The 54,779-nt window shown below is 72.7% G+C and carries 57 protein-coding genes and 1 tRNA gene (2 of these 58 running past the window's edge); 23 read left to right on the top strand and 35 right to left on the bottom strand.

Features of this window, described 5'->3' with window-relative positions:
* Positions 1–1,064, top strand: the end of a protein-coding gene (locus tag ACYVNR_RS20250; protein ID WP_461050575.1) for a beta-galactosidase. It extends 1,267 nt beyond the left edge of the window; 1,064 of the gene's 2,331 nt are visible here — the last part of the coding sequence; its start codon lies beyond the left edge, outside the window; the stop codon is at positions 1,062–1,064.
* Positions 1,065–1,181: 117 nt separating this feature from the next.
* Here the strand turns inward: ACYVNR_RS20250 and ACYVNR_RS20245 are convergent, their stop codons facing one another.
* The 3 genes from ACYVNR_RS20245 to ACYVNR_RS20235 form a co-directional block, all read right to left on the bottom strand.
* A complete protein-coding gene (locus ACYVNR_RS20245) occupies positions 1,182–1,556 on the bottom strand; it encodes a YciI family protein (protein ID WP_461050573.1) in 375 nt (124 codons plus the stop codon).
* A 322-nt stretch (positions 1,557–1,878) separates the two neighbouring features.
* A complete protein-coding gene (locus ACYVNR_RS20240; RefSeq protein ID WP_045188857.1) occupies positions 1,879–2,091 on the bottom strand; it encodes a hypothetical protein in 213 nt (70 codons plus the stop codon).
* A gap of 211 nt (positions 2,092–2,302) precedes the next feature.
* Positions 2,303–2,698, bottom strand: coding sequence for a hypothetical protein (locus tag ACYVNR_RS20235; protein WP_045188860.1), 396 nt, complete (start codon positions 2,696–2,698; stop codon positions 2,303–2,305).
* Positions 2,699–2,870: 172 nt separating this feature from the next.
* Between ACYVNR_RS20235 and arr the strand changes: the two genes are divergently transcribed.
* Together arr and ACYVNR_RS20225 are read left to right on the top strand one after the other, a co-directional pair.
* A complete protein-coding gene (gene arr / locus ACYVNR_RS20230; RefSeq protein WP_045189366.1) occupies positions 2,871–3,824 on the top strand; it encodes an NAD(+)--rifampin ADP-ribosyltransferase in 954 nt (317 codons plus the stop codon).
* 38 nt (positions 3,825–3,862) lie between these two features.
* Positions 3,863–4,888, top strand: coding sequence for a molybdopterin-dependent oxidoreductase (locus ACYVNR_RS20225; RefSeq protein WP_461050570.1), 1,026 nt, complete (start codon positions 3,863–3,865; stop codon positions 4,886–4,888).
* Between the two features lie 28 nt (positions 4,889–4,916).
* Here ACYVNR_RS20225 and ACYVNR_RS20220 read toward each other — a convergent pair whose 3' ends face one another.
* Both ACYVNR_RS20220 and ACYVNR_RS20215 read right to left on the bottom strand, forming a co-directional pair.
* Complete coding sequence (locus tag ACYVNR_RS20220) at positions 4,917–6,071, bottom strand: hypothetical protein (RefSeq protein WP_461050568.1); 1,155 nt, start codon at positions 6,069–6,071, stop codon at positions 4,917–4,919.
* Between the two features lie 112 nt (positions 6,072–6,183).
* On the bottom strand, positions 6,184–6,969 hold the full coding sequence (locus ACYVNR_RS20215; protein WP_461050566.1) for a lysostaphin resistance A-like protein: 786 nt from the start codon (positions 6,967–6,969) through the stop codon (positions 6,184–6,186).
* Positions 6,970–7,101: 132 nt separating this feature from the next.
* Between ACYVNR_RS20215 and ACYVNR_RS20210 the strand changes: the two genes are divergently transcribed.
* Both ACYVNR_RS20210 and ACYVNR_RS20205 read left to right on the top strand, forming a co-directional pair.
* On the top strand, positions 7,102–7,611 hold the full coding sequence (locus ACYVNR_RS20210; protein ID WP_461050564.1) for a hypothetical protein: 510 nt from the start codon (positions 7,102–7,104) through the stop codon (positions 7,609–7,611).
* Between the two features lie 104 nt (positions 7,612–7,715).
* Positions 7,716–8,522 (top strand): P-loop NTPase family protein, encoded by an 807-nt coding sequence (locus ACYVNR_RS20205; protein WP_461050562.1) that lies wholly within the window; start codon positions 7,716–7,718, stop codon positions 8,520–8,522.
* 18 nt (positions 8,523–8,540) lie between these two features.
* Here the strand turns inward: ACYVNR_RS20205 and ACYVNR_RS20200 are convergent, their stop codons facing one another.
* Both ACYVNR_RS20200 and ACYVNR_RS20195 read right to left on the bottom strand, forming a co-directional pair.
* A complete protein-coding gene (locus tag ACYVNR_RS20200; RefSeq protein ID WP_461050560.1) occupies positions 8,541–8,975 on the bottom strand; it encodes a VOC family protein in 435 nt (144 codons plus the stop codon).
* A gap of 47 nt (positions 8,976–9,022) precedes the next feature.
* On the bottom strand, positions 9,023–9,688 hold the full coding sequence (locus tag ACYVNR_RS20195; RefSeq protein ID WP_461050558.1) for a Type 1 glutamine amidotransferase-like domain-containing protein: 666 nt from the start codon (positions 9,686–9,688) through the stop codon (positions 9,023–9,025).
* A gap of 158 nt (positions 9,689–9,846) precedes the next feature.
* Between ACYVNR_RS20195 and ACYVNR_RS20190 the strand changes: the two genes are divergently transcribed.
* Together ACYVNR_RS20190 and ACYVNR_RS20185 are read left to right on the top strand one after the other, a co-directional pair.
* Positions 9,847–11,337, top strand: coding sequence for a hypothetical protein (locus ACYVNR_RS20190; RefSeq protein WP_461050556.1), 1,491 nt, complete (start codon positions 9,847–9,849; stop codon positions 11,335–11,337).
* A gap of 115 nt (positions 11,338–11,452) precedes the next feature.
* On the top strand, positions 11,453–11,914 hold the full coding sequence (locus ACYVNR_RS20185) for a hypothetical protein (protein WP_045188878.1): 462 nt from the start codon (positions 11,453–11,455) through the stop codon (positions 11,912–11,914).
* A 132-nt stretch (positions 11,915–12,046) separates the two neighbouring features.
* On the opposite strand, the gene ACYVNR_RS20180 is transcribed toward ACYVNR_RS20185, so the two are convergent.
* Genes ACYVNR_RS20180 through ACYVNR_RS20160 form a run of 5 tightly spaced genes read right to left on the bottom strand, consistent with a single transcriptional unit; the run spans position 12,047 to position 15,221 of the window.
* Entirely contained in the window at positions 12,047–12,313 is a 267-nt protein-coding gene (locus ACYVNR_RS20180) for a ferredoxin (RefSeq protein ID WP_461050554.1), read from the bottom strand.
* On the bottom strand, positions 12,297–13,430 hold the full coding sequence (locus ACYVNR_RS20175) for an NADH-ubiquinone oxidoreductase-F iron-sulfur binding region domain-containing protein (RefSeq protein ID WP_461050552.1): 1,134 nt from the start codon (positions 13,428–13,430) through the stop codon (positions 12,297–12,299). Before ACYVNR_RS20175 ends, ACYVNR_RS20180 begins: the two co-directional genes overlap by 17 nt.
* On the bottom strand, positions 13,427–13,990 hold the full coding sequence (locus ACYVNR_RS20170) for a ferric reductase-like transmembrane domain-containing protein (RefSeq protein ID WP_461050550.1): 564 nt from the start codon (positions 13,988–13,990) through the stop codon (positions 13,427–13,429). The genes ACYVNR_RS20175 and ACYVNR_RS20170 overlap by 4 nt, the downstream gene beginning before the upstream one ends.
* On the bottom strand, positions 13,990–14,916 hold the full coding sequence (locus tag ACYVNR_RS20165) for an FAD:protein FMN transferase (protein ID WP_461050548.1): 927 nt from the start codon (positions 14,914–14,916) through the stop codon (positions 13,990–13,992). Before ACYVNR_RS20165 ends, ACYVNR_RS20170 begins: the two co-directional genes overlap by 1 nt.
* A complete protein-coding gene (locus ACYVNR_RS20160) occupies positions 14,916–15,221 on the bottom strand; it encodes a hypothetical protein (protein ID WP_461050546.1) in 306 nt (101 codons plus the stop codon). The genes ACYVNR_RS20165 and ACYVNR_RS20160 overlap by 1 nt, the downstream gene beginning before the upstream one ends.
* Before the next feature lie 164 nt (positions 15,222–15,385).
* Here ACYVNR_RS20160 and ACYVNR_RS20155 point away from each other — a divergent pair, with 164 nt between their 5' ends.
* Positions 15,386–15,790, top strand: a complete 405-nt coding sequence (locus ACYVNR_RS20155) for a VOC family protein (RefSeq protein ID WP_045188891.1) — start codon at positions 15,386–15,388, stop codon at positions 15,788–15,790.
* A gap of 31 nt (positions 15,791–15,821) precedes the next feature.
* Here ACYVNR_RS20155 and ACYVNR_RS20150 read toward each other — a convergent pair whose 3' ends face one another.
* Complete coding sequence (locus ACYVNR_RS20150; RefSeq protein WP_045188893.1) at positions 15,822–16,163, bottom strand: MmcQ/YjbR family DNA-binding protein; 342 nt, start codon at positions 16,161–16,163, stop codon at positions 15,822–15,824.
* 192 nt (positions 16,164–16,355) lie between these two features.
* Here ACYVNR_RS20150 and ACYVNR_RS20145 point away from each other — a divergent pair, with 192 nt between their 5' ends.
* Positions 16,356–17,177 (top strand): hypothetical protein, encoded by an 822-nt coding sequence (locus tag ACYVNR_RS20145; RefSeq protein ID WP_461050543.1) that lies wholly within the window; start codon positions 16,356–16,358, stop codon positions 17,175–17,177.
* Here the strand turns inward: ACYVNR_RS20145 and ACYVNR_RS20140 are convergent.
* The 6 genes from ACYVNR_RS20140 to ACYVNR_RS20115 all read right to left on the bottom strand — a co-directional run bounded on the left by ACYVNR_RS20140 (position 17,150) and on the right by ACYVNR_RS20115 (position 20,710).
* Positions 17,150–17,659, bottom strand: coding sequence for a GNAT family N-acetyltransferase (locus ACYVNR_RS20140; protein WP_461050541.1), 510 nt, complete (start codon positions 17,657–17,659; stop codon positions 17,150–17,152). The two genes, ACYVNR_RS20145 and ACYVNR_RS20140, sit on opposite strands and share 28 nt — an antisense overlap.
* 52 nt (positions 17,660–17,711) lie before the next feature.
* Positions 17,712–18,452 (bottom strand): lipase family protein, encoded by a 741-nt coding sequence (locus ACYVNR_RS20135; RefSeq protein WP_461050538.1) that lies wholly within the window; start codon positions 18,450–18,452, stop codon positions 17,712–17,714.
* Between the two features lie 38 nt (positions 18,453–18,490).
* Positions 18,491–18,874: a YciI family protein gene (locus ACYVNR_RS20130; RefSeq protein ID WP_045188902.1), complete on the bottom strand. Its 384-nt coding sequence runs from the start codon at positions 18,872–18,874 to the stop codon at positions 18,491–18,493.
* 15 nt (positions 18,875–18,889) lie between these two features.
* Positions 18,890–19,762 (bottom strand): lysostaphin resistance A-like protein, encoded by an 873-nt coding sequence (locus ACYVNR_RS20125; protein WP_461050536.1) that lies wholly within the window; start codon positions 19,760–19,762, stop codon positions 18,890–18,892.
* A gap of 181 nt (positions 19,763–19,943) precedes the next feature.
* On the bottom strand, positions 19,944–20,468 hold the full coding sequence (locus ACYVNR_RS20120) for a mycothiol transferase (RefSeq protein WP_461050534.1): 525 nt from the start codon (positions 20,466–20,468) through the stop codon (positions 19,944–19,946).
* A 98-nt stretch (positions 20,469–20,566) separates the two neighbouring features.
* Positions 20,567–20,710, bottom strand: a complete 144-nt coding sequence (locus ACYVNR_RS20115) for a hypothetical protein (protein WP_461050532.1) — start codon at positions 20,708–20,710, stop codon at positions 20,567–20,569.
* Positions 20,711–20,999: 289 nt separating this feature from the next.
* Between ACYVNR_RS20115 and ACYVNR_RS20110 the strand changes: the two genes are divergently transcribed.
* The 3 genes from ACYVNR_RS20110 to ACYVNR_RS20100 all read left to right on the top strand — a co-directional run bounded on the left by ACYVNR_RS20110 (position 21,000) and on the right by ACYVNR_RS20100 (position 25,429).
* On the top strand, positions 21,000–22,415 hold the full coding sequence (locus tag ACYVNR_RS20110) for an FAD-binding oxidoreductase (RefSeq protein ID WP_461050530.1): 1,416 nt from the start codon (positions 21,000–21,002) through the stop codon (positions 22,413–22,415).
* Positions 22,416–22,571: 156 nt separating this feature from the next.
* Complete coding sequence (locus ACYVNR_RS20105) at positions 22,572–23,126, top strand: DUF4352 domain-containing protein (protein ID WP_461050528.1); 555 nt, start codon at positions 22,572–22,574, stop codon at positions 23,124–23,126.
* On the top strand, positions 23,126–25,429 hold the full coding sequence (locus ACYVNR_RS20100; protein ID WP_461050526.1) for a multicopper oxidase domain-containing protein: 2,304 nt from the start codon (positions 23,126–23,128) through the stop codon (positions 25,427–25,429). The genes ACYVNR_RS20105 and ACYVNR_RS20100 overlap by 1 nt, the downstream gene beginning before the upstream one ends.
* A gap of 15 nt (positions 25,430–25,444) precedes the next feature.
* On the opposite strand, the gene ACYVNR_RS20095 is transcribed toward ACYVNR_RS20100, so the two are convergent.
* Together ACYVNR_RS20095 and ACYVNR_RS20090 are read right to left on the bottom strand one after the other, a co-directional pair.
* A complete protein-coding gene (locus ACYVNR_RS20095; RefSeq protein WP_461050524.1) occupies positions 25,445–26,884 on the bottom strand; it encodes an adenylate/guanylate cyclase domain-containing protein in 1,440 nt (479 codons plus the stop codon).
* The gene (locus tag ACYVNR_RS20090; RefSeq protein WP_461050522.1) at positions 26,877–28,625 is read right to left on the bottom strand and encodes an NAD(P)/FAD-dependent oxidoreductase; all 1,749 of its coding nucleotides are present in this window, start codon (positions 28,623–28,625) and stop codon (positions 26,877–26,879) included. Before ACYVNR_RS20090 ends, ACYVNR_RS20095 begins: the two co-directional genes overlap by 8 nt.
* A 138-nt stretch (positions 28,626–28,763) precedes the next feature.
* On the opposite strand from ACYVNR_RS20090, the gene ACYVNR_RS20085 reads away from it, so the two are divergent.
* Both ACYVNR_RS20085 and ACYVNR_RS20080 read left to right on the top strand, forming a co-directional pair.
* The gene (locus ACYVNR_RS20085) at positions 28,764–30,014 is read left to right on the top strand and encodes a cysteine desulfurase-like protein (RefSeq protein WP_461050520.1); all 1,251 of its coding nucleotides are present in this window, start codon (positions 28,764–28,766) and stop codon (positions 30,012–30,014) included.
* Positions 30,011–30,508: a DUF427 domain-containing protein gene (locus ACYVNR_RS20080; protein WP_461050518.1), complete on the top strand. Its 498-nt coding sequence runs from the start codon at positions 30,011–30,013 to the stop codon at positions 30,506–30,508. Before ACYVNR_RS20085 ends, ACYVNR_RS20080 begins: the two co-directional genes overlap by 4 nt.
* 295 nt (positions 30,509–30,803) lie before the next feature.
* On the opposite strand, the gene ACYVNR_RS20075 is transcribed toward ACYVNR_RS20080, so the two are convergent.
* From ACYVNR_RS20075 to ACYVNR_RS20065, 3 genes are read right to left on the bottom strand one after another with little or no spacing between them, the layout of a single operon-like run.
* Positions 30,804–31,283, bottom strand: a complete 480-nt coding sequence (locus ACYVNR_RS20075; protein WP_461050516.1) for a metallophosphoesterase family protein — start codon at positions 31,281–31,283, stop codon at positions 30,804–30,806.
* Between the two features lie 11 nt (positions 31,284–31,294).
* Entirely contained in the window at positions 31,295–32,233 is a 939-nt protein-coding gene (locus tag ACYVNR_RS20070; RefSeq protein WP_461050514.1) for an FAD binding domain-containing protein, read from the bottom strand.
* Positions 32,230–34,878, bottom strand: a complete 2,649-nt coding sequence (locus ACYVNR_RS20065) for a molybdopterin-dependent oxidoreductase (protein WP_461050512.1) — start codon at positions 34,876–34,878, stop codon at positions 32,230–32,232. Before ACYVNR_RS20065 ends, ACYVNR_RS20070 begins: the two co-directional genes overlap by 4 nt.
* A 134-nt stretch (positions 34,879–35,012) precedes the next feature.
* On the opposite strand from ACYVNR_RS20065, the gene ACYVNR_RS20060 reads away from it, so the two are divergent.
* Complete coding sequence (locus ACYVNR_RS20060) at positions 35,013–35,957, top strand: 2-dehydropantoate 2-reductase (RefSeq protein WP_461050510.1); 945 nt, start codon at positions 35,013–35,015, stop codon at positions 35,955–35,957.
* Between the two features lie 14 nt (positions 35,958–35,971).
* Here ACYVNR_RS20060 and ACYVNR_RS20055 read toward each other — a convergent pair whose 3' ends face one another.
* A complete protein-coding gene (locus tag ACYVNR_RS20055) occupies positions 35,972–36,718 on the bottom strand; it encodes a matrixin family metalloprotease (protein ID WP_458799006.1) in 747 nt (248 codons plus the stop codon).
* Positions 36,719–37,002: 284 nt separating this feature from the next.
* Here ACYVNR_RS20055 and ACYVNR_RS20050 point away from each other — a divergent pair, with 284 nt between their 5' ends.
* A complete protein-coding gene (locus tag ACYVNR_RS20050; RefSeq protein WP_461050508.1) occupies positions 37,003–37,710 on the top strand; it encodes a M50 family metallopeptidase in 708 nt (235 codons plus the stop codon).
* 68 nt (positions 37,711–37,778) lie between these two features.
* On the opposite strand, the gene ACYVNR_RS20045 is transcribed toward ACYVNR_RS20050, so the two are convergent.
* The 6 genes from ACYVNR_RS20045 to ACYVNR_RS20020 all read right to left on the bottom strand — a co-directional run bounded on the left by ACYVNR_RS20045 (position 37,779) and on the right by ACYVNR_RS20020 (position 43,507).
* Positions 37,779–38,441 carry an LON peptidase substrate-binding domain-containing protein gene (locus ACYVNR_RS20045; RefSeq protein ID WP_045188931.1) on the bottom strand — a complete coding sequence of 221 codons (663 nt, stop codon included), beginning with the start codon at positions 38,439–38,441 and terminating at the stop codon, positions 37,779–37,781.
* Positions 38,442–38,467: 26 nt separating this feature from the next.
* Entirely contained in the window at positions 38,468–39,553 is a 1,086-nt protein-coding gene (locus ACYVNR_RS20040) for a serine/threonine-protein kinase (protein WP_461050506.1), read from the bottom strand.
* A gap of 424 nt (positions 39,554–39,977) precedes the next feature.
* Positions 39,978–40,400 carry a hypothetical protein gene (locus ACYVNR_RS20035; protein ID WP_461050504.1) on the bottom strand — a complete coding sequence of 141 codons (423 nt, stop codon included), beginning with the start codon at positions 40,398–40,400 and terminating at the stop codon, positions 39,978–39,980.
* A gap of 447 nt (positions 40,401–40,847) precedes the next feature.
* Positions 40,848–40,930: transfer RNA gene (locus tag ACYVNR_RS20030), tRNA-Leu, on the bottom strand.
* Positions 40,931–41,016: 86 nt separating this feature from the next.
* Positions 41,017–41,835 carry an NAD-dependent epimerase/dehydratase family protein gene (locus ACYVNR_RS20025; RefSeq protein ID WP_461050502.1) on the bottom strand — a complete coding sequence of 273 codons (819 nt, stop codon included), beginning with the start codon at positions 41,833–41,835 and terminating at the stop codon, positions 41,017–41,019.
* A gap of 43 nt (positions 41,836–41,878) precedes the next feature.
* The gene (locus ACYVNR_RS20020) at positions 41,879–43,507 is read right to left on the bottom strand and encodes a MinD/ParA family ATP-binding protein (RefSeq protein ID WP_461050500.1); all 1,629 of its coding nucleotides are present in this window, start codon (positions 43,505–43,507) and stop codon (positions 41,879–41,881) included.
* A 253-nt stretch (positions 43,508–43,760) separates the two neighbouring features.
* On the opposite strand from ACYVNR_RS20020, the gene ACYVNR_RS20015 reads away from it, so the two are divergent.
* The 6 genes from ACYVNR_RS20015 to pknB all read left to right on the top strand — a co-directional run bounded on the left by ACYVNR_RS20015 (position 43,761) and on the right by pknB (position 51,360).
* Positions 43,761–44,540, top strand: a complete 780-nt coding sequence (locus tag ACYVNR_RS20015) for an FhaA domain-containing protein (RefSeq protein ID WP_461050498.1) — start codon at positions 43,761–43,763, stop codon at positions 44,538–44,540.
* Between the two features lie 3 nt (positions 44,541–44,543).
* Positions 44,544–45,125: an FHA domain-containing protein FhaB/FipA gene (locus ACYVNR_RS20010; protein ID WP_461050496.1), complete on the top strand. Its 582-nt coding sequence runs from the start codon at positions 44,544–44,546 to the stop codon at positions 45,123–45,125.
* 4 nt (positions 45,126–45,129) lie between these two features.
* Entirely contained in the window at positions 45,130–46,545 is a 1,416-nt protein-coding gene (locus tag ACYVNR_RS20005) for a PP2C family protein-serine/threonine phosphatase (RefSeq protein WP_461050494.1), read from the top strand.
* Positions 46,542–47,939 (top strand): FtsW/RodA/SpoVE family cell cycle protein, encoded by a 1,398-nt coding sequence (locus tag ACYVNR_RS20000; RefSeq protein WP_045188943.1) that lies wholly within the window; start codon positions 46,542–46,544, stop codon positions 47,937–47,939. The genes ACYVNR_RS20005 and ACYVNR_RS20000 overlap by 4 nt, the downstream gene beginning before the upstream one ends.
* Positions 47,936–49,396: a peptidoglycan D,D-transpeptidase FtsI family protein gene (locus ACYVNR_RS19995; protein ID WP_461050492.1), complete on the top strand. Its 1,461-nt coding sequence runs from the start codon at positions 47,936–47,938 to the stop codon at positions 49,394–49,396. Before ACYVNR_RS20000 ends, ACYVNR_RS19995 begins: the two co-directional genes overlap by 4 nt.
* A 107-nt stretch (positions 49,397–49,503) precedes the next feature.
* Positions 49,504–51,360, top strand: a complete 1,857-nt coding sequence (gene pknB, locus ACYVNR_RS19990) for a Stk1 family PASTA domain-containing Ser/Thr kinase (RefSeq protein ID WP_461050490.1) — start codon at positions 49,504–49,506, stop codon at positions 51,358–51,360.
* Between the two features lie 80 nt (positions 51,361–51,440).
* On the opposite strand, the gene ACYVNR_RS19985 is transcribed toward pknB, so the two are convergent.
* Together ACYVNR_RS19985 and ACYVNR_RS19980 are read right to left on the bottom strand one after the other, a co-directional pair.
* Complete coding sequence (locus ACYVNR_RS19985) at positions 51,441–52,079, bottom strand: aminodeoxychorismate/anthranilate synthase component II (RefSeq protein WP_461050488.1); 639 nt, start codon at positions 52,077–52,079, stop codon at positions 51,441–51,443.
* 32 nt (positions 52,080–52,111) lie between these two features.
* Complete coding sequence (locus tag ACYVNR_RS19980; RefSeq protein WP_461050486.1) at positions 52,112–52,984, bottom strand: DUF881 domain-containing protein; 873 nt, start codon at positions 52,982–52,984, stop codon at positions 52,112–52,114.
* A gap of 143 nt (positions 52,985–53,127) precedes the next feature.
* Between ACYVNR_RS19980 and ACYVNR_RS19975 the strand changes: the two genes are divergently transcribed.
* Entirely contained in the window at positions 53,128–53,379 is a 252-nt protein-coding gene (locus ACYVNR_RS19975) for a cell division protein CrgA (protein ID WP_045188953.1), read from the top strand.
* A gap of 289 nt (positions 53,380–53,668) precedes the next feature.
* Here ACYVNR_RS19975 and ACYVNR_RS19970 read toward each other — a convergent pair whose 3' ends face one another.
* Both ACYVNR_RS19970 and ACYVNR_RS19965 read right to left on the bottom strand, forming a co-directional pair.
* Complete coding sequence (locus tag ACYVNR_RS19970; protein WP_045189382.1) at positions 53,669–54,574, bottom strand: rhomboid family intramembrane serine protease; 906 nt, start codon at positions 54,572–54,574, stop codon at positions 53,669–53,671.
* Between the two features lie 137 nt (positions 54,575–54,711).
* Positions 54,712–54,779, bottom strand: partial view of a peptidylprolyl isomerase gene (locus ACYVNR_RS19965; protein WP_045188955.1) — the end only. Its footprint extends 451 nt past the window's final position; the window shows 68 of its 519 coding nt (coding positions 452–519); the start codon falls outside the window, past its right edge; its stop codon occupies positions 54,712–54,714.

The following is a 54,779-nucleotide window of genomic DNA, read 5'->3' as shown; positions in this document are numbered from 1 at the left end:
CGACGGCGCGCACCGTGCGGGCCGTCAAGGCGAACGAGCCGTGGCTGGCGCGGATGGACGAGGACCACGACGACGTGTCGCTGGGACTCGTGCTCGACGCGTACATGACCGAGTACCACCACCCGGGCTCGGAGACGATGACCGAGGTCGTCGACGACCTCACGTCCCACCGGGGCGCGGGTGAACGCAAGGCTCTCGCCCGCTCGCTCCTGCTCGGTGGGTTCCGTTACGGCGCAGTGCATCTCGAGCGGAGGGACCCCGCACCCGGATCGACGGTGCTCGTCGGGACCGGCCGCCACCTCTCGCGGGTCGTGCAGGAGCGCCTGGTCGGGCACGTGTCGTCCGGCGGCAACGTCGTGCTGCTCGGGAAGGTGCCCGACCGCGAGCTCGACGGCACGCCGTGCACGCTTCTCGCCGAGGCGCTCGGCATCACACCCGGCGAGGTCGTTCGCGACACCGGCCACTACTACCCGTCGCTCGTCGCGCACGGCTGGGCCGAGCCGTGGCCCGAGATGTGCGCCGGGTGGGTGCAGCACCTCACGCACGAGCGTGGCGACGTCGTGCTGACCGACGTCTACGGCGCGGTCTGCGGGGTCGACGTGCCGCTCGGCGAGGGCCGGGCCATCGTGCTCGCCGCGCAGGTGCCGTCGGACGACGTGCTCTTCGACCGGGCCCTCTCGAGCCTCGGGGTCAGCCCGGGCCTGCGGCTCGAGACGCAGTGGCCCGGTGTGTTCGCGACGACGACCAGCACCGACGACGGGCAGCGTGCCCTGCACGTCATCAACACCTCGGGCGCCCCGGCTACGGTGACGGTCGCCCTGGACAGCACCCCGATCTCCGCCGGGTCGACGCTGCTCGTGCCGGCCCGCTCGGGTCACATCCTGCCGCTCGGGCTCGAGGTGGCCGGCCGCCGGCTCGACTGGGCCTCGGCCGAGATCGCCGGCGTCGACCCCGACGGGACGATCCACTTCCGTCCGGGCCTCGACGAAGACGGCGGCACCACAGTTGTCGTGAGCGGCGCTCACATGAGGTTGCCGGGAGGCGAGCACCTACTCCACCCGTAGAGACACGACGAGAACCGTCGGGCCTCGTGCTCCAGGCAGAGGTCGCTGGTCGGAGTCGGCGCGGTGTGAGGTCTGCGCCGGCTCGGCCGCTTCCCGGTGCCGGCGCAGACCGAGACCTCACTCGCCGGGTGCGTCCGGCCCGTCGGAGATCTGGCGCAGCGTCGCGATGACCTTGACCTCCGGCCAGTGCTTCGCGTGCAGCTCGGCGAACTCACGTTGGTCGGCGACGGCCTCCTCGAGCGAGCCGTACTGCATGATCGCCCAGCCGCCGACGATCTCCTTGCTCTCCGCGTACGGCCCGTCGACTCGAGTCACCGTGCCGTTGTCGACGACGAAGTTCACGGCATTCTCCGTGCCGTAGAGGCCCCCGCCGTCGAGGAACACGCCCTTGGCGGCACGCTCGCCGATGTGGACGTCCATCGCGTCGAAGAGCGACTGCGGGGGCGCTCCGATGCCCTCTTGCATCCTCACGAAGCCCATGAAACGCGGCATCTGCATCTCCTTCTGGTTGCTGCTGGTTCCTGCCTGTCACCACTGCGTCGAACCGCTCGGCACCTCTTCGACATTGTCGTCCGAGAATCTTCGCGAGCCGCGCCGGATAGGTCGACGACGAGCCATACACGACCTCCTGGCCGCTGGCCCGCGTCGAGGCACGCCCCAGCGGCGAACGCGCACGTCGGGCACGACGACCCCGGCGCGACCGCGCTCCGTGCCCGCTCAGAGGGTCCGGCAACCGGCCCCCAGACAGCAGCGGGCGGCGGCCCGGACCAGGAGGTCCCGGCCGCCGCCGACGTCGTGACGCTGGAGGGTCGGGCTAGCAGAACGTCCGGGCGAGGGCGTTCTTGGCCTGGCCGCCACCGGCGGACTTGACGAGCTGGCCGACGTTGTCGACGCCGAGGACACCGCTGTTGACGGTCTTGTGCACCTGTCCGAAGCACGCGGCGTCAGCGGATGCTGCCTGGGCGCTTGCGGCGAGGCCGAGCGAGGCGAGAGCGGCGATGGAACCTGCAGCGAGGAGGCGCTTCATGTGTCATCCCTTCGGTGGGTGGGTGCCCGGTGCACCCACTGCCCCCTTTCTTCCGCCTTCGTGCCGGTTCTGGATGCAGCCGGGACCGACTTTCTCAGCCGCGGCGAGCCGAGAGGCGCGTCGGGAACTGGGCACTCGACGAAGACGGGCCCCGTCGGGTGCCCGGTCACCGACGTACCCCACCCGCCGTGGGCTCAGTTCACGTCGGCCTTCAGCCCTTGACGTAGAAGGCGTTCGTCTGCGAGCGCGACGGGTCGGTCGCCGTCGGGTCGAGCGCGGCGAAGGTGAAGTAGACCTCGTCGGTCTTGCCCGTGGCCGCGTTGCGGCAGAGGTAGTCACGCGGACGGTTCACGGCGAGCTTGCGGGTGCAGCCCTTGGCGGCATACAGGCTGTCGAGCTTGCCCTGGACGGTGGCGACGGGGTCGGTCGAACGCACGGTGGCCGTCGTCGAGCTCTGCGAGACGATCCGGCCCGGGCTGGTCGGCAGCGGCATGGACGTGGGCCACGTCCCGGACGAGGTGCCGCCGCCCCCACTGGCCGAGGCGAGGCCGGCGCCGAGCACGACTGCTGCGATGGTGGACATTCCGATGGCCGCGAACTTCTTCATGACTCTCCTCGAGAAACGAACCGGGTGCCCTCCCGCCCCAAGGACATACCCAGCGTTCCGGCGGGCCCATACCAGACGCAATGGGACGTTGGTGCTAGAACCACGAAAACTGCAGGCTCCTGCGAGACGCAGTTCCGAGGAGCGGCGGGACGAACTGTGCCAGATTGGGATGATGCAGACGAGCACCGCCGACCTCGAGCTGTCGATGGACGAGCTGCGGGCCGTCGCCGCGTATGCCGTCGCGTGCGCCGAGCCGGTGCTCGTGCTCTTCCAGCGCGACGAGCCCGACGACCCGCGGCCCGAGGCCGCGCTGCGGGCGGCGCGAGCGTTCGCCGACGGGGCTGCGCGTTCTAACCTCCAGCGCACCGCCGCCACCGACGCGCACCGCGCCGCGAAGGGGGCTGCCTCGGAGCCCGCCCGGCACGCGGCGAGCGCCGCCGGCGACGCGGCCGCCGCGGCATACCTGCACCCCCTGGCCAAGGCGACCCAGGTCCGCCACATCCTCGGCGCGGCCGCGCACGCCGCACGGGCGGCCGAGCTCGCCCGCGGCGACGACCCCGTCGTCGCCGAGTACGTCGTCACGGCGGCTGCCACGCGCGCCGACCCGGTCGTGCTCGACGTCCTCTCGCGCTACCCACGCGCGCCCGAGGGACGCACCCGCGTGGCGGTCCTCATGGCACGGCTCGACAGCCTGCTCCGCGACCCGCCGCCGGCCAAGCGCGTCGTCGACGACCCCGGGCCGTTCTTCCACGGCACGAGGGCCGACGTTCGCCCGGGCGACCTGCTCACACCGGGGTGGCGGTCCAACTACGGCTCAAGGCGCCAGTCGAAGCACATCTACGTGACGGCGACCCGCGAAGGAGCGCCGCTGGCCGCCGAGCTCGCGCGCGGTGACGGGCCGCCACGGGTCTACCGGGTCGAGCCGCTCGGCACCCTCGAGGACGACCCGAACGTCACCGACAAACGCTTTCCCGGCAATCCCACCCGGTCCTACCGCACCACCGAGGCGTTGCGGGTCGTCGAGGAGATCACGGGCTGGGAGCCGCCGTCACCCGCGGTCGTCGCGCACATCCGCAGCCGCATGGGCGAGCTGGCCGAGCTCGGCATCGAGGCCATGGACGACTGACCGGCCCCCGCCGTCGCCGTTGTGGCCACACTGGGTGGATGGTCGCAACGTCCCGGCCCGGCCGACGGACCAATCTCGCACTCCTGGTGCTGCTGACGGGTGCGTTCGTGACCGGGTGGCTGGCGTTCGCGGTCGGCGCCGCGTCCGGCGCGAGAGCGGTCGCGGTGCTCCACGGTGTCCTGGCCCTCGGCATCCTCGTGCTGGCGCCGTGGAAGAGCGCGATCGTGCGGCGCGGGCTCCGTCGTCGCCGGTCGCACACCGACGCGGTCGCCCTCGCGGTCGTGGTGGTGACCAGCCTCCTCACCGGCATCGTGCACTCGACAGTCGGCCCGCTGCAGGTCGGCGGCGTGAGCGCCCTCGCCGTGCACGTCGCCTCCGCGGTGGCCGCGATCCTGCTCGCCGTGGCGCACGTCCTGCGTCGACCCCAACGCGTCCGCAGAGGTGACCTCTCGCGGCGAACAGCGCTGAGAACGTTGGCTCTCGGCGGAACGGCAGCACTGGCGTACGCCGCCCTGTGGTCGCTGACGTCGGTGGCCGGCCTGCCGGGCGCGCGCCGCCGCGAGACGGGCTCGTACGAGAGGGGTTCGGGCGACCCGTCCGCGATGCCGGTCACGCAGTGGTTCACCGACGACGTGCCCGTGCTCGACCCCACGGCCTACGTGCTTCGGATCGGGCGACCCGGCGAGCCCGAGAGACGCGTGGCCTACGCCGACCTGGTGGCGAAGGCCGGCACGACCCGGGCGGCCGTCCTCGACTGCACCGGCGGCTGGTGGTCCGAGCAGACGTGGCGCGGAGTGCCGCTCGACGTGCTGCTCGGCCCCCTCGCCGGGGGATCGGTCGTCGTGCACTCGGTGACCGGCTACACCCGGCGCCTGCCCACCCAGGATGCGGCAGGCCTGATCCTCGCCACCCACGCCGGCGGCGTGCCGCTCTCGCCCGGGCACGGCGGGCCGGTGCGTCTCGTCGCGCCCGGGCGCCGCGGCTTCTGGTGGGTCAAGTGGGTCGACCGCGTCAGCGTCGACGACCGTCCCTCGTGGGCGCAGTCGCCCTTCCCCCTCCAGTGACCGACTTGGGCGGGGCGGCGTGCCCTGCTCAGCGTCCGCGTTGCCGCGACACCCACTCGAGGACGAAGCCCAAACCCAGCACCACGAACGAAGAGAGCCAGAAGCGGCTGTCACCGGTGGCGAGGTAGGCGACGGAGGAGATCAGGGCCGTGGCACCGGCCAGCCCGAAGAGGGCTGCCTTGTGGCGGGTTCGAGCCACCGCGGCGCGCACCTGCTCCGGGTCGCGCACGACGTCACGGTGCCTCTCGACGAAGGCGTGGGCGTCCTCGATGCCCTGCGCCCCATTGGCCAGCAAGGCCTCCCGGGCTGCGCGAGGGTCGACCACCCGCAGCTCGACGCCGTCGACCACGAAGCCCTCGGCCCTCCGGGTCGCGAACGGAGAGAGGTCGAGGTCGCGCGCGGCCGTCCACCTGATCGGCGGGATCGGCTGCGGCACCGTGAAGAGCAGGACGAGGTTGGGGTCGGCCCAGGGTGAGGTCGTGCTGAGGTAGGGCGTGCGGAACTCGTCGCGTGTCACCCACTCCTCCCCGTCCTCCCATCCGCCGTCTGCGAGGGCCGGCTCGAGCAGGACGCCGATGGTCCCCATCGGGACGAACCAGGTGCGGCGGCCGCCGAAGACCCGAGGCACCACGAGCGTCACGCCGGTCGGGTCGACGTCGACGTGGCAGTCGCGCGACAGCAGGCGCCAGCGGCGGAGGGCGATGCGGACTCCCGGCCGATGCGGGGCGCCGCCTGCCAGGTGTCCGGTGAAGGGCGTCACCCCTTCACGTTCCGGCGCCTTGACGGCGCAGGCCACGGCGACGACCACGGACTCGGCGAAGAGGAACATCGAGAAGCCGTGCGCCGAGTCGCCGACCGGCCAGACACCGGTCTCGACGGGGACGACGACGGACAGGACGACGAGCAGGACGAGAGCGAGGGCGCATCCGGCGAAGGCGCGCGGACGCAACCTGCGCCACGACCACTCGCCGTCTCCGCCGCGCGCCGCGGCGACGACGAAGGCACGGGCGACGAGGGCCGACGCGGCGAACATCGTCAGGAAGTCGGGCCACGTGTCCCCGCTGTAGAGGTGCCCCGACCCGACGGCATACAGGCCGAAGACGAGGACGAGCACCCCCGCGACGAACAGGCCGAAGGCACCCACCTGGCTCGGCGTGACAGGGAGAACGGGGCCGTCGTCCACGCTGCTGCTCTCTTCGGACCGTGCCCGGCTGCCGGGCCCGGGCCGCGCGGCCCGACGGCGAGCAAGATACCGCGGGGACAGCGCTGGGCCCGTGGCACCCGGCTCGGTTGTCTCAGCGCAGCACGAGCGCCAGGGTCGCCCCGACGATGAGCACCGACTGGACGCTGTGCACGATGATCCCGAGCCACGCGCTGCGGTAGCGACGGGACGGGAGCGCCAACGCGACCGAGTCGAGCAGCGCCGTCGGGATCACCCACGGCAGGTGCAGGTGGTAGAGCGCGAAGAGCAGCCCGTTCGCGAGCCAGTCGCCGCGGCCGAAGACGCCGCGCATGCGCGGCAGCAGCAGGCCGCGGAACAGCAGCTCCTCGCCGAGCACGGTGTTGAAGAGCGCCATGACGACCACCACCACGAACCACGGCCAGTTGCCCGAGAGGAACTCGTGCCCCGTGGTCGACCGGAGGAGCTCGCCGAGGTCGCGCGCGGCCGGGGCATGGATCTTGGGCAGCACCTGCTCGAGCCCGACCACGAGCACCGCGGGCACGAGCACCCACCAGACGCGCCCGCCGACCCGGCCCGTACGCGGGCTGTGAGGTCGTCGCAGCCACAGGGCGTCCGCGACCGCTCGCCGGCGAAGCGTGCCCGTCTCGCGTCGGACGAGGACGAGCACGAGCACCCCCTGCCAGACGAGCCCCGCCGTGAGGCAGGCGATGAGCGCCTGCGGCCACGCGGCCGGTCCGTCCAGCCTCCCGGCCAGGGCGGGAGCCACCAGCCAGGCCAGCGCCGCCATGGGCAGCGCCGCCGCCGCCCACACCCCCAGGATCTGCCGCAACGCGTACTGGGGTGGTGTCCGTTCGGCATCAAGGGGTAGGACTGCGGACTCTGTCTGGGAGAGAGACATCGAGACCTCCTGGCTCGCCCAGCAGCGTGCTCCCACGCGGTCGGGGCCGCATCGGGGATGGCCCTGAACTCGGTCCTGAGCCGCGCCGCAACGGTTCAGGGTCTGTCGGTGTCCTCACAACAGGAGGTTCTGGTGAAGCGAACAGACGTCGCCGTCGTGGCCGTCGCCGCCGTCCTCGTCGCGGGCGGGTGCACGAGCCCCAGCGGATCCGGGGCGGTCTCCGCGACGTCCGTCGACCGGCAGCCCGTGTCGGCCTGCAGGTCCACACCCACCACAGCAGACACGGCGGCCATCGTCGACTGGGTCGACTTCGTGCAGCTGAAGGGCATCCAGTACTACGCCGGGCTTGATGGCCCGTTGCCGACGGTGCCGACGGAGCAGCTCGGCCCGACGGTCGGCCTCGTCGAGTGCCGGCTCAGCGAGCTGCACTTCGACGGGCCCCCCGGGCCATCGATCGACGGCGACGCGGCGTTCATCCCGGTCGGCACGCCGGTGCGCTCGATCAGGGGCTTCGACCCTGCGTGCCGCGTCGCAGCCGAGGTGGAGGGGGTCAACCGTGTCTACCTCGCGCACACGGACGTCAAGGGCGTCACGAGGGCGGTCCCCTGCGCCAAGGCTCCTCGCGCCTCCTCCGTCCGGTAGCCCCGACTCTGGCTGACTCGATCGACGGCGGCGCACCACGACCGACGGACGGAACGTAGGCTCTAGGGGCCATCCGGCACCTGATCGCTCGTCGAGGAGGCTCCGTGTCTCACAGTCCGTCCCGCATCCGGGAGATCCTGCCGACCTCCAGTCGCACCGCTCTGGGGGCGACGCTCGCCGGCGGCGTGCTCACGGCTCTCGCGTCGGCGCCCGAGCGGGTGAGCCACCTCTTCCGGCACCGCTTCCCGATGGTGGCGGTCACGGGGATGACCGGGGTCGGCAAGAGCCAGCTCGTCGACCGGCTCACCCGGCGCACCTCCGCCGACGGCGTGGCGCAGGTCGGGTCGGCCGTCATGGAGCGCCGGACCCGCCGCTCGCCGCGGCTGCACGGCTTCCGCTTCCTCGTCGTGCCCGGCGACAACGCGGCGACCCGGCTCGGGGCTCTCGACGAGGTCTTCCACGACGAGCCGGTCGACGGCGTGATCCACGTCGTCGCCAACGGCTACGCGACACCGCGACGGGCGGCAGGCACGACGGGCGAGGGCATGGCGAGCCGCGAGGAGCAGCTCGCCGCCGAGCTCGAGGACTGGGCGATCACCTCGCACCGGATCGCCTCGATGGCCGTGCGCCGGCACAAGCCGATCTGGCTCGTCATCGCCGTGACGAAGACCGACCTCTACCCCGACGACGTCGACGAGGTCGTGCACTACTACTCACCCGGAAGCGGTTCGCCGTTCGGCGACAAGGTCGACGCACTGCGGGCCCTCGCCGGTGGCGCGAAGCTGTCGATCGACGTGCTGCCCGTGTCGAGCCAGGGCGGCGACCGCAAGTCCGCCCTCCCGGCCAAGCAGGCCGGTGCCATGGTCGACGCGCTGGCCGACCGGCTCGGCCAGCTCAGCGGTCACGCCTGAGCCCCCGCTCAGGCGTGGTCAGTCGAGGCAGAACTCGTTGCCCTCGACGTCCTGCATCACCAGGCACGACTCGTTGATCCCGTCGGCGAGCAGCAACCGCTGCCGGGAGGCGCCGAGCGCCTCCAGCCGCGCGCACTCCGCCTCGAGCACCGCGACACGCTCGTCGCCGCGCAGACCGGTGCCGACGCGTACGTCGAGGTGCACACGGTTCTTGACGACCTTGCCCTCGGGCACGCGCTGGAAGAACAGCCGCGGGCCGACACCCTCCGGGTCGACGCACGCGTACGCGCCGCCCTGGCTCTCCTCCGGGAGAGAACTGTCGAACTCCTTCCAGGACCCGAAGCCCGGCGGAGGCGGCGGGACGACGTAGCCCAGCACCTCGCACCAGAAGCGTGCGACCCGCTCCGGGTCGGCACAGTCGAACGTGACCTGGAACTGCCTGACGGTCGCCATGCGCCCACCCTAGGACGCGAGTCGCTGCTCGTCGCAGCGGCTTTCGGCTACTCGTGCAGCAGGGTCCACTGCCCTTCCGACACGACGTCCACCCGGCCGTCGACGACGACGAACGCGGTCTCGTCGTCCACGGCATACGCGGGCCCCTCGATGCCCGCGGCCCACTCCTGCGCCTCGGCCACGGTGTTGCCGGGCTGGTCGTCGCCGTTGACGTGCGGGCAGATCGCGAAGTCGACGAGCCCTAGCGTCTCGTCCCCACCCGTCGCGGGGCGCCACTGCACGAAGTCCTCGCCGACCCGTGGCGTGAGCACCATGCTGCCGGCGCTGAGCCCGACCCAGACGGTGTCGAGCGTCGGCAGCAGGTCGGCCAGGCCGGACTCGCGCATCCAGTGGGCCAGGTAGAGCACGTCGCCGCCGGCTGCGAGGAGGGCGTCGGCCTCACGCACCTTGGGCACCCACAGGTCCTTGTCGATGCTCGGCAGCGCGGTCAGCTCGAGCACACCCATGGACTTCCACCCGAGCCCGACCATCCCGTCCGACCGGCCGGTGATGAACTGCCACGGCTTCTCGCCCGGGCCGACCCACGGGTGGGCGTACTGGGCCGTGGGGATGCAGAGCGCCGTCGACTCGGCGATCGGCTTGCCGAGGAGACCCACGAGGGCGGCCTCGATGCTCGGGTTCCTGACGCCTGCGGACGTGAGAAGGAGCTTCACCGTGCCTCCGTGCGGAGCGAGGATGTGGACGCTGTCAACCTACCGGCCGACGGTGCCGTTTCGACGTCTGACGGGTACCTAGGGTCCAATGGACCCTGCGGGCCGGCGGCCCGCCGCAGCTCCATCGCTCCTGACCCTCACGACACGCAGGCCCGCCCATGACGACGCAGACGCTCGCACCACCCGCGCACCGGCGGGCCCGCCTGCTGCCCTCGGTCAGCTCCGTTCCGCGGCGCAGGCTGCTCGTCCCGGTCGTCATCGCGTTCGCCTTCCTCGTCACCCAGGGTGTCGTCCAGGCGGTCACGCCGTTCATCCGGCAGGACGACTGGACCTTCCTGCTGCCCGACAACCAGCCGAACGTGGCCCCGCCCCGGTACTACAACATCAGCGAGGGGCGCTGGCTCAACACCGGCTGGTGGTGGCTCGTCGGCCAGCACGGCACCCCGACGACCGCCGCCCTCACGTACGCCCTCGGCTACGCGCTGCTCGTGGCCGGCATGTGGCGGGTGCTCCGCCGGGCCGGAGTGCGTCCCGCGCCCGTCGTCGACGTCCTCCTCGGCATCGCGCTCTACGCGTCGTGCGTGTGGGTGCAGCTGCTCTACTGGCCGGGCGCCCTGACGCCGTCGGTCCTCGTCGGTGCCACGGCGATGTGGCTGCTGCCGTGGGCGTCCCGCACCCGCGTGCGGTTGGCGCTCTGGCTGCTGCTCAGCGGCGTCGCGGCCGTGCTGTCCTACCCGCCGATCGGCGTCGTGCTGCTCGTCTTCGCCGTGGTCCACCTGCGCGACGCCCCGTGGCGTCGGGTGCTGGCCGTGGTCGCCGGCTGGGTCGTCGCCTTCGGCAGCGGCATCCTCGTCGCCTACACGCTCAACTGGATCTTCAACCAGCACTTCGGCATCGAGCTGGCCTCCTGGCGTCAGGCCAACCCGCTCAACTCCCTCGACTCCCTCTACGACAACGTGGACCGGTGGCTCGACTCGGCCCGCGACCTGTGGCGCGCCCAGTGGTGGGCCGCCCTCGTCGGCCTCGTCGCCTTCGCCGTGGGCATCCGCGACCACCGCGTGCGCCCACGACTGCTGCGGCTGCTCGCAGCGTTCGTCGTCGCGTGCGGCGTCGACGCCGGGCAGACGGTCGTGACGGGCGCCGTCACCGAGGCGCGTGGGCAGCTGTGGACGTGGCTCGTCGCGGTCCTGCCGGTCGCCTTGCTCCTCCTCCGCCGCGGCCGCACGGAGCCCCGGGCCGTACGCGTGTCGCCCGCCGAGCGCGTACCTGCCCTGCTGCTGGCCGTCCTCGCCGTCGTCGGGGTGCTGGCGTGGCGGGCCGACATCGGCGCCCACCAGGAGACACGCGTGCAGTACGCCGCCATCGCGGAGCAGGCCACCGCGCCCGAGGCGGGAGAACCGGCCGCGCGCATCGTCGTCTACCAGGACTGGTACATCAAGGGCAGCCGTGACGGCGCGCTGATGGCGAGCACGATGTTCATGGCCGTGCGCCAGGCGACCGGCGGGGTGCAGCCGCGCTGGTGCCGGGGCGACGAGTGCGTCGAGCTCGCCCGGCAGGCGGAGAGCCGTTCGGTCGTGCGCATCGACAGCCCGGCCGGGCTGAGCCACGTCATCGGCATCGTCGTCCCGCCGCCGCCCGACTGGCTCTGACGCCCAGCACCGACCCCTCCCGGCGCTGGTTCGGCCCGCGCCTTCGGCCTACGCCGGGAGTCGGCGTCCGGCGCGGCTAGCCTTGCCTGAGGTGCCCTGCGAGCAGGAGGTGGTCATGGCGTACGACGTCGACTTCACGGAGGTCTCGACGGTCGGCTTGGAGTCCTCGCCGGTGGCCGAGGCGCTGGCAGGCCTGCGCGCCAACGAGGCCCGCTACTTCAAGAACAAGTACTCCCACACGTTCAGCGTGGAGCCCGCCGACCGGGCGAAGGACGTCGTCGCATACGTGGCCAGGGTCCTCGAGGAGGAGCGCGGCATCGTCATCGCCTCACCGGCGCTCGAGGCGACCGAGTTCGAGGTCGACGGCGTGCGCTGGTCCTACGTCTTCTACGAGTCGGGCCTGTCGGTCAACGTGCTCTACACCCTCGCCGACGGCGGCAAGCGGGCCGTCGGGTTCAAGCTCTCCGATGGGATGGATGTGCCCGACGAGCTCGGCGACTTCAAGTTCGCGCGGCAGAAGTCGAAGCTGGCCGGCACGATCCGCGGCTCGTACTTCGTCATCAAGGGCGAGTACTAGATCCCGTCGGCATCGACCGCTCGCCGGGAACCTGTGTCGGAAAGTGGGCACTCGACGGTGTGCCCGGCTCCCTTCCCACCCTCGAGAACGCCGTTCCCGGCGCACCTCCCGTCGGGGTGGGCTCTCGACGGCTCAGCGCAGGTAGAGGGCGCGGGCCGGGCAGAGTCGGATCGCCGTCTCTGCCACGGCGTGGCCCTGCGGCCCCTCGACCGTCTCGGGCGCGATCACGGGGTAGCCCCACTCGTCGAGCGTCACCCCGTCGAGCAGCTGCGCGCACACGCCGTGCCCGGTGCACGCGACGCGGTCGACGGCGAGGCGGCTCGCCCGGACGAGGCCGAGGCGCCGGCTCGTGTGCCCCGTCGCCTCGGCAGGGTTGTCGTGGTCAGCCTGCGCGGACATGGGTCCTCCCGTCGGTGCGGTGGTCGTTCTGCCTGAGTGCGGCGTCGCACCGGCCGTGCCGATGCGTGTCGAGGTGGGGTCCGAAGACCCGCAGGGCCGACCAGGCGAAGCCGGCCACCCCGTCCGGGAAGCGGCACGCGCCGCGCCCCGGGAGGAGCGAGATCCTCGAGACGACGCGGCCGTGTGCCGTGTGGACACCTGCCGCGAGCGCCCGCCAGTCCGCGGCGAGCGCGGGCAGGCCGAACATGCACGGTCCGCACTGGCCGGCGGACTCGCCGGCCGCCCAGGTCAGGCAGCGGTCGACGAACTCGACGGGGCACGCGGCTGGGTCGAGCACCTCGACGACGCCCGGTCCGGTGCGGGCCCCGACGCGGGCGAGGACCGCGTCCGACCACGCCAGACCACGGAGGTCGGCGGGCGCGACGAACGTGCCACCGAGTCCGCCGAGCAGCACGCCCGGCGACCGGTCCACGACTCCGGAGGCGACGGCCACCGGGTCGGCCGCCGCGAGGAGGTCGAGCACCGGGGCGCCCGCCGCGGTCTCGACGACGACCCCTCGGGCCGTGGGCGTGCTCACGGCGACGAGGCGAGGGCCCGGCTCGGCTGCAGTGCCGAACGACCGGTGCCAGTCGGCCCCGAGTCGCACGACCTGCCCTGCGCGCCAGACGGTCTCGGCGTTGAGCACGACGGTGGGCCTGATGCGCCGGCCGTCGCTGTCGCGACCACCGCGCACGAACGGTTGGCGCTTGGCCATCGGGCGGGCCAGACCGCCCTGTGCGAGCGAGATGAGCGAGGACTCCTCCGACGAGACGTAGCGGGCCGGCACCTCGAGGACGGGCAACCCGGCCGCCCGCAGCCGGTGCGCGGTGTCGGAACCGCGGTGAGCTGCATACGTGGTCGGGGAGCCGGCCGCGATGGCCGCGGCGCCGTCGACGAGCTCGGCGAGGCGGTGGGCGACGACCCAGCCGTCCTTGGCGGCGCCGAGCTCGCCGTCGCAGGCGTTGACGATGAGGTGTGCGCCGTGGGCGTGGGCGGCCTCGACCTTGCGGGCCGTGCTGAAGGCAGTGCCGCCGCGGCCGGTGAGGCCGGCTTCGGCGAGGAGCGCGGTGAGGCTCATGACCACTCCTGGGTGAGGACGGCCGCGCGACGGGCGCGGTCGGTGTGCGTCGTGGACCAGCGCCACCCGAGGGCTCCGAGGCCGACGAGGGCGCAGGCGACGGTGGTGGCGACGAGGAGGGGCTGGTCGCTCGTGCCGAGGGCGAGGCCGTGCACGACAGCCATCGGCCACAGCGCGTGAGAGAGCAGGTGCACGCGGCGCCAGGTGCGCTCGGCCAGCCGGTGCCGCAGCACCGACGTGACGACGACCGCCACGAGGATGTCGAAGGCGAGGGTGCCGAGGCCGACCCACAGCGCCTCGTAGCCGGACGTGAAGGGCAGGACCGCCGAGACGAGGTCGATCGACACGTAGGTCTCGGCGATCGCGGTGGCGATGTGAGCGCCGAGGAAGACCGTCATGCCGAGGGAGAGCCAGCGGTGCATGGCCATGACGACCGTCGCCGACTCGCCGTGCGGGCTACGGCGGCCGGCCGTCACGGCGCCGAGCACGACGACAGCGGTGAGCAGCACGATGCTGACGACGCCGGTGGCGCGGGAGACGAACCAGAGCAGCTCGTTCATCAGGCGGCCCTGCCCAACGGGTCGGGCCAGCCGGTCGTCCTGACGACGTGGCCGTCGGCGGCGTCGAGGCGGGCCGGTATGCCGTTGGCCTCCAGCCACGCGGGCGCGTCGTCACCGAGCACGATCGCAGCGGTCGACGCGGCGTTCGCCTCGAGGCAGGTCACGGCGGCGCAGGAGACCTGCGCCCAGACCGCGGGTGCGGTGCGCCCCGTTCGGGGGTCGACGATGTGGTGGCGGACGGCTCCGTCGACCGACCAGACCCGACGTTGCGTGGAGGACGTCGCGATGGCCTGGCCGGTGCTCGTCACGACCTGCCGGGTGACGCCGTCGGCGTCGTCGATGCCGATCGACCACCCCTGCGGCGGAAGCGAACCCGAGACCGAGACGTCGCCGCCGAGGTTGACCACGAAGCCTCCGGGGAGCTGCTCGGCGAGCAGCTGGGCGATCGTGTCGGCGGCGTGGGCCTTGGCGGTCGCGCCCAGGTCGATGAGGGTGCCGGCGGTGACGCTGACGCGGCGGGCCGACGGGTTGAGGTGGACGGTGTGCCAGTGCGGCACGCCGGCGATCCGCGTCTGGTGGAAGTCGCGTCGGGCTCGCACCACGTCGAGGTCGTCGTCGTAGCCGCCGGCGACGAGGGCCGAGCCGACCGTCGGGTCGACGAGGCCGCCGGTGAGGCGCGCGACGCGCAGGGCCGCCTCGAGGTATGCCGCGAACGTGGCCGACACGAAGGCCTCCGTCGGTGCCCGCCGCGCGCGGGCCGCGAGGAGGCTCACCTCCGAGTCGGGGCGAAAGCGGCTCACGGCCCGGTCGAGCTCAGCCAGGTGACGGCGCGCGATCGCGACCGCGGGCTCGAGCGTCTCGGGCTCGGTCACGAGGATGGTGTTCGTCGTGCCGATGGCGCCGAACGTCCCGGCCGTCGGGCTCATCACGAGCCGCCCGAGCTGGTCTGGGCCTGCCCGTTGCCGTTGGCCACGGGCGCGACCGCGGAGAACCCGCTCGTGTCCGAGCTGCTCGAGTCGTCGGAGCTGGTGGAGCCGCTCGAGCTGCTCGAGTCGTCGGAGCTGGTGGAGCCGCTCGAGCTGCTCGAGCTCGTCGTGCCGGTGGTGGAGGCCGCCACCGTCTGCGTGTCGGCGAGGTGGATGCCGATCGCACCGACGAGGAGCGTCGAGGCGGTGAGGACGCCGGCCGTCATCAGTCGGGCTCGGTGCAGGGCTCGGGGGAGGGGGCTCATGGGGGGGTCTCCTTCGGTGGGATTGGATCCACCGTCGCGGCCGCCGCTGTGCACCTGCTGTGCCGCCGCCCAGCCTCCGCGATGACTTGGCCTTGCGCCGTCCGGACTCACACGGCATACGCAATCCGCTTGCGGCAGCGGACCGGTCGGGCGAGGCTCGGCACATGCCACTCGCGATCCACAACATCACCTTCGACTGCACCGACGCTCGTGCGCTGGGCACGTTCTGGGCGAACCTGCTCGGCTGGAACGTCTACTACGACGACGACCCCGAGGTCGTGGTCGCGCCGTCGTTCCCCCACCAGGGCACGGGCATGCTCTTCATCCCGGTGCCCGAGGGCAAGACCGCCAAGAACCGCATGCACCTCGATGTCGCACCCGACGAGGGGACCCGTGACGAGGCCGTCGAGCGGGCACTCGAGGCCGGCGCGACCATCACCGGTGACCACCGCAAGGACGACGGCACCGGCTGGGTGACCCTCGCGGACCCCGAGGGCAACGAGTTCTGCATCGAGCGGGGCGCGGCGGAGCGGGGGCCCCGCACCTCGGTCGCCTACCGGATCGGCTGACAGCCGCGTGGCGGCTGCGCCCGGTGCCCCCTCAGTCGACCTGCGCGAGGGCCACGGTCTTCGGCACGACCATGCGCCACGCGTCGACGACGATCTCGCGCATGCGGGCCTCGTCGAGCGCTGCGAGCCGCACCTCGACCCAGTTGAACCGCAGGTCGGAGCGGCGCGGCATGAGGAACACGTCGGGCTCGCTCGCCACGAGCACCTCCCGCTCCTCCTTGGGGAACGCGAAGCCCATCTCGGTCTCGTCGGCGGAGAACGCGAGCCACACGATCTTGCCGACCCGGAACTTCACGCGGTCACGGACCAGCACCTCGTAGGAGCGCGGCAGCTGCTCGGCGACTCGGCGCACGTCCTCGATGGTCACGGGCACCCGTCCAGCCTGCCACGCCAACCGGCGCGACACGCCGTCCCGATGCCTCTGGATGCGAGCCAGCGACCCCTTCCGCCGAGCCCACCACCCGGCATACGCTGCGGCAGTCGCGACCCCGACGAGCTCTCGGGCGGGCTGAAACGTCGACTCCACCTCATGACAGACACCTCATGACCGACAAGGAGACGACGTATGCCGTCGAGCACCGCCCCGCCCACCGTCCCGCAGCGCCTGCTGGCCTTCCTCGACCGCCTGGGCGCCGTGCTCGAGCAACGCGGAGATGCCGTGGCCCTGCTCGGTCTCGGCTCGGTCGGCCGTGACCTGCACCGCCTCGACGAGCACTCCGACGCGGACTTCTTCGTCGTCGTCGACGACGCGGCCGCGCGTGACCGCTATCTCGCCGACATCGACTGGCTCGAGGCCGCCCAGCCGGTCGTGTGGTCGTTCGAGAACAGCCGTGCCGGCCGCAAGGCTCTCCTCGAGGGTGACCTCTTCGCCGAGTACGCGGTCTTCTCCCTCGCCGAGATGGACACCGCCGGCTACCCGCCGGGGCGCCTCCACTGGAGCCGGGCGGACGCGCCTGCCGGGCTCGAGATCCCGAAGGTTCCCGTTCCGCAGCCGGACTCGATGGGGCACCAGGTCGGTGAGGCGATCACGAACCTCTACGTCGGGCTGCACCGCGACCTGCGGGGCGAGCGCCTGACGGCGACGCGTTTCGTCCAGGGGTATGCCGTCGACCGCTGGGTCACGGTGCTCGGCCACCTGGGGCTCGGGACGGGTATCGCGCAGGACGTCTTCGTCGTCGACCGGGGTGTCGAGCGCCGGTTCGGCCCGGAGCTGCTGCCGCTCGCCGACCTCGTGCCCGGCTACGAGCGCAACTGGTTCGCGGCGCAGACGCTCCTCGACCTCCTCGAGGCGCACGTCGAGCTCGACCCGACGATCGTCGCGGCGGTGCGCGACCTCATCGTCCGCTCGCGGTCGGCGGCTCAGGCGCGGGCGAGGTCCAGCGCGTAGACGAGGAGCGCGGTGCCCGGGATCGGCGACCAGTCGCGCTCGGGCACCCGCACGAAGCCGAACCGCTCGTAGAGCCGGTGCGCGGCGCGCATCATCGGCTGTGTCGAGAGCACGACCCGCTCGCGCCCGAGCGCGCGGGCCCGGTCGACACACTCGCGCACGAGGGCGGCCCCGACGCCGCGGCCACGACCGCTGGGGGCGACCGCCAGGGTGCGGAACTCCGCCTCGTCCGCGGCCGCGATGTTCGCGAAGGGACCGGGGCCGTCGACGAAGGCGACACCACCGAGCACCGTGCCGTCGGCGTCGACCGCGACGAGCACGTCGGCGTGCTCGGCACGGTGCCGCACGTCGCGCAGGACGTCGAGGTAGGGGTCCTGCGCGCCGAAGTCGAGAAGGCCGTCGTCGAGGTAGGCCGCTGCGGTGAGGTCGCCGAGTCGCTCGTAGTCCTCGGGCCGCGCGGCGCGGATCGTCAGGCCGTCCATGCGGCCAGTGTCGCAGGGGCGCGCCGGGGTCCTGCCGTGCCCGTCGCCGGGGCTACGCCGGCGCTGGGACCCCGAGCGCGCCCAGCAGCCTCGACAGCTCCGCGGCCACCTCGGCCGGCGCGACGAGCCCGTGCAGGTGCTGGCCCGGCAGGGTCGCGACCGGCCAGCCGCACTGCTCGGCCAGGCGGCGCTCGTCGGCGTAGGTGTCACCGAAGGCGAGGTACGCGTTGGACCGGTCCGTCCAGCCGGCCGGCACGGTCACGGTGTCGCGGAAGTACGTGAGCGGCAGGCGCTGCTGCTCCTGCTCGACCCGGCGCCGGGTGGCCCGGTCGGGGAAGAGCACGTCGACGTCGGCCTCCGGCCACCACCTCGTCCACGCCGGCAGCACGCCGTCGGGGTCGGCGAGCCCCTGAAGGAAGTCGAGGAACGCGGCCGGCGCGAGCGGCGCCTCGGCCCTCGTGTGCGAGATCGCGCCGTCGCTGCGCTCCGGCGACCCGGGAGGCGCGATCTCGGGGGCGGTCACCCGCTGCGGGAGGGCTGCGTCGACGAACACCGTCGCGACGACGTCGCGCTGCCGCGCGACCTCAGGCGCGAAGAGGCCGGCGTTGCTGTGGGGCACGAGCACCACCGGACGCCCGGCAGGCACGGCGTCGAGGAAGCCGGCCAGCGCGTCGGCGGCCGTGGTCACGGGCGCGGGCTGACGGCATACGGCCACGGACCAGCCTGCCGCGCCGAGCCGCTCGGCGACGGGCTCCCACACCGAGGGTCCGAGGAGTGGGCTCGGCAGGAGCACGAGCAGAGGGTCTGCGGGTGGCGCGGCCACGGGCCGGGTCAGTCCTCGGTCATCCGGCGGCGCTCACCGACCGGCGTGCCGGCGCGCGGGAAGGCGACCGAACCGGCAGCCACCCACCACTCCATGACGTCGTAGGCCAGACGGCCCGCGACGACGGACGGGTCGGCGTCGGTGAGGCGAGCGGCCTCCTCGGGGCCGCAGCTGAAGACGGACATCCCCCGGTAGGCGGGGTCGCTCTGGGCGTCGTAAGGGCCGTTGGCCACGGTCAGCCCTTCACGCGCGAGGTGGGCGCGGTAGGCGAGGTGCCTCTGCTGGAGGTCGTCGAGCTCGGCGTCGCTCAGCTCAGGCGCCTCGGCGGGACGGCGCAGCACGACGATCGTGTAGACGTCGAACTCGTCGGGGACGTCGGCGCCGGGGGCCATCGGTCAGCGGTTCGCTCAGGACGCGAGTCGCCAGGCGAGCACGCCGAAGAGGACGCCGAGGGAGTTGGTGGCCCAGTGCATGCCGACGCTGGCGAAGATGCTGCCGCTGCGGCGGCGCAGCTCACCGGCGAGCACACCACCGAGGGCGGTGAACACGACCGTGCCGCCGACCACCGCGACCTTGGCGAAGGGGCCGAGGGCCGCGACGGCGCTGCCGATGGCCTCGTTGCCGGTGGCCGACGCCATCGCGGGGAAGACGTGCCAGAAGCCGAAGAGCACGGAGGAGGCCACGAGCACCTGCCACATGCGGGCGTGCCGCGAGAGGAACCCCCACAGCACGGAGCGGAAGGCGACCTCCTCGAGCAGGATCGTGCCGACGGGGATCATGACGAACGCCGTGAACAGAGCTCCCGCGGGCGGCAGGTGGTAGCGCGCGTCGAGGAACGCCGTGCGCGTCGACGGCAGGAGGATGCCGGCGAGATAGACCATCGCGACGACCCCGATGACGCCGAGGCCCCAGCGGATGCCGCGGGCATGCGTGTGGCGGGCGAGGCCGAGCTGGTGCCACGTCAGGCCCTGCCACCGCGCGAAGGCGAGCAGCGCGACCGCGCCGACCGGCCCGAGCCACATCGTGTCCCAGCCGAGCACGTGGTTCGCGACGTTGACGCCCGCGAGCGCGAAGACGACGACCACGGTCGCGGCCAGACGGGCACGGCGGCCCTTCGCGATGAGCGCTAGCCGGCGACGGCGGGTGGCCTCGTGGGCCAGTGCGTCGGCCCGGCGGTGCGTCAGCCGGTGCGTGCGGTGCGCTGCGCGACCCGGACGCGCAGCGACGCCGTCGGCGTGCGGCGCGACGGCGGCTGGGACATTCAGGACGGAGGTGGTCATCCCCTCCATGGTCACACGTCAACCTGTGCTCCGGCCGTGCTTGCGAGGAGTTGCACGCCACGCGGTCACCGCGGGCCTCGGCAAGCCCGGACGCCCCCGGTGTGCGCAGGTGTCACACGCCGCTGTGGCTCCGGTGGCGGGTGGTGCTGCCGTGCCCTGTGTCCCTCTCGCCCAGCGAGCCTCAGCGGCGGCGCTCGACGAGCCCCCGCACGTACTCGGCCTGCCCGAGGTGCTTGGCGGCGTCGTCGAGCACCGACACGATCCGCACGCCGACGGTGACGGGCGGGTTCCAGTGCCGGTCGATCACCCTGCCGTATGCCGCCGCGTCGAGTCCCTCCACGTAGCTGACCGTGCGCTCGTGCACCGCCTCCTGGTAGGCGGCGAAGAGGTCCGGGTCGGCGACGGTGAAGCGGCCGACGTCGTCCGAGCTCATGCTCCAGCCGTGCGCGTCGCGCGGGTAGGGCAGCCCGAACCGTTCGACCCAGCCGTCGCCGAGCCACACCGAGGTGTCGGCGCCGGCGAGGTGGGTGACCTGGTCGTCCTGCTGGCGGGCGAGGTGCCAGACGAGCCAGGCGATGTGGTTGGCAGCGGCGTCCGGCCGCCACAGCAGCTCGTCCTCGGACAGGCCGTCGACGGCGTCCGGCACCCCGTCCCGGATGCGGCCGAAGCCGTCGAGCAGCAGGTCGCGGGCAGGGTCCGTCGTCACGTCGTCCACCTCCCCAGCATGCACCCGGGCCCCTTCGGGTCGCAGGACGCCGGCCGCGGGTTCGCCCGACCCTGCTCGCCAGGGACAGGCCTCACCCGTCAGTCCGGTTCGCGCAACGACACGACGAGGTGGTCGCCGTCCCTGAGGTCGAGCGCCGTGGGGAGCCAAAGGTTCAGCGTGCCGGGCACGATCGGACACCCGGCGAGCTGCTGCAGCCGCTCCAACAGCTCTGCGTCTGTCATGCGTCCTGTGCCCAGTCCGCGACCGGGTTCGACGGCACCGCTCAGATCTCGATGCATGGGCGTGATCCTCGGCTCGACGGGTGGGTGCGCTCGACCCGGGCACCCTACGGCCTGATCGGGCAGTCGTCGGCGGAGCGACACCCCCCAGCGGCGCTGTGGGCGCCGATCCGCTTGTGGCCCAGTCCTGCCGGGACGAAACGGATCTTTCGCTCCCGATGTATCTGGCCACCCCTTCAAGCCTCTGAACACTCGTGCCCACCACCGGGGCGACCCCGAACAGGAGAAGCAGATGACGACCATCCTCACCCCCACCGCCCGACGGGCCACCAGCCTCGCCGGGCTCTGCGACGGTGAAGTCCACCTCCCCGGCGACGCCGGCTACGACGCGGCCCGCATGCCGTGGAACGTCGCCGTCGACCAGCGACCGGCCGCGGTCGCCCGGCCGCGCACCGTCTCCGACGTGCAGGCCGTGGTCCGCGCGGCCGCCGCCGCCGGGCTGCGCGTCGCGCCGCAGAGCACCGGTCACAACGCCGGCCCACTCGCGGCCCAGGGCCTCGACGAAGTCGTCGTCGTGCGCACCGACCAGATGCGCGGCGTGAGCATCGACGCGACGCGGCGCATCGCCCGCGTCGAGGGTGGCGCCATCTGGATGGACGCGACCGAGCCGGCCGCCGACCACGGCCTCGCCGCCCTCCACGGCAGCTCGCCCGACGTCGGCATCGCCGGCTACAGCCTGGGCGGCGGCATCGGCTGGTACGCCCGCAAGCTCGGCCTCGCCGCGAACAGCCTGACCGCCGTCGAGCTGGTCCTCGCCGACGGCGAGCACGTTCGCGCGGACGCCACCGAGAACCGCGAGCTCTTCTGGGCGCTGCGTGGCGGTGGCGGCAACTTCGGCGTCGTCACGGCCCTCGAGTTCCGCCTCTACCCGATCGAGACGGCGTATGCCGGCATGCTCGTCTGGGACCGAGAGCACGCCGAGCGCGTGCTGCGTCGCTGGGCCGACTGGGCGCCCGAGGCACCGGACGCCGTGACCACCGCGTTCCGGTTCCTCAACGTGCCACCGCTGCCCGACATCCCGGCTCCGCTGCGCGGCCGGTCGCTCGTCGTCATCGACGGCGCCGTGCTCGGCTGTGACGCCGAGGCACGCTCGACCCTCGCCCTGCTGCGCGGACTGGCGCCCGAGATCGACACGTTCGACCGTGTTCCGGCCCGCACGCTGACCCGTCTGCACATGGACCCCGAGGGCCCAACGCCCGCGGTGTCCGACGGCACGCTGGTCGGCGGCCTGCCCGACAACGCGATCGACACCGTCCTCGAGCAGGTCGGCCCGGGCTCGACGTCGTCGCTGCTCATGGCCGAGCTCCGCCAGCTCGGCGGCGCCCTCGGTCGCGCTCCGGAGGAGCACGGTGCCCTCGCGACCGTCGACGCGGCATACGCGGTGTTCGCCTGTGCCATCGCGGCGACACCCGAGATGGCGGCGCAGGGACAGCTCGACGCGCACGCGCTTACCGGCTCGCTCGAGCCGTGGTCGACGGGCCGCAGCTACCTCAACTTCGCCGAGAACCCGACCGATGCTCGGACGGGCTACGGCGACTCGGCGTGGCTGCAGCTCAAGGGGATCCGTTCGGCCTACGACCCCGAGGACCGGATGGTCGCGAACCACCGCATCCCGCGGCTCTTCGAGAAGGGTCGCGTCACCCGCTGACCGCTCGACCCGATTCGGGTGAATCGGCCGGAACGACAGTGATTTCGGTGCCTGCGCCACTGGATGTCGCCTTCGTTCCGGCCGGTTCACCCACTCAAGATTTGTTGGAGGCCCCCGACGGACCATGGCCTTGACCCTCACGCGGAGGAGGACGCCATGGATCTGACCCGTCGACACGTGCTGGTGGGAGCAGGGGCGACGGGGGTGGCCGCGCTGGGAGCCACGGTGCTGCTCACCCGGGACGGGCCGGCAGCGCCAGCACCGGCGGCGGGACAGAGGACGTCGTTCGGCAGCGTGGCGCTGCTCGGCTGGTCGCGCCGCTCGCTGACGGCCGCCGCAGGGCACGACGAGGGCAGCGAGGGCCACGTCCACGAGGGCGCGTCCGTCGCCGCCGGCCAGGCCCCGGTGCCGAGCGCCGTGCACGGGGCGTGGACCGATGCCCTGACGGTCGACGTCAGCGTGCACAACGTCGGCCGGACGCCGATCGAGCTGTCACCCGGACAGTTCCGAGTGCGCGTCGCCGGGGGCGACATGACCGTCAGCCTCTATGCGACCGACCGGCAGGCCGGAGCGGTGGCCGCCGGCGAGACGGCCGTCCTGGGCATCGACTACCTCGTGCCGCCCGTCGGCCTGGTCCTCGCCCTCGAGTTCGCCGACGCCCTCTCGGCCCGCACCCTGCGGCTCGGACGGCTCGCGAGCGGGTCGATCTGATGAGCACCCTCGACCTCTACGTCAACGAGGGCCTCGTCCGGATGGTCGACGACAGCCTCGTCTACATGCGTGGCTTCGGGGCCACCCCGACCGACATCTCCGCGACCCGGCCGAGCCTGCGCATCGGGCCGCAGGTCTTCCTCGCCGACGGCCGGCTGGTCGCCAGCCGCAGCTACCCTCTCGGCGCGGCCCTGCCCAAGGAGGGCCGGCCGGACCCGCTCGCCCCGCACCCGCGCAACGTCGGCGAGTACCTCATCCGGCGGTCGTACTGGGCCAGCTTCTTCCCCGACCGCACCATCGTCGCGGAGGTCGGGTCCACCGTGCGGCTGCGGGTGCACAACCGGCTCACCCGGCCGCACCGGCTGCGCATCGACGGTGTGGCCGACACCGGACCCATCGTCCCCGGTGGCAGCGCCACGCTGACCTTCGCCGCACCGGCCGCCGGCACGTACGTCTACCACGACCCCGGCGGCGGCAGCGTCGAGCGGATCCTCGGCCTGCACGGGGTGCTCGTCGTCGTCGACCCCGCCCGGCGGTGGCAGCTCGCCGCGGGCCGGGCCGAGTTCGAGCGCCAGTGGGTCTGGCTCTGCCAGGACGTCGACCCCGTGTGGGGTGCCCGGGCGCGCGCGGGCCAGGTCATCGACGCGACTGCCACGCCGGCGGTGCCGCGCTACTTCATGCTCAACGACCGCAGCGGCTTCCGTGCCCTCGGCGTCTCCAACGACGTGGCCGACTCGGTGCGGTCGCTCGAGGAGACGCTGCCGTCGGGCTCGACCCGGGAGTTCGACGTGCGTGCCTTCAACGCCGGGCAGGCCGGCCCGACCGTCGGGACCGGCCAGCTGATCCGCCTCGTCAACGTCGGGGCCGCGGTGCACCAGATGCACTTCCACGGCAACCACGTGTGGACCTTGCGCCGCAACGGTGGTGACTTCTCGCGGTCCGTCGGGACGGTCGACGTCGAGGGCCACGCAGTGCTCCAGCAGTGGGAGGACGTCGTCGAGCTGGACCAGATGGACCGCAAGGAGGTCATGCTCCCGGTGCGGCGCCCGCCCGAGGTGCCGCAGCGCACCTGGGCGGCCCGGTCCGACGACTGGGAGTACCCGATGCACTGCCACGCCGAGCCGTCGCAGACCGCGGCCGGTGGCCTCTACCCCGGCGGGCTCGTCGCGCACTGGACCCTCGCGGCGCCCGGGCCCCGGGTGGCCCACGCCCACGAGACCTTCCCGAGCCAGGCCGCCTTCTCGTCCAGCCAGTCGCACGAGGGGAGCCCGACCACGCTCTTGCGCGAGACGCCGACGAAGACGTTCGTGCGCAAGTTCTTCAGCCGGGCCCTGCGCTTCCCCGACGGCGCCCAGCACGAGATGTGGGGCTTCGAGGACGACACGTCGGGGCGCCACTTCCCGGCTCCGGCCATCCGGGTCACCGAGGGCGACCTCGTGCATGTGACGTTGGAGGCGTCGAAGCGCGTCCACACGATCCACCACCACGGCATGGAGCCCGATCCCCGCAACGACGGCGTCGGCCACACCTCCTTCGAGGTGAGCGGCAGCTACACCTACCAGTGGCGGCCCGACCTCGGCGTCCCGGCCGACGCCAACAACGGCGCGTCCGGCCTGTACTTCTACCACTGCCACGTCAACACGGTGCTGCACGTGCAGATGGGCATGTTCGGCCCGCTCATCGTCGACCCGCTCGTCCACCCGGCGTTCCCGCTCGCGCCGGGCGCGCGCCGGTCGTTCATCGACGGCCCCCTCTACGACATCGCCACCGAGACGCTGCTGGTGCCGTATGCCCTCGACCCGCGCTGGCACACGTTCGACCACGCCGCCGGGCTCTCCGGCGAGGACGTCGGCCTCAACCGCTTCGAGCCGAAGTTCTTCTACGTCGTCGGTGGTCTGCTCAACGGCCCGCGCCCGACGACCGATGTGATCGCCCCGACTCAGCTGCGCGCGAACCTGCCCGGCACCGGGCACCCGACGCTGTTCCGGATGCTCAACGCCAACTACTTCCCGAGCCGGGCCCGGTTCACCGACACCTCGGGCAAGCCGGTCGAGATGGCCGAGCTCATCGCGCACGACGGCCGCGCCTTCCGCGACACGTCCCGCCCCGGGATGCCCAGCCCGCCCGTCCGCGACCTGGGTCACCCGCTGCGCACCGATGCCATCGCCTTCGGCGCCGCGGAGCGCTACGACCTGCTCGTGCACCCGCCCTACAAGGGCACCTTCCTGCTCCACGTCGAGTTCACGCACTGGGTCACGGGCAGGCTCATGGCCACGCGGACGATCCCCGTCGTCGCGGCCTGACCTGGCCCGTCCGGCTCACGTCCGGTCGTCGGGGAGGGCACGCAGCACGTACGCCTCGACCGGCTCCCCCTTGCCCTTGAGGTCGAGCGGCCCCAGGGGCTCGACCACCGCGCCGGGCAGCAGCGCGAGGGTGTCGGCCGTGACGGCGACGCCCCCGACCGGCGCCTGCCCCTCGATGCGCGACGCGACGTTCACGGCGTCGCCGATGACCGTGTGCGTGCGCCCGCCCGCTCCGCCGAGAACGCTGACGACCACCTCGCCGCTGTTGACCCCGACCCGGAACCGCGGCCACCCGGGGTGTGCCTCGGCGATGCGGGCCGTCTCGACCTGCAGGTCCAGCCCGGCCTGCGCGGCGCGGCGGGCGTGGTCGGGCTGGTCGCCGAGCCGGTTGAAGGTGGCCATGATCGCGTCACCGATGAGTCGGTCGACGGTGCCGCCGTGCCGCCTGACGACGGCCGGGATGGCGACGGAGAAGTACGCGTTGAGCATGTCGGTCACCTCCGCGGCGTCGTGCTGCTCGGAGAAGGTGGTGAAGCCCTTGAGGTCGGCGAAGAGGATCGTCATCTCGCGCCGCCCGGCGAGCGTGTCTGCGGTGTAGAGATCGGCGTAGCGCTCCTCGTGCCAGGACTGCTGCGCGCCCCACGCGACGAGCACGAAGGCGACGAGCATGAGCACGTGCCACTCCCACCACGAGTAGCGCCAGTTCGGGGCGACCACGATCGCGACCATGGCCTCGGCGAGCAGCACCATCGAGGCCGCCATCGCGGCGGGGAGCAGCCCCCCGCGACGGAGCCACAGGCGTACGTAGGTGACGGCCGCGACGGCGTAGAGCACGACGGCGACGGCACCCACCGCGACCATCGGCGGCTCGGTCGACGCCGGGCCGGGACCCTCACCGAACGGTGGCAGACGCAGCAGCGACAGGACTCCCCACGCCGCCATCCCGACGAGCAGCGCCACACGCAGCAGCCGGGCCTGCCGCATCTCCGCAGCTGCCCGGGCGGCGTCGACCTCACGCACCGACGCGACGGCGAAGAGCGATCCGAGCGCGATGCCGACAGGGGTGGCGAGGTTGAAGCCGGCCGACGCCGCGTCGAGCAGCATGTGCGGTGTCGCGAGGGCGTGCAGGCCGAGGAAGCCGGCCGACGAGAGAAAGGCGAGCGACACGTACATGACGCGCACGTCGCCGCGCCGCACCGCCGCGGCACCCGTCCCGTATGCCGTCACCGCGCTGAGCACGGCCGCGCCGAGCACCAGCCAGAAGTGCGTCGAGTCGTGCTGCCACTGGTGGTCGAGTCCGCCCGAGGCTCGCAGCACTCCGAGTCCGACGAGTGGGAGCACGAGGGCGACGGCACCGAGGGCCAGGTGGCGACGCGTCCGCCCGGTTGCTGCGGCGGGGCTCGCTCCGCCGGTCGGGGTGGGTGCTCGCGGGCCCCCTGCGGTGTGCTCAGCCACGCCCCTCGGCCTCCGTCAACGCGAGGTACTGGTGCACCTCCGACACGACGACCGAGCCCTCGCCGACGGCCGAGGCGACGCGCTTGACCGACCCCGAACGGACGTCACCGACGGCGAAGAGGCCCGGCAGTGAGGTCTCGTGCGCGCACGGCGGGCGCTCGAGCGGCCACACCCCTGCCTCGCGCACGTCGGAGCCGGTGAGCACGAAGCCCCACCGGTCGCGCACCACCGACTCGGGCAGCCACGACGTGTGCGGCTCCGCGCCGATCATGACAAAGAGGCCGTCGGCCGGGAGGGTGCGCCGCTCCCCGGAGGTGCGGTCGGCGACGACGACCTCGGACAGCCAGCCGTCCCCGCTGCCGTCGACGACCTCGGCGTTCGGGACGACCGTGATCGTCGGCGACGCCTCGATCTCGTCGACGAGATAGCGCGACATGGTCGCCGACAGGTCCGGGGTGCGCACGACGATCGCGACGTCCGCGGCATACCGCTGCAGGTGCAGGGCCGCCTGGCCGGCCGAGTTGCCGCCGCCGACGATCACGGTGTGCGCGCCGGTGAGACCGTGCGCCTCGGAGACGTTGGCGCCGTAGTAGACCCCCGACCCCGTCAGCGCCTCGAGGGCCGGCACGCCGAGGCGGCGGTAGGCGACGCCCGTCGCGAGCAGGACGGCCCGCGCGCGCACCTCGCCGACGTCAGAGACCGTCGCGCGGAACCGGGGCACGCCGGCCCCGTCGGGCCGCGCCTCCGGCTGGACCGCCGTCACCCGGCGGGTGAGCACGAAGCGGGCCCCGAAGACCCATGCCTGCTGGAAGCCGCGCTGGGCGAGCTCAGCGCCGGACAGACCCCGCGAGAAGCCGAGGTAGTTGCGGATCAGCGAGCTCGTGCCGGCCTGACCGCCGAGCGCCTGCTCCTCGACACAGACGACCGACAGCCCCTCCGACGAGCCGTAGACGGCGGCCGCGAGACCCGCCGGCCCGGCGCCGACGACGAGCAGGTCGACGTCCCGCATGCCGTCCTCGCCGGTCGGGCCGTCGCCGCCGAGGTCGGTGTCGATCCCCCAGGCCTGGCAGATCTCGACGTCGGTCGGGTCGAGCAGCACCCGGCCTCCGAGGGCGGCGAGCCAGATGACGAGCGGGCCGTCGGTCTGCGTCGGGTCAGGCGCCCCGACGGAGCGGAGCACCGCGACGGCCTCGGGGGTGCCCCGGTCGAGGTACGCGTGCGGGATCCCGTTGCGGGTCAACAGGCTTCGCACTGCGTGCCCGCGAGGGTCCCGGGCCGCGCCCACGACGACGACCTCGCGGCGCCGGTTCTCCACGGTGCGCGACCACACCTGCACGAACTCCGAGACGGTGCGGCAGAAGAGCTCGTCGGGCGAGCTCCACGGCTCGAGCACGTAGTAGTTGATGTCGCCCTGCGACATGCCGCGCAGGATCTCGTCGGCCGTGCGCCGGTCGGCCCACGCACCCCAGGGCACGAGGAGCGTGCGGGCGGCGTCGGGGTGGAGGGTGCGGACGTTGCGCAGCAGCTCCGCACCACTGATCTCGGGCAGCCACGGGTCGGCGAGGACGAGCGCCACAGGGTCGCCGCGCTGCGCCGCGAGCCGGAGCAGGTCGAGCGCGACGGTGCTGTCGGACTCGCCGCGCACCCGGAAGTCCGCGCCGAAGCGGCGGGCGAGCTCGCCCTCGGTGCGGGCCAGGGCGTCGAGGTCGGGGTCCACGACGAGGAGAAGAGGACGGGACACGAGGCACCCCTCTGATTGCAGGGCAGGACGATGACAGCTGCGACCACCCCGCTTCCGACGGTAGGACGACCTGGCGCCGCTCGGGGGCGAACGGCCGTTCCTGTGGCCGCGGCGAGGCGATGGGCGAGGATGGTGCGCATGGCACCCCCCGGCACCGAAGCCCCACCTGCCACCGCGGCGTACGACGTCGATCGCATCCGCTGGCACTTTCCCGCGCTGCGCGAGGGCGCGGCCCACTTCGACGGCCCCGGCGGGTCCCAGGTGCCCGACTCCGTGGCCACGGCCGTCGTCGAGACCCTGACCTCGGCCATCTCCAACCGCGGCACCGTGACCGCAGCCGAGCGGCGCGCCGACCGCATCGTCGTCGAGGCCAGGGCCGCGATGGGCGACCTGCTGGCCGCCGACCCCGCCGGCGTGGTGTTCGGCCGGTCGGCGACCGAGCTGACCTTCCACCTCGCCCGCACGATCGCCAAGGACTGGGGGCCCGGCGACGAGGTCGTCGTCAGCCGCCTCGACCACGACGCGAACGTGCGCCCGTGGGTGCTCGCCGCCGAGGCGACGGGCGCGACGGTCCGCTGGGCCGACTTCGACACTGAGACGGGCGAGCTCGACCCGAGCGTCTTCGCTGCGATCGTCGACGACCGCACCCGGCTCGTCGCCGTCACCGCGGCGTCGAACCTCATCGGCACCCGCCCCGACCTGCCTGCCATCGCCGACGTCGCGCACGCCGCCGGCGCGCTCCTCTGGGTCGACGGCGTCCACGCCACCGCCCACATCGGCACCGACCTCGCGGCCAGCGGCGCCGACTTCTGGGTGTGCTCGCCCTACAAGTTCCTCGGGCCCCACCTCGGCGTGCTCGCCGCCTCACCCGCGCTGCTCGAGACCCTGCACCCGGCCAAGCTCGTCCCGTCGTCCGACGCCGTTCCCGAGCGCTTCGAGCTCGGCACCCTGCCCTACGAGCTGCTCGCCGGGACGGCCGCAGCCGTCGACTTCCTCGCCGACCTGGCGCAGCCCGACACCGCGGCCCCCCGCCGGGAGCGGCTCGTCGCGTCCTTCGCCGCCCTCGAGCAGCACGAGGACGGCCTCCTCACCACGCTGGAGGCGCGGCTGCGCGCGATCCCCGGCCTGACGGCATACGGCAACGCGAAGCGACGCACCCCCACGCTCCTCGTCAACGTCGAGGGGCACGACCCGCAGGACCTTCGGGTCAGGCTCGCCGAGCGTGGGGTCAACGCGCCCGCGGGCAGCTTCTACGCGTGGGAGTGCAGCCACCACCTCGGGCTCGGCGCTGCCGGTGGCCTGCGGATGGGTCTCGCGCCCTACACGAACGCCGAGGACGTCGACCGCCTGGCGACCGGCCTCGAGGAGATCTGCGGGGCCGCGCGATGAGCCGGCCCGTCCCGTTGCCGCCCGGCCCCGGTCAGGAGTCGGTGTGGGACTACCCGCGCCCGCCCGCGGTCCAGCCGACCGGCGAGCTCGTCGAGGTGGTGCTCGGCGGCGACGTCGTCGCCTCGACCCGCGCCGCCCTCCGGCTGCTCGAGACGAGCCACCCGCCGACGTACTACCTGCCGCTCGACGCCTTCGCCGACGGCTCGCTCGTGCCGGTCGAGGGTCAGACGCACTGCGAGTGGAAGGGGCAGGCCTCCTACTTCGACGTCGTCGGCGGCGGACGGCGGGCGCCGCGCGCCGCCTGGCACTACCCCGATCCCGTGCCCGCGTATGCCGTGCTGCTGGGTCACGTCGCCGTCATGCCCGGCCTCGTCGACGAGTGCCGCGTCGACGGCGAGCGGGTGCGCCCGCAGGAGGGCGGCTTCTACGGCGGGTGGATCACCGACCGCGTCGTCGGCCCGTTCAAGGGAGTGCCCGGCTCCTGGGGTTGGTGACGCACCCGACCCGTCCGCCAGTCGAGTGCCCACTTTCCGACGCAGCGCACCCACCCTCCAGGTCGAGTGCCTCTTCTCCCACACCACTGGGCCCGAGCCTCCTCACTCCCCTCCCCTCGAGTGCCCACTTTCCGACCGGAAACTGAGCACTCGACAGGCCGGCGGCGTGGGGAACTGTGCACTCGATGGGGAAGGCATGTCGGAAACTGGGCACTCGACGGGGAGTGGGTCAGATCAGCGTCGAGTGCTCACTTCCCGACGTCGGGAAGTGAGCACTCGATGGGGTGAGAGGGCGTCAGCGGGGCAGCTCGTGGATGTGGGCGTCGACGAGGTCGCCGTCACGCAGGTCGAGCACCGCGTAGGTGCCCGCCGGCTGGCGGCGACGGTCGGTGGGTGAGCCCGGGTTGAGGATGCGCACACCGTCCCCGGTCTCGTCGAGCGGGATGTGCGAGTGGCCGAAGACGACGAGGTCGGCGTCGGGGAACTGCCGCCTCAGCCGTGCGGTGCGTCCCTGCTTCTGGCCGCTGTCGTGGACCATGCCGACGCGCACTCCCTCGAGCTCGATCTCGAGCGTCTCGGGCGCACCCCACTCGGCCACCTCGGGCACGTCGTTGTTGCCCATGACGACGTGGACCGGTGCGTGGGCCGCCAGGAGGTCGAGCACGTCGGGCGTGCACACGTCGCCGGCGTGGAGGATGACGTCGGCCCGCTCCAGCTCGGGCAGCAGCGCGGGCGGGCAGCCCTTCCACCGCCGCGGGCTGTGCGTGTCCGACACGACGAGCACCCTCACGAGGCGACGCGCTCCAGCACCTCACGCACCACGCCCTCGACGAGCTCGATCTTGTAGCCCGTCTCGGGCAGCGGGCTGGCGCCCTGCGTCGCAGCAGCGGCGGCTGCGTCCACGACGTCGTCGCCCAGCGTCGAGCCGACGACGAGGTCCTCGACCGCGCTGAGCCGCAACGGGGTCGGGGCGACACCGCCGATGGCGAGGCCACACTGCGTCACCCGACCCGCATCGTCGCGCACGACCCTGCAGACCGCCTCGGCGAGCGGCCACTCCGCCTCGAACCGGCTGATGGCCCGGAAGTACGCTGCCCGCTCACCCGCCACCGGAGGCGGCAGCACCACCCTCGTCAGCACCTCGTCGTCGGCGAGCAGGTGGTCGCGTCTCGGGTCGGAGCCGTCGCCGAGGACGTCACCCACCGACAGGCCGTCACGCTGCGTCGTGTCGACGGTGGCGGCATACGTGAGCAGCGCCATCGCGAGGGACGACGGGTGCGGGTGCACGCAGGGCGCCGTGTCGAAGACGTTGCCGTAGAGGTGGCGCCCGTCGCGCGCCGGGCAGCTGTCGCCGCCGGACTTGAAGCACGACGTGTGCGGGTGGCGGAAGTACCAGCAGCGGGTGCGCTGCAGCAGGTTGCCGCCGACCGTCGCCATCGCGCGCACCTGCGGGGTGGCGAGGCCGGCCGCAGTCAGCGCGAGCGCCGGGTAGTCGTGGGCGAGCTCGCGGGCGACAGTGGCGACGGTCGTCCCCGCACCGACGGTGGTGCCGGCGTCGGCGCGCTCGATGCCGGCGAAGCCGGCGACGCCGGTGAGGTCGAGGACGTGGGGCGTCGCGCCCGTCGTGCGCAGCCGCTCCTGCAGGTCGGTGCCGCCAGCCCGGTAGACGAAGTCGCCTGTGCCGTCAGGACGCTCGTCGTATGCCGTGAGGATCGTGACGCTCATCGAGCCACCCCCGTGCGCAGCCCCTCGAGCACCCGGTCGGGACGGATCGGGAGGGCCAGCGGACGCCAACCCGTGGCGTTGAAGACGGCGTTGCCCACCGACGCGGCCGGGCTGATCGTCGCCACCTCACCGAGGCCCACGCCGCCGCCCGGTACGCGGTCCCAGCCGTCCTCGTGGAAGTGGATGTCGATCTCGGGGGTGTCGCCGAGCTGCGGGATGCGGTAGTCCTCGAGGTTGGCGGTCAGGGTGAGGCCGGTGTGCGGGTCGAGCACCTGGTTCTCGTAGAGCGCGAGGCCGATGCCCTGGATGACCGAGCCCTCGCACTGGCTGCGGGCCAGCACCGGCGCATGGATGCGACCGACGGCGATGCCGCCGTGCACGCGCAGCACCCGGGTCCTGCCGGTGCGGGTGTCGACCTCCACCTCGGTGACGTGGACCGCCGCCGAGAAGCCACGCCCGATCTGGATGCCGTTCATCGTGATCGGGACGGCGCGCAGGCCACGGTCCCCGCCGCGCTTCGCCGACGCGGAGGCACCGTCAGGCGCGGCGGCGAGGTCGCGGCCGACCCGGTCGCGCAGGGTCGTCGCGGCCTCCACCGCGGCCGACCACAGCGAGACGGTGGTGCGGCTGCCGCCCGACGCGGGGCCGTGCGAGGTGCCGGCGTGCGAGCGCCCGAGGCGGACGTCGACCTCGGTGGGGTCGACGCCGAAGACGCCTGCCACGGCCCGGGCGACGACGGTGCGGCTGCCGGTGCCCATGTCCTGGCTGGCGGTCGAGGCCACGAGCCTGCCGTCGTCGACCGAGACGACGACCTCGCAGTCGGGGTCGACGAGGTAGATCCAGTTGCCCGTCGCGACACCGACCCCGCGCCGGAAGCGCCCCGACCCACTGCCGGTCGCCGGCCGCTGCTGCCAGATGGGCAGCTCACCGGCCCAGCGGTAGAGGGCCTGCCGTTTCTGGTTGCCGTCCCACTGCGCCCGCAGCGCGATCGGGTCGCGACCGGTGCGGTGGGCGAGCTCGTCGACGGTCGACTCGAGCGCCCACGCGCTCGTCGGGCCGCCGGGCCCGCGGAACGGGGCACCCGGTGGTGCGTTGGTCACGACGTCGACGTCGCGGGCCAGCCTGGGGGTGCGGCCGTACATGAGCATCGCGAGCGCCGCGACGCTGTTGCCGACGGCGACGCCGGCGTGGCTCTCGGTGTCGACGGTGAGCGCCTTGACCGCCTGCGACCGGTCGTCGACGAGGAGCGAGACCTTGCTGCGGCTGCCGGGCCGGTTGCCCGTGCCGGTCAGCTCCTCGTGCCGGTCGAGCACGAGCCTCACCGGGCGCCGAGCAATGCGGCTGAGCGAGATGGCGCCGATCGCCTCCATCGTGAGGCTCAGCTTGGCGCCGAACCCACCGCCCACGTACTCCGCGACGACCTCGACCTCGGCGGCGTCGAGCCCGAAGTGGCGGGCGATCTCGGCGCGCATGACGTCGACGCCCTGGGTGCTGAGCCACACGCGCAGGTGCTGCGGGTCGCTCCAGTCGGCGACGCACGCGTGCGGCTCGAAGGCGGTGTGCACCTGCACGCCGGTGCGCAGCTCGAGCTCGACGAGGCCGGCCGGACCGGGGCCGTCGACCCCCGAAGGCGCTGCGGGTCCGGCTGACGTGGTGGTGCTGCTCGACCGCGCCGACGCGATGCGCCGCTTGGCCAGGGTGCCGAGCACCGGCGTACGCGCTGGGCCGTGACGGTTGCCGTCCCACGGCGCGGGCATCGACCCGCCCTCGCCGGCGCGCGGGGCCGACTTGCGGTCGGCGCGCGTCGCGTAGACCTGCGGGGCGCCGGGACGCACCGCCTCGTCGGGATCGACGACGAACGGCTGTGGCGTCATCCTGACGTCGAGCTCGCGGGCGAGCCGACGCGCCTCGGCCGGCGACTCCGCCGCGACGACCGCGATGGGCTGCCCGGCCCACCGCACGCGCCGGTCGCCCGGGCCCTCCTGGGCCAGCAGGTCGACTCCGACGACGCCCGGCGGGAAGGTGATCGGCCCGACGATGCCCGCGGCGACGTCGGAGCGACGGAACGCGGCGTGCAGCATCCCGGGCAGGCTGACGTCGGTGGTGTAGACGGCCGAGCCGGTGACCTTCGCCGGAGCGTCGACGCGCTCGACGGTGCCTGCGCCGTCGTGCTCGCCCCGACAGGCTGCCGCCACGGCGCGGAAGATCCCCTCGTAGGCGCCGCACCGGCAGAGGTGCCCCGCGAGCGCTTCCGCGATGGTGGCGCGGTCGGGCTCACCGGTGCCGTGCTCGGTGCGCCACCGGTCGTGGAAGGCGACCGCGTCGACGATGAATCCCGGTGTGCAGTAGCCGCACTGGAGTCCGTCATGGTGCGCGAACGCGCGCTGCACGGGGTGCAGGTCGTCGCCGTCGGCGATGCCCTCGACCGTCGTGACGGCCGCATCGCGCAGCCGGGTGGCCGGGGTGAGGCACCCGAGCACGGGCTCCCCGTCGACGAGGATCGTGCACGCGCCGCAGACGCCGCTGCCGCACACGAGCTTCGTGCCGGTGAGCCCCAGCCGGTCGCGCACGACCTCGACGGCTGCCTCCGTGCCGTCGACCTCGACGACCCGTGACTCGTCGTTGACCGTGGTGGTGAGCTCCATGAGGCCTCCTCCGGCTGCGTCCCGGCGGAGGGCTCGAGACGGTCCAGTGGCGACGCTACCTCCCGACCCGCACCGGGCGCGATGATGTCGTCGAGGGCTCCGAACGCGTGCCCGGGGAACGAGGAGGCGCGGTCATGCGCATCGCAGTGCTGGGCACGGGTGGGATCGGCGGCTACTTCGGCGGGCGTCTCGCGGCGTCCGGCCACGACGTCACGTTCGTCGCGCGTGGCGCTCACCTCGAGGCGATCCGCGACCGGGGGCTGCAGGTGGCGAGCGTCGCCGGGGACTTCACCGTGCATCCGGCGAGCGCCACGGACGACCCGACGCGTGTGGGCACCGTCGACGCGGTGCTGCTCGCGGTCAAGACGTGGCAGATGGCTCCGGTGCTCGAGACGCTGCCGTCGCTGGTCGGTGCGACCACGGCGGTGGTGACGACGCAGAACGGGGTCGAGGCGCCGGACCAGGTCGCCGCCGTCGTCGGGCGCGGCGCGGTGCTGCCCGGCATCGCCAAGATCTTCGCCTTCATCGACGGCCCCGGACGGATCACCCACGCCGGAGGCCCGGCGTCGCTGGCGTTCGACGAGTGGGAGCCCGACATGGGCGCGACGGGCCGGCCTTCCGAGCGGGTGCAGCGCCTCCGCGAGGCGGTGGCGGCATCGGGTGCCGCGTCACCGGTGCCCGATGACATCTGGGCCGAGCTGTGGTCGAAGATGCTCATGGTCGTGCCGTTCGGCGGCCTGGGCGCTGCCCTCGCAGCCACCCTCGGCCAGCTGCGCGAGGACCCGGACCGGCGGGCGCTGCTCCGCGACGCGATGCGCGAGGTCGAGGCGCTGGCCCGGGCACGCGGCATACGACTCCCGGAGAAGGTGGTCGATGGCACGATGGCGTTCGTCGACGACCAGCCGGCCGACGCCACGACGTCCCTCCAGCGAGACCTGCTCGAGGGCAGGCCGTCGGAGCTCGACGCCTGGACCGGCGCGGTCGTGCGCCTCGCGGCCGAGTCGGGCGTCGACGTGCCGCTGCACCGGCTGCTGCTCGAGGTGCTCCGGAGCCGGCACCCCGACGCGCTGCCCGACTGAGGCCGGACCCGGTCTCAGAGGTCGGGTCGGCAGGCCCCACGTCCGAGGATCGCCAGGCCCCGGCGGTCACCGTCCGCGGGCCCGTCGACGGCCCCACCCGACTCCGACATCAGCTGCGAGCCGTCGGAGACGTGGTTGAGCCCGATGACGTGCCCGATCTCGTGCTCGACCACCGCGCGGGCGGAGTCGCGGCGACCCGCTCGCAGCAGTCCCGTCATCGCGTCACGGTCGAGCCACACCGAGCCGGAGACGTAGACGAGGACGCCGTCCTCGGCGGCCCGCGGCGTGCTGCCTCCGAGACCGATCGTGCTCCCGGCGAGGCGCGGCACCTGCTCGGGCGTCGCGAAGGAGATGTAGACGGGCGCCCACCGGTCGCCGTAGCGGCCGGGCTGGTACGGGTCGCGCTCCGGGGTCGCCGGCTCGTCGGTGAAGCCGTCGTCGACGAACCGGAGGCCGCTCGCCTCCGACATCGTCGCCACGGCCTCGCGCACGAGCGCGTCGCCACCGTCGGGCAGGCCCTCCGTGGCGATCGTGAAGTGGATGGGACGGCACGGGTCGTACGCGACCGGCTCGGTGCCGTCGGCCTGCATCCGCATGAAGGTGTAGCCACCACGGCCGCCCGGGGACGCCGGCGGCGCGCCCAGCGGCGCCTGCGCGGCACCGATGCCCGCCGGCGGCGCGTCGGCGCCCAGCCCGAGGCGGGAGTCGAGTGGCCGCGCCTGCCACAGCCACACCGGCAGCGCCACCACGAGGAGCACCACGGCGGCGAACCCGAGCCATCGCCGGTGGCGTGGTCGGCGGGGGCCCAGCGGACCGCGCGGGGCGTCTGGCCTGCCGCCCTCCGCCCGATGGCGACCTGGCGGCCGGGCAGCGCGGACGAAGGACCCCTGAACCATGCCCAGCATGCTGCCGTGAACCACCTGTCCTGTCGCCTCGAGACCGGTTCGCCCCCGAGATCCGGCGGCCGGTCGACGACTGGCCTGTCCCGTACCCACCGGACGCCCACCTCAGGCGCGCACAAGCGCGTGGGCTAGGTTCGGCGCTCGTGAACTGGTTCGAGGCAGTCCATGACCGGGTGGTGCCGGCCACCGGCGACGTCGCGCTCGCGGCGCCCCGCCTCGTCGTCGTGCTCGCCGTCGCGCTCGTGCTCATCGTCGTCGAGCCGCTCTGGCGGATCGTCCGTCTCGCGGTGACCCTCGTGCACGAGCTCGGGCACGCGGTCGTCGGGGTGCTGGTCGGGCGGCAGTTCACCGGATTCGTGCTGCGCGGCGACATGTCGGGTCACGCCGTCACGCGCGGTCCCGTACGCGGCCCCGGCCGGGTCGCGTCGACGTGGGCCGGCTACCCCATGCCCGCGCTGATCGGTGCCGGGATGGTCTGGGCGGCCGGTCGAGGCTGGTCCGCGCCCGTCGTGACCGCTGGTCTCGCCGTGCTGCTCTTCGCCCTGGTGCGGGTGCGCTCGGCACTGACGGTGGTCGTCATGGTCGTGGCCATTGCCGGGTCGGCGGCGCTGTGGTGGTGGCGTGACGACGCCCTCCAGCCGCAGGTGCTCGTCGGCCTCGGCTTCGTGCTCCTCGTGGGCGCCTGGCGTCACCTCGGCGCGGTGCTGAAGGACCGCAGCCGTGGCAGCGACCCGGGCGTCCTCGCCTCGCTGACCCGCCTGCCCCGCCTCGTCTGGAACGGCTCGTTCGTGGTCGTGTGCGCCCTGGCGACGTGGGTGGTCGTCACGGAGATGGTCCACACCCTGGCCTGACCCGTCGGGAACGAGCACTCGACCGAGACCCTCCTCGTCGAGTGCTCACTTCCCGACGGCAGGACGGCTCAGTTGAGACCGAAGGGCGGGAGCGCCGGCGGGGCCACGGCGCCCAGCGTGGCCGCGAACTCGTTCTCGCGCCGCACCAGCTGAAGGCCCAGGCGCAGCCGCGACGCCGTGTCGGTGCACTCGAGGAGGCGTTGCCGGTCGGCCACGTCGAGGCTGACGACGTCAGGCACGGCATACGCGAGCATGCGAGGGTCGGTGGGCAGCTCGGCCGGCTCGGGCTCCTTGCCCAGCGCAGTGCCGAAGGCCGCGAGCTCGGTGCGCAGTGCGGTGGCCAGCGCCTCGAGCCTCGACCCGTCGGCGCCGTCCGCCTCGGTCAGCCAGGTGACGCGGGCCGTCGCGTACGGGGTGCCGGCCGTGGCGTCGACACCGTCGAGGTGGAAGCGGTCGGTGCCCTCGGAGACGATGAAGAAGCGCTCACCCTCCAGGGCGGCCGCCTGGGTGAGCAGCGCACCGCACCCGATGGGGTGCAAGGCCCGGACCGCGTCGTCGCCGACCTCGAAACCCTCCCGGATGGCGACGACGCCGAAGACGGGCGGGCGCTCGTCCTGGCCGCCCAGCAGGTCCTGGAGCAGCTGCACGTAGCGCGGCTCGAAGATCTGCAGCGGGAGCTTCGCCCCGGGCATCAGCACCGTGGCCAGCGGGAAGATCGGCAGCGTCGCCATCCGCCCCTCCACTCGCGGGTGGGCCCTCAGGCCCCGCGGGCGGTGTCCTCACGCTCGGACGGGAGGGGCGTCGACGTCGGCGTGGCCATCGCCCGGGTCGGCTCGAGGCCGTCGTCGTCGGTCGCGCTGCCGGTCGGACGGGCGTCGTGCTTCGGCGCCTCCGTGGCGCCGGCGCTGCCGACCGCTGCGCCCGTGTTGTGGGCGACCTCCTCGGCGAGCTCCTCGACGTTCTCGATCATGTCGGCGGGGGAGCCGTTGATGGCGGTCGCGAGGCCCAGCGCGAGGCCACGCAGCTCCTGGTCACCCATGCCCAGGCGCACGGCCACGGATGCCGCATTGGCGGGGCGCTGCTCGGGGTCCTTCTCGAGGCACTCGGTGATGAGGTCGCGGAGGTCCTCCGGCACGGTGTCGGGCAGCGGCGGGGGCGGCTCGTTGACATGGCTGAGGGCTGTCGCGATCGGGGTGCCGCGGTCGAAGGGTCGCTGCCCGACGAGCATCTCGTGGGCCACGACACCGAGGGCGTAGAGGTCGCTCGCGCCGGTCGCCGCGTGCCCCAGCGCCTGCTCGGGGCTGATGTAGTTCGGGGTGCCGAGCATCTCGCCGTGCTGCGTGTGGCCGGACGCGTCGAGCGCGCGGGCGATGCCGAAGTCGGTCAGCTTCACCAGCCCGTCCTCGCGGACCATGATGTTCGCCGGCTTGATGTCGCGGTGCACGACCCTGGCCTCGTGCGCGACGCCGAGCGCCAGCGCCGCCTGACCCATGATCGAGCGCACCTCGTGCGGCGGCAGCGGCCCCCGCTTGTTGAGGATCGCCGACAGCGGCTCGCCCTCGACGAGCTCCATGACGAGAAACGCGAGGCCGTCGTCCTCGCCGTAGTCGAAGACGGTCGCGATGTTCGTGTGCATGAGGGCCGCCGAGTGCACGGCCTCGTCGCGGAACCGCAGGGCGAAGAGGCGCTCGTGGTCAGTGTCGGGACGCATGATCTTGACGGCCACGTGCCGCTGGAGCACGTCGTCGGTGCCGCGCCACACGTCGGCCATGCCACCCGAGGCGATGCGGCTCTCGAGGCGGTAGCGGTCGCCGAGGACGAAGCCTTCCTGGAGTCGGTTCATGTCAGGGGGCACCTGGGCCTTTCGGACGGAAGGTGCGCGTCGTGTGACATCTGAGAGGCCTTCGTCAGCGGTCATCGTACGGGACCCGGCGGCTGGATCGAGCATTCGTCGACCAGTCGTGGGAATGGTCTGGGGATCGTTCTGCGTCGTGACCGGCCCCCGGGCCACGGCTCCCGCCTACATACCCCTGTCCCGCGCTCACGAACCACCGAGCCCATCTCTTTTCGCACGATTCGACCACCCCCGGGGTGCCCACGGGTGCCCGTGCGGGCCCCGCACCGTGGCCACGCGACGGGGCCCGGCGGCATACGGGAGCCGTATGCCGCCGGGCCGGTGGGGAGGCGTCGTCGCAGGTGGGGGAGCCCGCGGTCTCAGGCGAGTCGTGCGGTCAGGCGCGGCAGGCCGGTGGTGCCGGTCCTGTGGGTCAGGCCGGGCGGGCCGGGCGACGCCGGCTCGCGACGACGATAGCCACGCCACCGGCGATCACGGCCGCGGTCGCCGCACCGATGCCGATGACCGGCAGGTTCGTCGGCTGGGCGAGCGGGACGGTGATCTTCGGCGCCGCGGGCACGGCTGGAGCGGCCGGGAGGTTGCGCTCGACGGCGTTGACCGAGCCGGGGCCGCCCTTCTTCGGGAAGAGGTGGGCGTCGCGACACTGGCCGATCGTCCCACCGCCCATGTAGAGGCAGTTCGACGGAGGCGACGGCACGGGCTCGGGACCCGGCTCGATGGGGCTCTGCGCGAGGGCCGGGCCGGCGAGACCCAGCGAGAGCACCGCGGAGGCACCGAGCGCGGCCGCGGAACGGCGACCCCGGCCCGAGGTGGTGATGGAGGACGAACTGGACATGTGGCGCTCCCTTCTGGGAGGAGAGTGGTCCCGCACCGGTCGCGCCTGACCGTGATCCCATCCCCCTGGTGCCGCGCCCTCAGGAAGGTCCTTCGGGTTCCGGCCGGTGGTGATCGAAGCGGGTGACAGGCAGAGGCCCCGGTGCACGGTGCAGATACCGGTTCGCTTGCTCCACAGCCGAACTCGCGGGCTTTCCCGTAGGACAACCCCGACCAACGCGGAGGATGCGGGCCGCGCCGCGCTGCGGTCGTCAACGTCCCGACTCGCGAAAGGGCCCCGACCTTGTAGGTCGGGGCCCTCTTCTTCACGCGTGCGCGAGGGGGGAGCCGTCGCCTCCGCTTCGCTCCGGCTCCTCCCAAATCCCGCCTGTTCCATACGCGTGAGGAAGAGGGCCCCACATGCGAAGAGGGCCTCGACCTTGTAGGTCGGGGCCCTCTTCTTCACGCGTGCGCGAGGGGGGATTTGAACCCCCACGCCCTTTCGGACACTGGCACCTGAAGCCAGCGCGTCTGCCGTTCCGCCACTCGCGCGTGACAAGGAGACAGTGTGGTGCATCCCCCACCAGATCGCCAAACCGGGACACGCGACGTCCCGCCAGGCGTACCCACCGAGCCGGTCAGCGGCCCCCGTGCGGCTCCCCGAGGCGGTAGTCGGGCTGCGTGAAACCCCCGCCGAGCAGGCCCGATCGGGACTCGGGCCCGGTGCCGTCTGCCGCGGCCCCTCGGGCGTACGCCTCGGCGTCGTCCTGCGGGTCGAAGCCGATCGCCAGCCCCGGCGAGAGGTCGACGAGCCGGTGCGTGTTGCGAGAGACACCCCAGACGACGCGGTGGCCGGTCGCGTCGGTCGTGAGCACGGCGAGCACCAGGCGGGTCATGTCGTCGGGCGAGAGCCAGCAGCACCGCGACGGCTGCCCGTGCGCGGCGTCGGCGAAGGTCATGATGCGAGCGCTCACGACGGTGATGCCGAACCGGGCGGCATACAGGGCGCCGAGCGCCTCGAGGGTCGCCTTGGTCACGCCGTAGTACGTGTCGGGCGCCGGGAGCGGCATCCCGTCGCGCAGCGCCGGCGAGTCGACGGGCACGAAGCCGGCCGCGTGCACCGAGCTGGCGAGCAGCAGGCGTGGCACCCCGGCGAGACGCACGGCCTCGCACACCGCGCGCGTGCCGTCGACGTTGACCGCGAGCAGGTCGGCCCACGACTGCTCGTCGGAGAAGGCGCCGAGGTGCACGACGAGGTCGGCGCCGGCGAACGCCTCGGCCTGGGCGCCGATGTCACGCAGGTCGCACGAGACGACGCGCTCGACCGCCATGTCGACGTCTGGCACCGGCACGCCCGCAGCCTCGCAGAGCACGAGCCGGTGTCCGGCAGCGCGCAGCCGCGGCCGGACGGCCGTCGCGATGCGCCCGGCCGCCCCGGTCAGCGCGAGAAGGGCCACGCGGACGGCATACCCGCTCGGGACGGCTGGTCGGCCGAGGAGGTCAGAGGCCGTCGACGACGACGGCGGCCATCTCCATGCACGCGTCGTGCGTCTTCTTGTTGATCTTCAGCGGGTCGAGGTGCAGGCCCGGCGCGAGCATCGGGTCGTAGGGGATGTCGACGACCGCGCGCACCCACTGCTCGAAGTGCTCGCGCGTGTGCACGCCGGCGCCGATGTCGTTGCCCTTGGCCGAGGTGTGCGAGATGACGCAGACGGCGTTGCGCACGAGGTCGCCCCGGCCCATCGCCACGAGCGCGTCGAGGTTCTTCGCCGCGACGACCGAGGTGTCGTCCTTGAGGGACGTCGCGAAGACGAGCATGTCGGCGCGGGCCGCGGCCGCCAGCCAGTTCGGCGAGAGGCGGTTGTTGCCGGTGTCGACGACGATCATCCGGTAGAAGCGCGACAGCTGCGTGTGGAGGTCCTCGAACTCCTGCTCGCCGATGATGCGCATCGCCTCGTCGTCGTCGGCGGAGGCCAGCACGTCGAACGACAGCCCCCGCTGCTCGCGCACCCAGTGCTCGAGCTCGGACGTGCCGGCGTTGGGGTCGTTGGCGATCGTCGGCAGGGCGCCGAGCAGGTCGACGACGGTGCGGTGGTGGCTCTGCGAAGGCGCACGCATGCCGAGCGTGCCCTCGGTCTCGTTGTTGTCCCACGCGAGCACCGAGCCCGAGCGGTAGCGGCCGAGGTAGCTCGCGAGCATCAGGGTGACGAGCGTCTTGCCCCCGCCGCCCTTGGTGTTGATGACCATGATCGTCTTGCGGCCGTTGAGCGGCCGGGCGATGCGGTCGATGCGGTCGCGCTCGAGCAGCTCCTTGGTGCTGGGGCCGAGGCCGAAGGCCTTGCGCAGGCCCGAGTTGGCCTTGACCTTCTGACGCTCACCCTTCGAGCGGGCCGTGATGAGGTCCTCGGCGCTCGGGCGGTCGGAGTTGCCCTCGCGGGCGGCGGGGGTGAGGTCGTATGCCGTGTCGGCGCTCGTGTAGCCCTCGGCCGCTGCGGCGGCCACGTCGGGGTCGACGGCCGGCCGGGCGGCATACGCCTGCTGGGCTGCGCTGTGGTCGGTGCCGTAGTGGGCGGACGACGCGGCGGCGGTGTCGCTCGTGGAGCTCGTGGGGCTCGTGGGGCTCGTGGGGGTGGAGGCGCTTGACCCGGCGGGCGTCCAGCCGGAGTACTCCTCCTGCGACGCGGCGGCGGTGTCGGCGTTGTGCTGGAGGGTCGACCAGTGGTCGGTGCTCTGGCCGGTCTCGCTCGTGCCCGGGTCGGACGGCTGCCAGTCCCAGGCGGACGTGGACGCGCCGTTGTGGTCGTGGCCGTTGGCGGACTCGGTCGAGGTGTGGTCGCTGCCGTGCTCGCTGCCGTACTCGCCGCCGTACTCGTAGGAGTCGGTCCAGCTGTTCGTCGAGGCGACCTCAGCGGTGTCGGGGCCGCCGACGGCCGGCTGCTGACCGGTGTCACCCGGGTGCCACGACGTGTCCTCCCACGTCGAGCTCCACGGGTCGGCCGGGGTCTCGTCCTCGTGGTCGTCCGCACCTGCGGTGGGGATCGGAAGGGTGAAGCCACCCGGGATGGAGTTGTTGGCAGAGAAGCCGGGGATGCCCTGACCCTCGGTGGTTCCGGTCTCGTCCTTGCTCATCGAGCGCTCCTTGCTGGCCTTCCACGTGCGGGGACCCGCCGCGGGACCCCGTGAGATCGTCCCATGCTTCCGTCACACATCAAACCTGCCGACCAGCGGCGCGGCGCGGCGCGAAGGGCTCGTGAAGGGCTCGAGATGGACTCTGGAACGGGCTCCCGACGGGCCGTGCGGGCCCGTCGGTTGGGGGCAGGAGGGGCTTACCCGGTTACGATGAAGCGCCCGGCCGGAGCGCTCACCTGAAGGAGGAGACGGCGTGGGAATCATCAACCGTGTCGAGCACGGTCTCGCCAAGGCTGTCCACGGTGCCTTCGCCAAGGCCTTCAAGTCCGAGGTCCAGCCCGTCGAGATCGCCTCGGCGATCCGCCGTGCCATGGACGACCGGGCGGCCCTGCTCGGCCACGGCCGCGCCATGGTGCCCAACCTCTACACGATCGAGCTGAGCCAGACCGACTACGAGCGGCTCGGTGACTACGAGGACGACCTGTCCGACGACCTCGTCGCCGCGGCGCAGGAGCACGCCGACTCGCAGGGCTACCAGCCCGGAGGCCCTCTCGAGGTGCAGCTCGTCGAGGGCGAGGGCCTCGAGACCGGCGTCTTCCGGGTGCGTCCCGCGACCGCGAAGCAGGTCGGCCGTGAGCCCGCCGCGTCTGCGGGCGCTGCGCCCCGGCCGCACACCTCCGACGGCACGGTCATCGACGAGGCGCCGGTCCACCGGCCGACGCCGCGGTCCAACCCGTCGGCGCGCCCGTGGCTCGACATCGGCGGCGACCGCTACCCGCTGCTCGGCAGCCTCACGACCATCGGTCGCGACGAGACCGCCGACATCGTCATCGACGACCCCGGGGTGTCGCGTCGGCACAGCGAGATCCGGGTCACGACCGACGGACCGCACCTGGTCACCTCGATCCGCGACCTCAACTCGACCAACGGCACCTTCGTCAACGGCGAGCGCATCTCGACGCAGCGACTCCAGGACGGCGACCGCCTCACGATCGGGCGCACGTCCGCCACCTTCCGAGCCGGGCGCCGGTGACGCATGAGTGAACTCACCCTGACCCTGCTGCGGCTGGGTCTGCTCGCGCTGCTGTGGATCTTCATCTTCAGCGTCGTGGGCGTGCTCCGGACCGACATCTACGGCACTGCCGTCAGCCGTCGCGGTCGACGCAAGGCGCGCAAGGAGGCCGAGCAGCAGAGCCGTCAGCGCACCCCGGCACGTGCCGCAGCGCCGGCCGCCGCGGGCGCCGGTGTCGCCGCCCCCGCACCGTCGACCGAGCCGGCCGGCGGGTCGGGCTGGCGTGGCCGCGGCCGCTCCAAGGGCCCCGCGACGACCCTCGTCGTCACCGAGGGCCCGCTCACCGGCACGTCGCTGCCGCTGCGCAGCGGTGGCATCCTCATCGGACGCAACCCCGAGTGCGCGCTCGTGCTCGACGACGACTACGCGTCCGGCCGGCACTGCCGCATCTATCCCGACCCCTCGGGCCGCGACGGATGGGTCGTCGAGGACCTCGGTTCCACCAACGGCACCTTCATCGGACGCGACCGCCTGACCGGCACCCGTCCCGTGGAGGTGGGCACCAGCCTGCGGATCGGCAAGACCGTCCTCGAACTGCGAGGCTGACCCGATGGCCATCGCCCTGCGCTACGCCGCGCGCTCAGACCTCGGGCTGGGACCCAAGTCCCGCAACGAGGACTCCGGGTATGCCGGCCCCAACCTGCTCGTCCTCGCGGACGGCATGGGTGGGCACGCCGCGGGCGACGTCGCCAGCTCGATGATCGTCGGCGAGCTCGCGCCGCTCGACGAGGAGGACGTGACCGCCGACCAGGCGATCCCGCTGCTCGAGGAGGCGCTGCACTCGGCCAACGCGAAGCTGACCAAGGCGATGCGCGAGAACACCGACCTGGCCGGCATGGGCAGCACGACGATCGTCATGCTGCGCACCGGCAACAAGCTCGCCATGGCGCACATCGGCGACTCACGCGCGTTCATGCTCCGTGGTGACACGTTCTCGCAGATCACCAAGGACCACTCGTTCGTCCAGCAGCTCATCGACGAGGGCCGCATCAGCAAGGACGAGGCCGGTCACCACCCACAACGCTCGGTGGTGACCCGCGTCATGACCGGCCAGCCCGACGACGAGCCCGACACGTCGCTCCGTGAGGCGAAGATCGGCGACCGCTTCCTCATGTGCTCCGACGGCCTGTCCGACTTCGTCGGCGCCGACGTCATCGAGGAGATCCTCCGCGAGGCGCGCACGCCCGACGAGGCGGCCGACCGCTGCATCGAGGTCGCGCTCAAGGCGAGCACCCGCGACAACGTCACCGTGATCGTCGCCGAGGTGGTCGACGCCGACGGCGACGACCTGCCGACCACCGTGCCGCAGGTCGTCGGCGCCGCGGGCAAGCGCATGCGCAACAAGACGCGTGCCATCCCGACGAGCCCGGCCGAGAAGGCGGCGGCCCTCTCGCGTGAGGCCACCGGACGGCCGCACCCCGACGACGACGGCCTCGAGCTGGCCGAGGACAGGTCCCGGTCGAAGCGATCCAAGGTCGTGCGCCGCACCATCGGCCTCGTGCTCGTGCTCGCCGTGCTCGCCGGGGGCGGGTATGCCGCGTGGGCCTGGTCGCAGAAGCAGTACTACGTCGCCGCCGACGCCGGCCACGTCGCGATCTTCCAGGGGGTCTCGCAGGACCTCGGCCCGATCCGCCTCTCGCACGTGCAGTCGCAGTCCGACGTGCTCGTGTCCGACCTGCCCACCGACGTGCAGGGCTCCGTCGGCAACACGATCACGGCGCGCGACCTCGCCGACGCCGAGCTCAAGGTCGCCGCCCTGCGCACCGAGGCCCAGCGCTGCCAGCAGATCGCAGCGGCCGGCACCCCCTGTGGCACGAGCCCGGCCCCCACGCCGACCACGCCGCTGCCCACCACCCCGGCCACGCCGACGACCCCCGCACCCACGTCGCCCGTGCCGGCGACGCCCAACCCGTCCGTCTCGACGCCGCCGGCCGTCGCCGCCGCGTTCTCGGGGGTGGGCACGTGACGACGACCGTCGAGCCGCTCACCCCGCGCACCCGCCGCGGCGCCGAGCTCGTACTGCTGCTGCTCGCGGTGGGCATCGTGCTGCTCGCGTGGGTCACCACCGACCTCAACCGCAACGGCACCGTGCCGGCCAACATCATCCCGGTCGCCGGCGGCTTCATGGTGCTCGTCCTCGCCGTGCACCTCGTGCTGCGCTGGAAGGCCGCGTACGCCGACCCGGTGCTCCTGCCGATCACCACCGTGCTCAACGGTCTCGGGCTCGTCATGATCCACCGGCTCGACCTCGCTCGCGGCAAGCTCGGCAGCGACGGTGACGCGTACCGCCAGATCATCTGGACGACGCTCGCGGTGGCCCTCGCCGTCGGCGTGCTGTTCCTGCTGCGCGACCACCGGCTGCTCCGCCGCTACACCTACGTGACGATGGCGGCCGGCTTCGTGCTGCTGCTGATGCCGCTGTTGCCCGGTCTGGGGCGCACCATCAACGGGTCGCAGATCTGGATCTCCATCGGGCCGCTCAACTTCCAGCCGGGCGAGTTCGCGAAGATCGCGCTGGCCGTCTTCTTCGCCGGCTACCTCGTGCAGACGCGCGACGTGCTCTCGCTCGCGGGCAAGAAGGTGCTCGGCTTCACCTTCCCCCGCGGTCGCGACCTCGGCCCGATCCTCGTGGCGTGGGTGCTCGCGCTGCTCATCCTCGTCTTCCAGAAGGACCTCGGTTCGGCACTGCTCTTCTTCGGCCTCTTCGTCGCGATGCTCTACGTCGCGACCGAGAGGGTGTCGTGGATCGCCATCGGGCTGCTGCTCTTCGCCGCGGCGGTCGCCTTCGCGCTGTCGGCCTTCACGCACTTCCAGAAGCGCGTCGACCTGTGGCTCGACCCGTTCTCCCAGGACAACCTCGAGCGGTCCAACCAGCTGGCCAACGGCCTGTGGGGGATGGCCTCGGGCGGACTGACGGGCACGGGTCTGGGCGCCGGCCGGCCCTACCTCACGTCCTTCGCCGAGAGCGACTTCATCTTCCCGGCGCTCGGCGAGGAGCTCGGCCTCTTCGGCGCCGTCGCGATCATCGTGCTCTACCTGCTCTTCTGCGAGCGCGGCATCCGCACGGCTCTCGGCGTGCGTGACGGCTTCGGCAAGCTCCTCGCGATCGGCCTCTCCTTCTCGGTCGCCTTCCAGCTGTTCATCGTCATCGGCGGCGTCACCCGGGTGATCCCGCTGACCGGTCTCACGACGCCCTTCATGTCGCTGGGTGGCTCGTCGCTCCTCGCGAACTGGGTGATCATGGCGCTGCTGCTGCGCATCTCCGACCAGGCGCGTCGCCCGATGCCCGAGATGCCGGTGGGCGTCGCGGTCGACGACCCGTCGCCGGCCGAGGCCACCCAGGTGGTGAAGCTGCCGTGAACACCCCGATCCGCCGCCTGTCCGTCGTCATCGCCTGCCTCTTCACGGCGCTGCTCGTCGCCTCGACGATCGTGCAGTTCACGCAGGCCAAGTCGCTGAACGCCATGGCGACCAACAAGCGCACCCTTCTCGACAGCTACTCGCGCGAGCGCGGCTCGATCATCGCCGGGGGCCAGGCCATCGCGAAGTCGGTGCCGGTCGAGGACCAGTACCGCTTCCTGCGCACCTACTCGCAGGGCGACCTCTACGCCCAGCTGACCGGTTTCTACTCGTATGCCGTCGGCGCCCCCTACGGTCTCGAGCACGCGTCCGACGACCTCCTCTCCGGCGACGCCGACACCCTCTTCGTGCGCCGCGTCACCGACCTCATCACCGGGCGCAAGACCTCCGGCGCCACCATCGAGCTGACGATCGACCCGAAGGCGCAGGCGGCGGCCGACAAGGCCCTCGGCGACAACAAGGGCGCGGTCGTGGCGCTCGACCCGAAGACCGGCGCGATCCTCGCGATGGTCAGCCACCCCACCTACGACCCCAACCCGCTCTCGAGCCACGACCTGTCCAAGGCAGCGAAGGCGTGGCAGACGCTCTCGACCGACAAGGACAAGGCGTACCTCAACCGGGCCATCAGCGGCGTCTACCCGCCCGGCTCGACGTTCAAGGTCGTCACCGCCGCGGCGGCGCTCGAGAACGGCGTCGTCACCGACGAGAACTCCTCGGTGCCGGGCCCGCCCGAGCTCGACCTGCCGCTGACGAAGACCCCGCTGCCCAACGAGAACGGCCGCGCGTGCGGTCCGAACGACAAGACGACGCTGATCCACGCGCTCGAGATCTCGTGCAACACCGCGTTCGGCTCGCTCGGCCTCGAGCTGGGCGGCGAGAAGCTGCGGGGCCAGGCCGCCAAGTTCGGCTTCGGCGACTCGCTGCAGGTGCCGATGCGCGTCGCGACCAGCTCGGTCCCCGCCGACCTCAACGCGCCGCAGGCCGCGCAGAGCGCGATCGGCCAGTTCGAGGTGCGCACGACCCCGCTGCAGATGGCGATGGTGGCGGCCGGCATCGCCAACGGCGGCCGCGTCATGACGCCCTATCTCATCGACTCGGTGCGCAGCGCCAACCTCGACATCATCGAGTCGACGCCCGACCCCGTCGAGCTGTCGCAGGCCGTGTCCGAGCAGACCGCGTCGACGCTGACCAAGATGATGGTCTCGGTGGTGCAGAACGGCAGCGGCGCCCGCGCCAAGATCGACGGCGTCGAGGTGGCCGGCAAGACCGGCACCGCCCAGCACGACCTCGACAAGCCCCCGCACGCCTGGTTCATCTCCTTCGCCCCCGCCACCGACCCGAAGATCGCCGTCGCGGTGGTCGTCGAGGACGGCGGCGTCAAGGGCAGCGAGGTCGGCGGCGGCCGTGTGGCCGCCCCCATCGCCCGCGACGTCATGGAGGCGGTGCTGAACCGATGACCGACCGACCCGACCAGCGCGAGCAGCCACCTGCGGGCGCCCGACGAGCGGACCACGATGACCCAGCACCCGGACGAGCACTTCACGAACGAGCAGAGGCGAACGACGTGACCACCGCAGCCCGCGTCCTCGGGGGACGCTACGAGGTCGGCGAGCTCATCGGACGAGGCGGCATGGCCGACGTGCACCTCGGCCACGACACGCGGCTCGGCCGCCAGGTCGCCATCAAGATGCTGCGCTCCGACCTCGCGCGCGACGCCAACTTCCTCATGCGCTTCCGCCGCGAGGCGCAGTCGGCCGCGGGACTCAACCACCCGGCCATCGTCGCGATCTTCGACTCCGGCGAGGACGAGGGCGTGGCCGACGGGCCGCACGGCACGCGTACGACCCTCCCGTACATCGTCATGGAGTACGTCGACGGGCACACCCTGCGCCAGCGGCTGACCGACCACCAGCAGCTCGACCCGGCCGAGGCGATCCGCGTCACCGAGGGCATCCTCGACGCGCTGGCCTACAGCCACCGGATGGGCATCGTCCACCGCGACATCAAGCCCGCCAACGTCATGATCACGAGCACCGGTCACGTGAAGGTGATGGACTTCGGCATCGCCCGGGCCATCGCCGACACCGCCGCCACGATGACGCAGACCCAGTCGGTCGTCGGCACGGCGCAGTACCTCTCGCCCGAGCAGGCCCAGGGTCACACCGTCGACGAGCGCTCCGACCTCTACTCGACCGGCTGCCTCCTCTTCGAGCTGCTCGCCGGTCGTCCGCCCTTCGTCGGCGACTCGCCGGTCGCGATCGCCTACCAGCACGTCGGCGAGCTGCCGCAGCCGCCGAGCGTGTGGAACGACGCGGTCGGCGGCGACCTCGACGCCGTCACCCTGCACGCCCTCGCCAAGGACCGCGAGGCCCGCTACCAGGACGCGACGGCGTTCCGTGACGACCTCGAGAACGTCCGGCTCGGTCGCCAGATCAGCGCCGCCGCCCTCGGCACCGCGGCCGCCGTCGGCGCTGCCGCGACCCAGACGCTCCCGCAGGCGTATGCCGCCGCGGGCGCGCCGACGGCCGTGCAGCCCCCGGTCGGCGCGCGCCGCGACCGCTACCAGAACACCGCCGGCCTGCCCGCGGTCGGTCACGACGAGATCGACGGCGCGGAACGCAAGAGCGGTCGCGGCAAGGCCGCGTTCATCACCCTGCTCGTCATCGCCCTGCTCGCCCTCGTGGGCTGGGGGGCGGTCACGTGGTTCGGCAACCAGGCGCCCACGACGGTGCCGACCGTGGCCGTGCCCACGCTCGAGGGCATGAAGGAGGACGCCGCCGCCCGCACGCTGGCGACCAACAACCTGCGCGGCCAGAAGAGCTCGGCCCCGAGCACGACCGTGCCCGAGGGCGAGGTCGTCAGCCAGGACCCCAGCGCCGGCACGAGGGTGCAGACCCAGACCACGGTCAAGTACGTCGTGTCCTCCGGTCCCGACACCCTGACGGTGCCCGACGTCACGGGGATGGACAAGGACGAGGCGCGGTCCGAGCTCGAGAAGGCGGGCTTCGCCGTCGCGGGCTTCACCCAGGAGAACACGCCCGACCAGGACAAGGACAAGGTCACCAAGACCGAGCCCGCTGCGCGGGCCGTCGTCTCGAAGGACACGAAGATCCGGATCTTCTACGCGACCGGCAACGTCAAGGTGCCCGACGACCTCGTCGGCAAGGACTGGGCGCTGGCGGCCGTCGCGCTGCAGAACGCCGGCCTCGACCCGCGCAAGCAGTCGGTCGACTCGGAGAAGAACCCCGACGAGGTGCTGGCGGTCGACAAGGCCGGTGACGTGGTCAAGCGCGGCACGACGATCGTCGTCAAGGTGGCCAAGACACCGAACGCGACGGTGACCATCACACCGACCCCGCCGCCCACGACGACCACCAACCCGCCGACGACGCCTCCGCCGACGACCCTCACCCTGCCCTGACCCCTTTGTCGGGTGCCCACTCTCCGCCGTCGGAGAGTGGGCACTCGACATGAGGGGCTCGCCGACGGTGGCGGGGCCCGTCAGACGGCGGCGGTGACGAGGGGGCTCAGCCCGGCCGAACGCTCGACCGCGCCGGGGTCGCCGCACATCGCCAGGAAGTTGGCCAGCATGCGGTGGCCGCCCTCGGTGAGCACGCTCTCGGGATGGAACTGGACGCCGTGCAGCGGCAGGTCGCGGTGGCGTACGGCCATGACGAGGCCGGAGTCGGTGTGCCCCGTCGCGACGAGCGCGGCCGGCAGCGTGGCCGGGTCGATCGTCAGCGAGTGGTAGCGCGTCGCGGTGAACGGGTCGGGCAGACCCTCGAGGATGCCGGTGCCGTCGTGGTGCACGAGCGACGTCTTGCCGTGGAGCAGCTCGGGCGCGCGCCCGACCGTCGCCCCCGCGACGACGCCGAGCGCCTGGTGTCCGAGGCACACCCCGAACATCGGCTTCGCGATGCGCGCGCACTCGCGGATGATCTCCATCGAGACCCCCGCCCCCTCGGGCGTGCCGGGGCCGGGCGAGACGAGCACCCCGTCGTATGCCGCCGCCTCGTTCGCGTCGACGGCGTCGTTGCGCACGACCGTGCACTCGGCGCCGAGCTGCTCGAGGTAGCCGACGATCGTGTAGACGAAGCTGTCGTAGTTGTCGACGACGAGGATGCGGGCTGGGCTGGTCATGCGGTGTCTCTCAGACAGGGCTCGGGGGCGGGTCAGCGGATCGGCGAGGCGTACTGGAAGTCCACCGAGCCCGAGTATGCCGGGAACTCGATCGAGCTGTGCGTGTGCACCCCGTAGCCGAGACCGACCGCGTCGACGTACTGCTTGTAGATGGTGACCGACGGGTCGGCGTCGAGTCCGCGCTGCAGCCGGTCGACGTCACCGATGGCGGTGATGCGATAGGGCGGGGCATAGACGCGGCCCTGGAGGATGAGCGTGTTGCCGACGCAGCGCACGGCGCTCGTCGAGATGACCCGCTGGTCCTGGATCATCATCGCCTCGGCGCCCGACGACCAGAGCGCGTTGACGACGGCCTGGACGTCCTGCTGGTGCACGACGATGTCGTCGGCCGTGAAGCCGTCGGGCAGGGAGTCGGCCGTGCGGTGGGCGTCGTCGAGGGTGACCTCGATCGCGGCGCCCCTGACCTTGGTCGTCGCAGCAGTGCCGGCCAGCTCGTCGGCGGCCCGGTTGAGGGTGGAGATGTGGTCGTCGGCGGGCGCGTTGGTCTTGGCGAGCGCGTTGACCTCACGCTGCAGCTCGTCGAGGAGGGTCGACTTCTCCTGGACCCGGACCGTGCCCTCCTTGATGAGCTGCGGCAGGTCGCGGTCGGCGCGCAGGTCACGGCCCTGCGCGGCCTGGAAGCTCATCGCGAACATCAGGCCGGCGGCCGCGGTGACGACCGGCACGAGCACCCCCCACGTGAGGCGCCGGCGGACCTTCGGTGCCGGCGCGGGCTCGACGGGCGCAACGGGCTCGACGGGCGCAACGGGCTCGGCGGGCGCAGCGGGCTCGGCGGGCGCAGCGGGCTCGACGGTCGGCGCACCATCGGGAGGCTCGGGTGCCTCGGGACGGTCGGCGTCGTTCATGTCGGGTCCTCGCTCGCGCGGACGGTCCGCGCCGCCACCATTGTGCCTCCTGCGGCGGGCCGGTCGAGCGGAGGTTCCGTGCGCGGGGACGCGGGGCACCTCATTGGTTACCCTTGGCTCAACTCAGACCAAGGAGAAGTGCTGTGCCCGAGTCCAAAGGCCGCGACCACAAGGCGGCGGCATACGTCCCGCCCCGCACCAGCAAGGCCGCCGAGCCCAACCCCACCTGGTGGGCCCCCGTCTTCATCACGCTGCTCGTCCTCGGGCTGCTGTGGATCGTCGTGTACTACGTGACGGAGTACAAGTTCCCGATCGGGTCCATCGGCGTGTGGAACCTCGGCGTGGGCTTCGTGCTGCTCATGGCGGGTTTCATCATGACGATGCGGTGGCGGTGAGGGCTCGATCGGCATCCACACCTGCCCACAGCCTTCCCGGCGCCGGCTGTCCACACCTGTGGACGGCCGGCGTCGTTCATTTTCCTCCACAGCTGTGGACAACCCCCGTGCACAAGTCCGCGCGCACGGCCCGCCGGCTGTCCACAGAGTTTTCCCCAGCTGGGGATGAATGACACGCGTGTAACTACATCCACAGGCTTTTCCACAGCCGGTGGACAACTCGCTGTGGGCGGATGCAGAAAGCGCCCCCGAGCGTCGGCTCGGGGGCGCTTCACGGGACGAGACGGAGTCATCCGGACGTCAGCTCGCGGATGTCGACCGGGACGGTGAGGTACTTCGCGACGGCGAGGCCGACCACGACGGCGAGCACGGCGAGCAGGGCCACCCACACGAGGCGGCGCACGCCTTGCTTGCGGAACGCGACGATGACGCCGGCGCAGGCGAGGCCGGTGACGAGGCCGCCGAGGTGGGCCTGCCAGGAGATGCCGGGGTAGAGGAAGCCGAACGCCGCGTTGATCGCGATGGTCGCGTACATCGCGGTGGACGAGCGGCCCAGGTGGCGGTTCAGCACCAGGAGCGCGCCGAACAGGCCGAAGATCGCGCCGGACGCCCCGACGACGGCGCCGAACCACGCGCCCCGTCCGCCGGCCGCGATGTCGGCGACGGTGGGCGTGCCCGCGAGCAGGGTCACGGCGACCTGACCGCCGATGCCGCTGATGAGGTAGAGCGCGGCGAACCGGGCGCGGCCGAGCATCGGCTCGAGGTACTGCCCCAGCGACCACAGCGCGAACATGTTGAGCAGGATGTGGAAGATCGTCTGCGGCGAGTGCAGGAACGCGGCGGTGACGAACCGCCACGGCTCGCTCCACCCGAGGAAGGGCGCGAAGGCGAAGTCCAGGGTGACGGAGTCACTGGCGCGCTGCGCGAGGTAGGCGACGGCGCAGATCCCGATGATGGCGTAGGTGACGACGGGGGTGCCGTCGGTCGCTCGGCCACCGAAGACCGTGCGCGCGTCGGGCGTGGAACGGGCGGCGTCGCGTACGCAGTCGACGCACTGGATGCCGACGGCGGCGGGCCGCTGGCACTCGGGGCACGCGGGCCGCCCGCAGCGCTGGCAGCGGACGTAGGCCTCGCGGTCGGGGTGGCGCGGGCACACGGACGGACCGGCGGCCGGCTGCGGCACGCCGGGGCGCACCGGTGGCTGGCCGGCCGGGTCGGGCGGGCCGTACTGGCTCGGCTCGCCCGACGGCTGGGCCGGCGGGACGCTGCTCGGGTCGTCGGACAACTCGATCTCCCTGCCGGTCTCGTCCGTGTCGGTTCGCGTCGTCTGCGTCAGTCGCTGATGGTGACCGAGTTGATGACGACGTCCTCGAGCGGCTTGTCGTTGGCGCCGGTCGGGA

It is taken from the genome of Terrabacter koreensis (genome assembly GCF_054783315.1).
The sequence above is the reverse complement of the archived record's forward strand: the minus strand, read 5'-3'. Positions and strand labels throughout refer to the sequence as shown.

Excerpts from the sequence above, each read along its gene's own strand:
- ACYVNR_RS20170 (WP_461050550.1), bottom strand. The coding sequence starts at position 13,990 with ATGAACGAGCTGCTCTGGTTCGTCTCCCGCGCCACCGGCGTCGTCAGC.
- ACYVNR_RS20010 (WP_461050496.1), top strand. The coding sequence starts at position 44,544 with ATGAGTGAACTCACCCTGACCCTGCTGCGGCTGGGTCTGCTCGCGCTG.
- ACYVNR_RS20105 (WP_461050528.1), top strand. The coding sequence starts at position 22,572 with ATGGATCTGACCCGTCGACACGTGCTGGTGGGAGCAGGGGCGACGGGG.
- ACYVNR_RS20165 (WP_461050548.1), bottom strand. The coding sequence starts at position 14,916 with ATGAGCCCGACGGCCGGGACGTTCGGCGCCATCGGCACGACGAACACC.
- ACYVNR_RS20065 (WP_461050512.1), bottom strand. The coding sequence starts at position 34,878 with ATGGAGCTCACCACCACGGTCAACGACGAGTCACGGGTCGTCGAGGTC.
- ACYVNR_RS20045 (WP_045188931.1), bottom strand. The coding sequence starts at position 38,441 with ATGGCGACGCTGCCGATCTTCCCGCTGGCCACGGTGCTGATGCCCGGG.
- ACYVNR_RS19980 (WP_461050486.1), bottom strand. The coding sequence starts at position 52,984 with ATGAACGACGCCGACCGTCCCGAGGCACCCGAGCCTCCCGATGGTGCG.
- ACYVNR_RS20140 (WP_461050541.1), bottom strand. The coding sequence starts at position 17,659 with ATGGACGGCCTGACGATCCGCGCCGCGCGGCCCGAGGACTACGAGCGA.
- ACYVNR_RS20155 (WP_045188891.1), top strand. The coding sequence starts at position 15,386 with ATGCCACTCGCGATCCACAACATCACCTTCGACTGCACCGACGCTCGT.
- ACYVNR_RS20130 (WP_045188902.1), bottom strand. The coding sequence starts at position 18,874 with ATGGCCCCCGGCGCCGACGTCCCCGACGAGTTCGACGTCTACACGATC.
- ACYVNR_RS20225 (WP_461050570.1), top strand. The coding sequence starts at position 3,863 with ATGGTCGCAACGTCCCGGCCCGGCCGACGGACCAATCTCGCACTCCTG.
- ACYVNR_RS20100 (WP_461050526.1), top strand. The coding sequence starts at position 23,126 with ATGAGCACCCTCGACCTCTACGTCAACGAGGGCCTCGTCCGGATGGTC.
- arr (WP_045189366.1), top strand. The coding sequence starts at position 2,871 with ATGCAGACGAGCACCGCCGACCTCGAGCTGTCGATGGACGAGCTGCGG.
- ACYVNR_RS20215 (WP_461050566.1), bottom strand. The coding sequence starts at position 6,969 with ATGTCTCTCTCCCAGACAGAGTCCGCAGTCCTACCCCTTGATGCCGAA.
- ACYVNR_RS20160 (WP_461050546.1), bottom strand. The coding sequence starts at position 15,221 with ATGAGCCCCCTCCCCCGAGCCCTGCACCGAGCCCGACTGATGACGGCC.
- ACYVNR_RS20190 (WP_461050556.1), top strand. The coding sequence starts at position 9,847 with ATGACGACGCAGACGCTCGCACCACCCGCGCACCGGCGGGCCCGCCTG.
- ACYVNR_RS20020 (WP_461050500.1), bottom strand. The coding sequence starts at position 43,507 with ATGAGCAAGGACGAGACCGGAACCACCGAGGGTCAGGGCATCCCCGGC.
- ACYVNR_RS20200 (WP_461050560.1), bottom strand. The coding sequence starts at position 8,975 with ATGGCGACCGTCAGGCAGTTCCAGGTCACGTTCGACTGTGCCGACCCG.
- ACYVNR_RS20035 (WP_461050504.1), bottom strand. The coding sequence starts at position 40,400 with ATGTCCAGTTCGTCCTCCATCACCACCTCGGGCCGGGGTCGCCGTTCC.
- ACYVNR_RS20180 (WP_461050554.1), bottom strand. The coding sequence starts at position 12,313 with ATGTCCGCGCAGGCTGACCACGACAACCCTGCCGAGGCGACGGGGCAC.
- ACYVNR_RS20060 (WP_461050510.1), top strand. The coding sequence starts at position 35,013 with ATGCGCATCGCAGTGCTGGGCACGGGTGGGATCGGCGGCTACTTCGGC.
- ACYVNR_RS20085 (WP_461050520.1), top strand. The coding sequence starts at position 28,764 with ATGGCACCCCCCGGCACCGAAGCCCCACCTGCCACCGCGGCGTACGAC.
- ACYVNR_RS20245 (WP_461050573.1), bottom strand. The coding sequence starts at position 1,556 with ATGCCGCGTTTCATGGGCTTCGTGAGGATGCAAGAGGGCATCGGAGCG.
- ACYVNR_RS20235 (WP_045188860.1), bottom strand. The coding sequence starts at position 2,698 with ATGAAGAAGTTCGCGGCCATCGGAATGTCCACCATCGCAGCAGTCGTG.
- ACYVNR_RS20040 (WP_461050506.1), bottom strand. The coding sequence starts at position 39,553 with ATGAACCGACTCCAGGAAGGCTTCGTCCTCGGCGACCGCTACCGCCTC.
- ACYVNR_RS20110 (WP_461050530.1), top strand. The coding sequence starts at position 21,000 with ATGACGACCATCCTCACCCCCACCGCCCGACGGGCCACCAGCCTCGCC.
- ACYVNR_RS20125 (WP_461050536.1), bottom strand. The coding sequence starts at position 19,762 with ATGACCACCTCCGTCCTGAATGTCCCAGCCGCCGTCGCGCCGCACGCC.
- ACYVNR_RS20005 (WP_461050494.1), top strand. The coding sequence starts at position 45,130 with ATGGCCATCGCCCTGCGCTACGCCGCGCGCTCAGACCTCGGGCTGGGA.
- ACYVNR_RS20145 (WP_461050543.1), top strand. The coding sequence starts at position 16,356 with ATGCCGTCGAGCACCGCCCCGCCCACCGTCCCGCAGCGCCTGCTGGCC.
- ACYVNR_RS19985 (WP_461050488.1), bottom strand. The coding sequence starts at position 52,079 with ATGACCAGCCCAGCCCGCATCCTCGTCGTCGACAACTACGACAGCTTC.
- ACYVNR_RS20175 (WP_461050552.1), bottom strand. The coding sequence starts at position 13,430 with ATGAGCCTCACCGCGCTCCTCGCCGAAGCCGGCCTCACCGGCCGCGGC.
- ACYVNR_RS20080 (WP_461050518.1), top strand. The coding sequence starts at position 30,011 with ATGAGCCGGCCCGTCCCGTTGCCGCCCGGCCCCGGTCAGGAGTCGGTG.
- ACYVNR_RS20185 (WP_045188878.1), top strand. The coding sequence starts at position 11,453 with ATGGCGTACGACGTCGACTTCACGGAGGTCTCGACGGTCGGCTTGGAG.
- ACYVNR_RS20240 (WP_045188857.1), bottom strand. The coding sequence starts at position 2,091 with ATGAAGCGCCTCCTCGCTGCAGGTTCCATCGCCGCTCTCGCCTCGCTC.
- ACYVNR_RS20115 (WP_461050532.1), bottom strand. The coding sequence starts at position 20,710 with ATGACAGACGCAGAGCTGTTGGAGCGGCTGCAGCAGCTCGCCGGGTGT.
- ACYVNR_RS20070 (WP_461050514.1), bottom strand. The coding sequence starts at position 32,233 with ATGAGCGTCACGATCCTCACGGCATACGACGAGCGTCCTGACGGCACA.